General features: G+C 69.7%; 47 protein-coding genes and 1 pseudogene. 17 read left to right on the top strand and 31 right to left on the bottom strand.

Annotated features, from left to right (window positions below; translation table 11 throughout):
* The 3 genes from ACWDTP_RS11205 to ACWDTP_RS11195 form a co-directional block, all read right to left on the bottom strand.
* Positions 1-2,242, bottom strand: a 2,242-nt coding sequence (locus ACWDTP_RS11205) for a non-ribosomal peptide synthetase (protein WP_450019526.1), incomplete at its 3' end; no start/stop codon positions are given.
* A 594-nt stretch (positions 2,243-2,836) separates the two neighbouring features.
* Positions 2,837-3,457 (bottom strand): hypothetical protein, encoded by a 621-nt coding sequence (locus ACWDTP_RS11200; RefSeq protein ID WP_450019530.1) that lies wholly within the window; start codon positions 3,455-3,457, stop codon positions 2,837-2,839.
* A 239-nt stretch (positions 3,458-3,696) separates the two neighbouring features.
* Positions 3,697-4,431, bottom strand: coding sequence for a glycoside hydrolase (locus ACWDTP_RS11195; RefSeq protein WP_450019524.1), 735 nt, complete (start codon positions 4,429-4,431; stop codon positions 3,697-3,699).
* A 33-nt stretch (positions 4,432-4,464) separates the two neighbouring features.
* Between ACWDTP_RS11195 and ACWDTP_RS11190 the strand changes: the two genes are divergently transcribed.
* Positions 4,465-5,781 (top strand): acyltransferase family protein, encoded by a 1,317-nt coding sequence (locus ACWDTP_RS11190; protein ID WP_450019522.1) that lies wholly within the window; start codon positions 4,465-4,467, stop codon positions 5,779-5,781.
* A 7-nt stretch (positions 5,782-5,788) separates the two neighbouring features.
* Here the strand turns inward: ACWDTP_RS11190 and ACWDTP_RS11185 are convergent, their stop codons facing one another.
* From ACWDTP_RS11185 to aceA, 4 genes are all read right to left on the bottom strand, one after another.
* Positions 5,789-6,340: a cytochrome b gene (locus ACWDTP_RS11185; protein ID WP_450019520.1), complete on the bottom strand. Its 552-nt coding sequence runs from the start codon at positions 6,338-6,340 to the stop codon at positions 5,789-5,791.
* Positions 6,337-7,407 (bottom strand): catalase family peroxidase, encoded by a 1,071-nt coding sequence (locus tag ACWDTP_RS11180; protein WP_450019518.1) that lies wholly within the window; start codon positions 7,405-7,407, stop codon positions 6,337-6,339. Before ACWDTP_RS11180 ends, ACWDTP_RS11185 begins: the two co-directional genes overlap by 4 nt.
* Before the next feature lie 48 nt (positions 7,408-7,455).
* Positions 7,456-7,980, bottom strand: coding sequence for a hypothetical protein (locus ACWDTP_RS11175; protein ID WP_450019516.1), 525 nt, complete (start codon positions 7,978-7,980; stop codon positions 7,456-7,458).
* Positions 7,981-8,047: 67 nt separating this feature from the next.
* On the bottom strand, positions 8,048-10,339 hold the full coding sequence (gene aceA / locus ACWDTP_RS11170) for an isocitrate lyase ICL2 (RefSeq protein ID WP_450019514.1): 2,292 nt from the start codon (positions 10,337-10,339) through the stop codon (positions 8,048-8,050).
* A gap of 89 nt (positions 10,340-10,428) precedes the next feature.
* Here aceA and ACWDTP_RS11165 point away from each other — a divergent pair, with 89 nt between their 5' ends.
* Positions 10,429-10,848 (top strand): DUF4267 domain-containing protein, encoded by a 420-nt coding sequence (locus tag ACWDTP_RS11165; protein ID WP_450019512.1) that lies wholly within the window; start codon positions 10,429-10,431, stop codon positions 10,846-10,848.
* Here ACWDTP_RS11165 and ACWDTP_RS11160 read toward each other — a convergent pair.
* Both ACWDTP_RS11160 and ACWDTP_RS11155 read right to left on the bottom strand, forming a co-directional pair.
* Positions 10,815-12,080: a spinster family MFS transporter gene (locus tag ACWDTP_RS11160; RefSeq protein ID WP_450019510.1), complete on the bottom strand. Its 1,266-nt coding sequence runs from the start codon at positions 12,078-12,080 to the stop codon at positions 10,815-10,817. The genes ACWDTP_RS11165 and ACWDTP_RS11160 overlap by 34 nt on opposite strands.
* A complete protein-coding gene (locus ACWDTP_RS11155; RefSeq protein ID WP_450019508.1) occupies positions 12,077-12,967 on the bottom strand; it encodes a formylglycine-generating enzyme family protein in 891 nt (296 codons plus the stop codon). Before ACWDTP_RS11155 ends, ACWDTP_RS11160 begins: the two co-directional genes overlap by 4 nt.
* A gap of 348 nt (positions 12,968-13,315) precedes the next feature.
* Between ACWDTP_RS11155 and ACWDTP_RS11150 the strand changes: the two genes are divergently transcribed.
* Positions 13,316-14,419 carry a hypothetical protein gene (locus ACWDTP_RS11150; protein ID WP_450019506.1) on the top strand — a complete coding sequence of 368 codons (1,104 nt, stop codon included), beginning with the start codon at positions 13,316-13,318 and terminating at the stop codon, positions 14,417-14,419.
* Positions 14,420-14,429: 10 nt separating this feature from the next.
* On the opposite strand, the gene ACWDTP_RS11145 is transcribed toward ACWDTP_RS11150, so the two are convergent.
* The 3 genes from ACWDTP_RS11145 to ACWDTP_RS11135 are packed head-to-tail and all read right to left on the bottom strand — an operon-like array spanning position 14,430 to position 17,347.
* A complete protein-coding gene (locus ACWDTP_RS11145; RefSeq protein WP_450019504.1) occupies positions 14,430-15,446 on the bottom strand; it encodes a hypothetical protein in 1,017 nt (338 codons plus the stop codon).
* On the bottom strand, positions 15,443-16,774 hold the full coding sequence (locus ACWDTP_RS11140) for a Dyp-type peroxidase (protein ID WP_450019502.1): 1,332 nt from the start codon (positions 16,772-16,774) through the stop codon (positions 15,443-15,445). Before ACWDTP_RS11140 ends, ACWDTP_RS11145 begins: the two co-directional genes overlap by 4 nt.
* Positions 16,775-16,789: 15 nt before the next feature.
* Positions 16,790-17,347, bottom strand: coding sequence for a hypothetical protein (locus tag ACWDTP_RS11135; protein WP_450019500.1), 558 nt, complete (start codon positions 17,345-17,347; stop codon positions 16,790-16,792).
* 200 nt (positions 17,348-17,547) lie between these two features.
* Here ACWDTP_RS11135 and ACWDTP_RS11130 point away from each other — a divergent pair, with 200 nt between their 5' ends.
* Positions 17,548-18,552, top strand: a complete 1,005-nt coding sequence (locus ACWDTP_RS11130) for an esterase family protein (protein WP_450019498.1) — start codon at positions 17,548-17,550, stop codon at positions 18,550-18,552.
* Here the strand turns inward: ACWDTP_RS11130 and ACWDTP_RS11125 are convergent.
* A complete protein-coding gene (locus ACWDTP_RS11125) occupies positions 18,463-19,986 on the bottom strand; it encodes an AMP-binding protein (protein WP_450019496.1) in 1,524 nt (507 codons plus the stop codon). The genes ACWDTP_RS11130 and ACWDTP_RS11125 overlap by 90 nt on opposite strands.
* A gap of 112 nt (positions 19,987-20,098) precedes the next feature.
* Between ACWDTP_RS11125 and lhgO the strand changes: the two genes are divergently transcribed.
* A complete protein-coding gene (lhgO, locus tag ACWDTP_RS11120; protein ID WP_450019494.1) occupies positions 20,099-21,307 on the top strand; it encodes an L-2-hydroxyglutarate oxidase in 1,209 nt (402 codons plus the stop codon).
* Here the strand turns inward: lhgO and ACWDTP_RS11115 are convergent.
* From ACWDTP_RS11115 to ACWDTP_RS11105, 3 genes are read right to left on the bottom strand one after another with little or no spacing between them, the layout of a single operon-like run.
* A complete protein-coding gene (locus ACWDTP_RS11115) occupies positions 21,302-22,399 on the bottom strand; it encodes a galactokinase (protein ID WP_450019492.1) in 1,098 nt (365 codons plus the stop codon). The two genes, lhgO and ACWDTP_RS11115, sit on opposite strands and share 6 nt — an antisense overlap.
* Before the next feature lie 2 nt (positions 22,400-22,401).
* A complete protein-coding gene (gene galT, locus ACWDTP_RS11110) occupies positions 22,402-23,496 on the bottom strand; it encodes a galactose-1-phosphate uridylyltransferase (RefSeq protein ID WP_450019490.1) in 1,095 nt (364 codons plus the stop codon).
* Positions 23,493-24,296 (bottom strand): DeoR/GlpR family DNA-binding transcription regulator, encoded by an 804-nt coding sequence (locus ACWDTP_RS11105; RefSeq protein WP_450019488.1) that lies wholly within the window; start codon positions 24,294-24,296, stop codon positions 23,493-23,495. The genes galT and ACWDTP_RS11105 overlap by 4 nt, the downstream gene beginning before the upstream one ends.
* A gap of 126 nt (positions 24,297-24,422) precedes the next feature.
* On the opposite strand from ACWDTP_RS11105, the gene ACWDTP_RS11100 reads away from it, so the two are divergent.
* Genes ACWDTP_RS11100 through ACWDTP_RS11090 form a run of 3 tightly spaced genes read left to right on the top strand, consistent with a single transcriptional unit; the run spans position 24,423 to position 26,951 of the window.
* Positions 24,423-26,150, top strand: a complete 1,728-nt coding sequence (locus tag ACWDTP_RS11100) for a sodium:solute symporter family protein (protein WP_450019486.1) — start codon at positions 24,423-24,425, stop codon at positions 26,148-26,150.
* A gap of 12 nt (positions 26,151-26,162) precedes the next feature.
* A complete protein-coding gene (locus ACWDTP_RS11095) occupies positions 26,163-26,486 on the top strand; it encodes a hypothetical protein (protein ID WP_450019485.1) in 324 nt (107 codons plus the stop codon).
* A 9-nt stretch (positions 26,487-26,495) separates the two neighbouring features.
* The gene (locus ACWDTP_RS11090; protein WP_450019483.1) at positions 26,496-26,951 is read left to right on the top strand and encodes an SRPBCC family protein; all 456 of its coding nucleotides are present in this window, start codon (positions 26,496-26,498) and stop codon (positions 26,949-26,951) included.
* Here ACWDTP_RS11090 and ACWDTP_RS11085 read toward each other — a convergent pair.
* From ACWDTP_RS11085 to ACWDTP_RS11075, 3 genes are all read right to left on the bottom strand, one after another.
* Positions 26,948-28,705 carry an acyl-CoA synthetase gene (locus tag ACWDTP_RS11085; protein ID WP_450019481.1) on the bottom strand — a complete coding sequence of 586 codons (1,758 nt, stop codon included), beginning with the start codon at positions 28,703-28,705 and terminating at the stop codon, positions 26,948-26,950. The two genes, ACWDTP_RS11090 and ACWDTP_RS11085, sit on opposite strands and share 4 nt — an antisense overlap.
* Positions 28,706-28,789: 84 nt before the next feature.
* Positions 28,790-29,215 carry a hypothetical protein gene (locus ACWDTP_RS11080; protein ID WP_450019479.1) on the bottom strand — a complete coding sequence of 142 codons (426 nt, stop codon included), beginning with the start codon at positions 29,213-29,215 and terminating at the stop codon, positions 28,790-28,792.
* 101 nt (positions 29,216-29,316) lie between these two features.
* Entirely contained in the window at positions 29,317-29,736 is a 420-nt protein-coding gene (locus tag ACWDTP_RS11075) for a hypothetical protein (RefSeq protein WP_450019477.1), read from the bottom strand.
* Positions 29,737-29,813: 77 nt separating this feature from the next.
* Between ACWDTP_RS11075 and ACWDTP_RS11070 the strand changes: the two genes are divergently transcribed.
* Entirely contained in the window at positions 29,814-30,620 is an 807-nt protein-coding gene (locus tag ACWDTP_RS11070; RefSeq protein WP_450019474.1) for a ketosteroid isomerase family protein, read from the top strand.
* 69 nt (positions 30,621-30,689) lie between these two features.
* Positions 30,690-31,253: a hypothetical protein gene (locus ACWDTP_RS11065; protein WP_450019472.1), complete on the top strand. Its 564-nt coding sequence runs from the start codon at positions 30,690-30,692 to the stop codon at positions 31,251-31,253.
* 11 nt (positions 31,254-31,264) lie between these two features.
* Here the strand turns inward: ACWDTP_RS11065 and ACWDTP_RS11060 are convergent, their stop codons facing one another.
* A complete protein-coding gene (locus ACWDTP_RS11060) occupies positions 31,265-32,035 on the bottom strand; it encodes an SGNH/GDSL hydrolase family protein (RefSeq protein WP_450019470.1) in 771 nt (256 codons plus the stop codon).
* A 114-nt stretch (positions 32,036-32,149) separates the two neighbouring features.
* Positions 32,150-32,449, bottom strand: coding sequence for a hypothetical protein (locus ACWDTP_RS11055; protein ID WP_450019468.1), 300 nt, complete (start codon positions 32,447-32,449; stop codon positions 32,150-32,152).
* Positions 32,450-32,716: 267 nt separating this feature from the next.
* Between ACWDTP_RS11055 and ACWDTP_RS11050 the strand changes: the two genes are divergently transcribed.
* The gene (locus tag ACWDTP_RS11050; RefSeq protein ID WP_450019466.1) at positions 32,717-33,238 is read left to right on the top strand and encodes an NUDIX domain-containing protein; all 522 of its coding nucleotides are present in this window, start codon (positions 32,717-32,719) and stop codon (positions 33,236-33,238) included.
* Positions 33,239-33,263: 25 nt separating this feature from the next.
* Here the strand turns inward: ACWDTP_RS11050 and ACWDTP_RS11045 are convergent.
* The 7 genes and pseudogenes from ACWDTP_RS11045 to lysA all read right to left on the bottom strand — a co-directional run.
* A pseudogene (locus tag ACWDTP_RS11045) lies at positions 33,264-33,653 on the bottom strand (nuclear transport factor 2 family protein); the annotation flags it as partial.
* A complete protein-coding gene (locus ACWDTP_RS11040) occupies positions 33,650-34,537 on the bottom strand; it encodes an LLM class F420-dependent oxidoreductase (RefSeq protein ID WP_450019528.1) in 888 nt (295 codons plus the stop codon). The pseudogene ACWDTP_RS11045 and the gene ACWDTP_RS11040, both read right to left, overlap by 4 nt.
* Positions 34,538-34,605: 68 nt before the next feature.
* Positions 34,606-35,733 (bottom strand): PDR/VanB family oxidoreductase, encoded by a 1,128-nt coding sequence (locus tag ACWDTP_RS11035; protein WP_450019464.1) that lies wholly within the window; start codon positions 35,731-35,733, stop codon positions 34,606-34,608.
* A gap of 8 nt (positions 35,734-35,741) precedes the next feature.
* Positions 35,742-36,641 carry a metal-dependent hydrolase gene (locus ACWDTP_RS11030; protein WP_450019462.1) on the bottom strand — a complete coding sequence of 300 codons (900 nt, stop codon included), beginning with the start codon at positions 36,639-36,641 and terminating at the stop codon, positions 35,742-35,744.
* 145 nt (positions 36,642-36,786) lie between these two features.
* Positions 36,787-37,200: a hypothetical protein gene (locus ACWDTP_RS11025; protein WP_450019460.1), complete on the bottom strand. Its 414-nt coding sequence runs from the start codon at positions 37,198-37,200 to the stop codon at positions 36,787-36,789.
* 95 nt (positions 37,201-37,295) lie between these two features.
* Positions 37,296-39,437, bottom strand: coding sequence for a 4-alpha-glucanotransferase (gene malQ, locus ACWDTP_RS11020; protein WP_450019458.1), 2,142 nt, complete (start codon positions 39,435-39,437; stop codon positions 37,296-37,298).
* Positions 39,438-39,470: 33 nt separating this feature from the next.
* The gene (lysA, locus tag ACWDTP_RS11015; RefSeq protein ID WP_450019456.1) at positions 39,471-40,733 is read right to left on the bottom strand and encodes a diaminopimelate decarboxylase; all 1,263 of its coding nucleotides are present in this window, start codon (positions 40,731-40,733) and stop codon (positions 39,471-39,473) included.
* A 76-nt stretch (positions 40,734-40,809) separates the two neighbouring features.
* Between lysA and ACWDTP_RS11010 the strand changes: the two genes are divergently transcribed.
* The 3 genes from ACWDTP_RS11010 to ACWDTP_RS11000 are packed head-to-tail and all read left to right on the top strand — an operon-like array spanning position 40,810 to position 43,513.
* Positions 40,810-41,418 (top strand): TetR/AcrR family transcriptional regulator, encoded by a 609-nt coding sequence (locus ACWDTP_RS11010; RefSeq protein WP_450019455.1) that lies wholly within the window; start codon positions 40,810-40,812, stop codon positions 41,416-41,418.
* Positions 41,415-42,323, top strand: a complete 909-nt coding sequence (locus tag ACWDTP_RS11005) for an SDR family NAD(P)-dependent oxidoreductase (RefSeq protein ID WP_450019453.1) — start codon at positions 41,415-41,417, stop codon at positions 42,321-42,323. The genes ACWDTP_RS11010 and ACWDTP_RS11005 overlap by 4 nt, the downstream gene beginning before the upstream one ends.
* Positions 42,324-42,343: 20 nt before the next feature.
* Complete coding sequence (locus tag ACWDTP_RS11000) at positions 42,344-43,513, top strand: MFS transporter (RefSeq protein WP_450019451.1); 1,170 nt, start codon at positions 42,344-42,346, stop codon at positions 43,511-43,513.
* Here ACWDTP_RS11000 and ACWDTP_RS10995 read toward each other — a convergent pair.
* Both ACWDTP_RS10995 and ACWDTP_RS10990 read right to left on the bottom strand, forming a co-directional pair.
* Complete coding sequence (locus tag ACWDTP_RS10995) at positions 43,510-43,833, bottom strand: DMT family transporter (protein ID WP_450019449.1); 324 nt, start codon at positions 43,831-43,833, stop codon at positions 43,510-43,512. The genes ACWDTP_RS11000 and ACWDTP_RS10995 overlap by 4 nt on opposite strands.
* Entirely contained in the window at positions 43,833-44,168 is a 336-nt protein-coding gene (locus ACWDTP_RS10990) for a DMT family transporter (protein ID WP_450019447.1), read from the bottom strand. Before ACWDTP_RS10990 ends, ACWDTP_RS10995 begins: the two co-directional genes overlap by 1 nt.
* Positions 44,169-44,251: 83 nt before the next feature.
* On the opposite strand from ACWDTP_RS10990, the gene ACWDTP_RS10985 reads away from it, so the two are divergent.
* The 3 genes from ACWDTP_RS10985 (at position 44,252) to ACWDTP_RS10975 (ending at position 47,467) form a co-directional block, all read left to right on the top strand.
* A complete protein-coding gene (locus tag ACWDTP_RS10985) occupies positions 44,252-45,796 on the top strand; it encodes a carboxylesterase/lipase family protein (protein ID WP_450019445.1) in 1,545 nt (514 codons plus the stop codon).
* A 191-nt stretch (positions 45,797-45,987) separates the two neighbouring features.
* A complete protein-coding gene (locus tag ACWDTP_RS10980; protein WP_450019443.1) occupies positions 45,988-46,602 on the top strand; it encodes a LysM peptidoglycan-binding domain-containing protein in 615 nt (204 codons plus the stop codon).
* 136 nt (positions 46,603-46,738) lie between these two features.
* Entirely contained in the window at positions 46,739-47,467 is a 729-nt protein-coding gene (locus tag ACWDTP_RS10975; protein WP_450019441.1) for an Rv1815 family serine proteinase, read from the top strand.
* Here ACWDTP_RS10975 and ACWDTP_RS10970 read toward each other — a convergent pair.
* A partial coding sequence (locus ACWDTP_RS10970) for a nitroreductase/quinone reductase family protein (RefSeq protein ID WP_450019439.1) occupies positions 47,464-47,797 on the bottom strand: 334 nt, incomplete at its 5' end. The two genes, ACWDTP_RS10975 and ACWDTP_RS10970, sit on opposite strands and share 4 nt — an antisense overlap.

The raw sequence follows: 47,797 nt of genomic DNA, 5'->3' as shown, positions 1-47,797 counted from the left end.
GGATTCGCCATGACACCCCGTCGACGGCGAGGTGATGGATCATCAGCGCCAGCCGGCCGGTGCCGGGCACCCACAGCGCCGACACCATCCGGCCCGCGGCCGGGTCCAGCCGCGACCGCGCCGCCCGCAGCGCCTCGACCGACAACGCGTCCACCGAACGCAGGCAGTCGGCCGCGTCGACCGTGCCCGCATCGGGCACCGAGAGCGACCAGTCGTGGGTCGCCCGCAGCCGCAGGGTGGCATGGTGATCCAGCAGCGCCCGCAGGACGGCCACCGCGTCGGCTTCGGTCACCGCGTCCGGGGCGGTCAGCACGACGGTCTGATTGAACTGGTCGACGGGACCGTCGACGGTTTGCAGCCAGCGGATGATCGGGGTGGCCGTCACCGGCCCGGTGCCCGCGTCGACCGGCCCGCCCTGGCCGCCGACCGCCTCGGCGACCGCCGCCAACCGCGCCACGGTCTGGCCGGCGAACAGATCGCGCGGCCGGCACAGCAGGCCCTGTGCCCTGGCCCGCGCCACCACCTGCATCGACAGGATGCTGTCGCCGCCCATGGCGAAAAACGAGTCGTCGACGCCGACCCGGTCGACACCCAGCACCTGAGCGAAGATCTCGGCCAGCGCCGTCTCGGCCGCGCTGCCCGGGGCCCGGTATTCACCTGCGGCCCGGTACTCCGGCGCAGGAAGCGCCCGCCGGTCGAGCTTGCCGTTGACGGTAAGCGGGACGAACTCCAACGCCACCACCGCGACCGGGACCATGAACGGCGGGAGCCGTTCGGCCAGCGCGGCGCGTGTCCCGGCCGGATCGGCGGTGCCGGTGATGTAGCCGACCAGACGTCTGTCGCCTGGCCGGTCCTCGCGGGCGATCACCACGGCCTGCTCGACACCGTCCAATTCGGCGAGGGCGGACTGGATTTCGCCCAGTTCGATGCGGTAGCCGCGGATCTTGACCTGCTCGTCGCCGCGGCCCAGGTACTGCAGCTGCCCGTGCTCATCCCACCGCACCAGGTCGCCGGTGCGGTACATCCGCTGACCGCCCTCGGCGAACGGACAGGCCACGAACCGGGCCGCCGTCAACCCGGGGCGGCCCGCGTATCCGACGGCGACGCCCGCGCCGGCCACATACAGCTCACCCACCACGCCCTCGGGGGCCGGGCGCAAGAAACTGTCGAGGACGAACGCCGCGGCGTGCGGCACCGGTCGGCCGATCGGGGCCGGATCCGCATCCGCGGCCAGCGGTGCGCTCATCGCGGCGTAGATGGTGGCCTCGGTCGGCCCGTAGGCGTTAATCATGACGCGCCCGGGCGCCCACCGTTTGACCAGCTCCGCCGGGCAGGCCTCGCCGGCCACCACCAGCGCCGTGCCGTCCAGCCGGTCCTTTGGCAGCATTCCCGCCGCCGACGGTGTTTGGCACAACACGGTGACTTTTTCGCTGACCAGCAGGGCATTGAGGTCGTGGGGTGAGTTGCCCACCGATTCGGGCACCACCACCAGCCGGCCGCCGTGTAGCAGCGCACCCCAGATCTCCCACACCGACACGTCGAACACCAGCGAATGCCATTGCGACCACACCTGTCCCGGCCCAGCGGGCAGGGCGGCGGGCAATCGCCGCAGCAGCTGCGTGACGTTGTGGTGGGTGACCGCGACGGCCTTGGGGACGCCGGTGGTTCCGGACGTGTAGGTCAGGTAGGCGAGATCGTCGGGGGCCGGTGCCGGCCACCCGCTGCCTGCTGGCCCGTCCCGGACGGGATCGTCGACGCCGATGACAGCCAGAGCGGTTCGGCCACCGGCCAAACGTGGCCGCAGCTCGGCGGTGGTGAGCGCGGCGACCGGCGCGGCGTCGGCGATCATGAAGTCGATCCGCGCGTCGGGATGCGCCGGATCCATCGGCAGGTACGCGGCCCCGCACTTGAGCACCGCGAGGATCGCCACGATCGCCTCGCCGGAACGGGGGAGCAGCAGCGCCACCCGCGCACCCGGTCCGCAGCCGTGGTCCACCAGGACATTGGCCAACCGGTCGGCGGCCTCGTCGAGCCCGCGATAGGTCCAGGCGCGCTCGCCGCAGACCAGCGCCACCGTATCCGGGTCCCGGTCCACCTGCGCCGCGAACAACTCCGGTATCGATATCGGGGGGTGGGCCGGCCGGGCCAGCGCCGCCCGGTTGCCCCACCCGTCGAGTTGGTCGTGCTCGTCGCGGTCGAGCAGGTCGATCGACAGCAGCCGTCTCGACGGGTCAGCGCTCACGCTTCCTCCCCAACGCAAAGGGCGGTCATGGCCACAGAACCCGTCGCAACCGCTCAACCATTGTTCTCAGGGCCGCCATGAGGAAACTGTTCGTATCGCATTCGATACGAACAGCCGACTCCAGGCACCCCCGCGGCCCTGCTTGGCAAAAGGATAATGCCGTAAATGTCACCGCATTTGCTGTTTGCGGAATTCCCATTTCCCGAACCGGGCCTGCGCTCGGACGCGGCACGGGTGGCCGCCACCGGTCCCGGGCATCCCGGCTATCGTCCGACTGGCTGCGACGATGATCGCAGGGCCGGTGGGCGCAGGGCACGCATGCCGACGGCGTCGGATCCGCCGCGGGCCCGGGGAGGGGCTCCTGCGGCCACGTTTCGCACCGTTTGCGAGGCGGCCCTTTTTCGGGCCGAATTGTTACCCGGCGGTCCATTTCGGGTAAAGCCGAAATGATCTTTCCCGAGCGGTTCGGTGCCTACTCGGGGTTACGGCCGTGGGCGCACCATGGTGGCAAACGGTTAATCGATGGATACACCGCCGTTATCGCTGGTGTTGTGCACGAGAGTGATCTGACGGCAAAGGCAGAGGCGGCGGCGGTCAGCTCAGGTAGGTTTCGTTGCCCTTCGGATAGCCGCCGCCGTTGGTGGCGATGTGAACGTGATCGAAATGGTTCGCGGTATCGCCACCGCGGCTGCTCATGTGGCGCGGAGCCCGCCCGGGACCGTAGGAGGTCTGTCGCCAGAGGACATGGTTCAACCCGAATCGGTCCGCGTTCTCCAGGGCGAACGCCACAATGCGGTCTCCCAGGGCCTTACCCTGCGGGCTGCGGTAGTTCGGGATCATCACGTCGATCGCCAGGCCGTCGGGATGCCATCTCATGGAGTCCGGCCGGACCCCGCCGATGGTGAGGATTTCGGGAAACATGCCACTGACAGCGCGCGCCGCCAGGATCGTCTCGACCTGAAGGCCCTTTTCCGGTGCCACCCCGGCGGCCAGCACGTGCCTGACGTGCCGTGCCGCGCTGGGCGGCGCCTCTTGCGGGGCCCTGGGGGCTGTCGGTGCCATCTCGACGCAGCAGGCGGCCTGATCGCCGCCGGTCGGATCGGTCCCGGCCCCGGCGACCAGCGAGGTGGCCAGGGCGACGACAACGGCCGCCGCGGCTGCCGGCCGGCGGTAGCGGGCAGCGGTTGACGTAGGCGTTCTCACGGCGGGCACCATACCGGCGGCTCGGTGCGCGGTGGCAAATCGTTCCGCCACGACGGGCCGGGCCGGGTATCCGGTGCAGATGGTGCCCGCATCCGGCGAAGCGGTCACGATCGCGGTGAAAGACCAGTCGGGCCAGGCCATTTCAACCGGCCGGCCGAGAGCGCTCCCGTTTTCACCGCGGGGAATGGCCGCTGCGGTACACCTCACACGATTCTGGCAAATGTGATCAAGGCCGCAGCGCGGCCCGCCGATCAGTTCTGCGGGGCGGTCCGCATCGATCCGAGATAGTAGACCTCGCGCCCGGTCGGGTATCCGCCGCCGTCGGTGGCGATGTGTACGTGGTCGAAGTGGTTGGCGGTTTCGTTGCCGTAATCCGCCGTCCAGCTCGGCGCGCCGATACCCGGGTAGAACCCCTGTCGCCAGATCACATGGAGCACGCCCCAGCGTTCGGCGTTGGCCAGGGCGAATCCGGCGATCTGGTTGCCCAGGGCGATGCCCTCGTCGGAGTGGTAGTTGGGGATCATCACGTCGATCGCGAGCCCGTTGGGGTGCCACTTCAGCGGGTCCTGCCGAAACCCGCCGATCGTGGTGATCTCGGGAAACATCAGGTTGATCGCCCGCGCCACCCAGATGGTCTTGACCTGCAGACCCTGCTCGGGCGTGATACCGGCCGGCAGCGCGACCTGAAAGTCGCTCGCCCCGACCGGCGCGCTCGCCGCGACCAACTCGGCGGCCCGTGGGCTGGCGGCGGCAGGCCCGGCCTCCGGTGCGCCGGCCTGCCCCGTCGGCGCGGCGGCCTGGGGTTCTTCGGTGCAGCATTCGGTCGGGGTGCCGCTCTGGGCGTAGAACATGCCGGCGGACACCACCACCGAGGCCACCAGCACCAGCCAGCGGGCCCGGCCGTTGGCCAACGGGTTTCTGCCCACACGAGCAATGTACTGGCATGCCCGGCCGGCGTAGGCCGTCTTTCGCGTAGTACTACCCATTCCGCGGCGCCGCCGCAGCGGCAGACTGAACCTATGCCAACCCATGAGGCCGCGCGGTCCGGCGATGACCTCGCGAGCCGGACCAGACCCGATCGCGACCGTGCGGTCGACGTGGCGCGCATCGGCGCGCTGCTGGTGGTGATGTTCGGGCATTGCGCGATGCTGCTCGCCACGATCGACTCCGGCGGTGTCCGGGTCGGCAACATCCTCGGTGCGCTGCCCGCGCTCAGCCCGATCACCTGGGTGCTGCAGGTGATGCCGTTGTTCTTCCTGGCCGGCGGGGCCGCGGGCGCCTACAGCTGGCATCCTGGGGCGTCCGGCGGTGATACCGGAACCCGCTGGGGGGCTTGGCTGTTGAGCCGGGCGCAGCGGTTGTGCCGTCCGGTGTTCTGGTATCTGGCGGTGTGGGCGGTCGCCCTGGTCGTGGTGGACGCCACGATGGGCGCGGAATCCGCCGAGGCGCTCGGCCGCGAATGTGTGGCGCTGCTGTGGTTCCTCGGCGTGTACCTGGTGGTGCTGGCGTTCGTCCCCGCGCTCGCCCGGATGACGTCGGGACGGACCGTGGCGGTCGTGTCGGCGTCGCTGCTCGCGGCCGCGGCAGCCTTCGACACGCTCCGGTTCGCGTTGGGTACGGCGGCCGGTGTGCCGAATCTGGTTGTCGTCTGGCTCATCCCGGTGGTGTTCGGGGTGGCCTACGCGCGGCGCCTGATCCGGCCGGGCCTGGCGGTGGCGGTCGCCGTGGTGGCCTTGGCCGGGCAGGTGGCCCTCGCGTCGACGGGAAGCTACGACGTATCGCTGGTGGTCACCGGCACCGAGCGGGTGTCCAACGTCTCGCCGCCGACGCTGCTGCTCGCCCTGCACTGCACCTGGATGTCATTGCTGTTCGTGGCGGCGGCCGGGGCGATCGGCCGCTGGGCGCGCCGCCCGCGGGTGTGGCGCGCCGTCGCGGTCGGCAACGGCGGGGCGATGACCATCTACCTGTGGCACATCCCCGCCATCGCGGTCGCGACCTTCGCGCTGCACGCGGTCGGCCTGGACGCGTTCGACCCGCACGCCGCCGGGTTCTGGAGCCTGCTGGCCCTGCGCGCAGCGGTATTCGCCGTGATCATGGTCGCGGTGTTCCGGCTGCTCGCACCGCTCGAACATCGCCGGTTGCCATGGTGGGACGGGCCGGTGTCCGTCACCGGCGCCAGGTCGGTGATGACCGGCGCACTGATCTGCGTCGCCGGTGCGGCGCTGACGCTGATGGCCAAGAGCGGACTCGACGGTATCGCCGGCTGGTCGGAACTCGCGGCCTTCGTATTCTCGGCGCTGGCCGCCAGGGCGTGCGCGGGCTCCGGCCGGCGGTGACGCCGGTCTATTTGCGCCCCGTGATCCGAAACGTCATGCGCCGCAACATTCCGTCCCGCAGGGTGACGCTGTGCAGCAGCACCGCCGACACATGCGCGGCGATCACCACCACCAGCGCGATGGCCAGGACCGTGTGCGCCTGCCGGAGCAGGCCGTACAGATCGGCGTCGAACGGTGCGATCCGGGGGAGCCGCACCGATCCCAGGATGGTCACCGGACTGCCCGCCGCCGAGACCATCGCCCACCCTACGAGCGGCTGCGCCAGCAGCAGCCCGTACATCGAGTACTCCGAGATCTCCACCAGCCGCAACTCCAGGCTGCCCACGGTGGCGGGCAGCGCAGGCAACCGGTGAAAGATCCGGTTGCCCAGCCGCAGCGCGGTCACCACCAGGATCGTCACACCCAGGGTCTTGTGGATGACGATCAGGGTGGAGTAGCTGGCGGTCGAACTGACCATGGTGAACCCGATGAGCAGCGTGGCGAACACCAGGGCGGCGCTGAGCCAGTGCAGCGCCCGCATCGACGTCGCATGCCTGGCGGCCGGAACGGTTTCGGTCATGACCGCACCTCCCCGACCTCGACCTGCGGGGGCGTGGTCTGAGATTGGCTGGTGCGCAGCCGGTATGAGGCGGCGTAGGCCGCCGACCTGGCGCTCAGCAGCGGATCGTCGGACGGTTCGATCCCGTCCGGCAGCACCAGCGGATCGAAGTTGACATCGCGGGCGTTGCCCGGGCGTTCGGTCTCGATCACGTCGAGGGTCAGCACCCCCGCATCGACCGAGCGTCGGTCCTCCGGCCACGGGAGCGTGGCATCGGCCACCGGATCCTGCGGTTCACCGACGGTCAGCAGCAGTCGCCAACGGACCGGGCCGCTGCGCATCTGACCGATCAGGGCATCGAACATCCCGTTGTCGCCCCCGGCCGGCGGCCGGGCCTGCTGCATCGGTACCAGCGACCACCGGACCGGAACCCGGACCCCGTCGTCGTTGACGAAGTAGAAGGTGATCAGGCTGCGGTAGGTGCTGTCGGAGAACCCCGGGCTGGGCGGGCTGGCCTTGATCACCTTCATGGCGCGGACGGTCTCGGGATGCTGGGCCAGGAACGCTTCCATCAGCTCAGGGTCGGGTTCGCCGGTGCCCGGAACGGGTTTACCGGCCAGCGTCCGCTCGTAGAAAGCCTCGGGTGACTTGTCGGTGAACACAGGAAGATTCAGCAGGGCCATGCGCCACTGCTGGCGGCCCGGGAAGCCCACGGACAGGCCGAGGCCACGCCCGAGGGACGGTTTGTCGGCCACCGAGGGATTGCCGCCGCCGAACGAGAACCGGCCCAGCACCGGCGTGCGTCCCGGCGCGAACACCGCGGCGCGGGACAGTTCGGCACCGTTGCCGTTGCTGTCGAAATATCCCGAAACCGCAACGCCCTTGGCATGGTTGACGCGGTATCCGGGGTGCGAGCCGGAGACCGTCCGGAAAGCGTCCACCAGAGCCTGCGGGGTCAGCCGGCGTGCTCCGAGGGTATTCGACGCGAACAGGACGGCACCCACGTCCACGGCGAGGAAGCCGCCGACTGCCGCCGCGCCCAACAACATTCTGCGCCGGGTCAGAACCGGCCACTGTGCTTTGGTCATCGATTTTCATTAAGCCACAATTAGGCGGACCCGTTACGGCCTGAGCGGTTACCGAAGTATGACATCTGGACGGTAGCCGTAACGGAGCGCACGCACCGACAGCGACGGTGTCAGCACCCGCGCCCGCCGGTCGGCGACCGGCAGCGCATCGACATAGCCACCCGGCGTCCACCGATGCATGGAGCCGTCCCAGACCAGCCGGAAGTCGTTGTCGCCCAACGCGACGAACGCCCCGTCGGGCAGCGATGCGACGTCGGCCGTCGTCCGGGGCGACCGGCGGGCCGCGTTGAGCGCCCGGTCCAGATCCTTCGCCGACCCGATCGGATCGTCCGTGCCGGTGTTCGCCGCGTCGATGTAGGCGCGGTAGCGCGGGCGTCGGCATTCGGCGCAGGGCCGGTGCCCGGCGGCCAAGGCCACCGCCTCGTCGGAGAAGAACAGCTCGGTGTAGCTGCCCGGACGCATCAATTCGCGTCGGCGGCCCTTGAATTCGAGCCGGCAGATCAACCACATCGAGTTCCGCGAGGTGCGGACCAGGTTCCGGTCGCCGTCGTGCAGAATGCCGCGGTTACCCATGTAGGTACCCCGCTCCGGGGTCGCGATGATCTTCCCGTCCGGGGTGACCCGGTTCTGCAGCGGCAGGTCAGTCCTCCTTGCGGATCAGCCGGCCGAGCGCCGCACGGTCCGACGCCAGCAACTCCTCGATGCGGGGTTTGTTCACATCGGCCACGATGATCTCGCCGACCTCCTGGTAGACATCGCTGAAGATGCCGTGCGCCTTCATCTTCTCGGTCTGGTAGTTGTTGTCCTCGGTCGGCGTCACGTAGTACACGATCTCGGCCTTGAACCGGTGGATCAGCCAGAGATGGATCAGGTCCATCAGGCGCTTCTGCCGCAGCTTCTCGGAGAACGTGTTCTGGTCGCGGACCGTGAGGATGCTGCGGCCGTGCCGGTCCTTGATCGGATCGACCACGACGTTGGCCACCGGCTCGGTACCGTCACCGCTGTAGATGCCGAGGTCGAGCACATCCGAACCGGCCCGCCGGGGCCGCAGCTGCACCCGCAGCGTCTCGCCGAGCTGGTAATGCTCGCTCCACAACGCCAGCCAATCCTCCAGCAGCTTCTTGGGCACCTCGGTCTGCACCAGGTGCTGATGCTGGGTGGACCCTTTACCCATGGCCTTGGTGGTCGCGGTGCGGCCGGACGAGGCGGCCAGGGCGGCATCGCTGCGCGGTCCGCCGACCAGGGTTTGCGGTGTGCGGTAGGGGGATTCGACGAGCCGCATCTTGCGCTGCAGCCGGGCCAGCGCGAGCATCCCTTCCTGGCGCAGCGAGGTGGCGAACTCCTCGCAGGCGACGCCGTCGACCTGATGGCCGCCGTAGGTGATGAAGTTGAAGACGAACCCCATCTTCGCGAGTTCCTCGGGGAACGCCCGCATCTCGTCGTCGGACATCCCGGTGGTGTCCCAGTTGAACGACGGTGAGAGGTTGTAGGCCAGCATCTGGTCGGGGAACTCGGCGTGGATCGCGTCGGCGAACTGCTTGGCGTCGGCGAGGTCGGCGGTCTTGGTCTCCATCCACAGGATGTCGGCGAACGGCGCGGCCGCCAGCGACTTGGCGATCGCGTACGGGATCCCGCCACGCACCTGGTAGTACCCCTCGGAGGTCTTGGCCCGCTCGCAGTCCCAGGCGACGTCGGCGCCGAGCTGGGTGGCCTTCTCCCGCGCCGAGTACAGCGGCGCCCGTGCCGCGAACCTGCGCCATTCGTCGGCGGTCATATCGGTCGGTTCACCCTCGCGCTGACGGAATTCCAGCAGTTCGGCGACGGCCTCGGCGTAGGTGTTCAGCCCGGCGTCGTCCTGCCACGCGTCGACGAACGCCGACTCGACCTTGTCGAAGATGGTGTCGACCGATTCGCCCTGTCCCTGTTTCCAGGCCTCGGCCTCCTGGGCGATCAGGTTCATCACGCCCTCGCGTTCCAGCCACGCCTCGGCGGCCCTGTACTCGCCGTCGGGCAGCGCGTACAGCAGGTGCCCGTTGAGTTCGGTCACCCCCGCGTCGTAGAACCGCCGCACCATCGCCAGAAAACACGATTTGTAGGAGGGGACTTTGAGATTGGTCGCGCCCAGCAGGAACGGCTGATCGCGCTCATCGGCCCGGCTGTCGATCAGGTTGGCGGCCTCGGCGTCGGTGCGGGCCACGATGATGCCCGGCACCCGCATGATGTCGAGCTGGAACCGGGCCGTGTTGAGCCGCTTGATCTGTTCATCCGACGGCACCAGCACCTTGCCACCCTGATGGCCGCACTTCTTGGTGCCGGGCCGCTGATCCTCGATGTGGTAGCCGGGCACGCCGGACTCGACGAAGCGGCGGATCAGGTTCCGCACGTGCGGGTCGCCACCGTGGCCGGTGTCGGCGTCGGCGATGACGAACGGCCGGTAGTCGACGGCCGGGGTCGCGGCCCGCTGCTCCGGAGTCATCTTCAGCCGCAGATACTGCTGATTGCGGTCGGCGGTGAGCAGGGCGCGGACCAGGCCGGCGGCCTCGTCGGGCACCTGGCTCAGCGGATAGCTGGCCAGATCGGGTCCGGGGTCCTCACTGATCGAGCCCTTCGCCGACGTCGCCCACCCGCCGAGATAGATGCCCCCGATGCCCATCCGTTTCATCACCACGGCCTGGCCCGGCGAATACGGCCCGAAGGTGGTGATGCTCTTCTTGGCGGCGAACAGTTCGCGCAGGTAGGGGTAGAAGGCCGCGGCCGCCTCCCTGGCCACCGGATAGTCGGAGGGGATGGTGCCGCGTTGCTCGGCCACCTGGCGGGCCGAGTACAGGCGGGTCACCCCCTCGAAGCGCGGACTGTCGAAATAGGCCTGGGTGGCCGCAACATCCTCGTCGAACGGTGTGTCGGTCTGTGCGTTGGCTTCGATCGTGGCCATCTGTGCGCTCCTCGACTCGGGTATTTCAATCATTGCGGGAGTTCGGCCGGCTGGCACCGACTTGGCGTAATCGACCATATGCTCTGACGGTGACGATCGACCGGGCGGCGTTGGCCGCGGGCGGTATCCGCCTCGCATCGGGTGTCTCGTTCCTGGTCGACCCGCTGCGGGCGAACCGGTTGTGGGGATCGCCCGACGCACCCGATCCGACCGCGCGGTTGCTGCTGCGCTCGATGGGCTACCGCGACGCGCTGATCGGTGGGTTGCTGCTCGCCGCGGGCCTGCGCGGTGGGAACACCCGAGGATGGTTCCTGGCGTCGGGCGGCGCCGACGCGGCCGATCTGCTCGGCGGTCTCGCCGTGCACTCCGAGATGAGACGCTCGCAGCGGGTCATCGGCCTCGGCGGCGCGGTGGTCGGGATCGGCGTGGGGTTGTGGGGCGCGACCCGGCGCGGACCCCGAGCCGACCCGACGGCTCAGCCGGAGGCCTCGACGAGGTCGGCGCGGTAGCGCAGGCCCGCCGCGGCGTAGCAGCCGATCGCGAGCAGCTGCATCGTCGGCACCACGATCAGCAGGGCGTGCGCGAGGGCCTGCGCGCCGAACCGGGGGGCCAGGGTGTCGCTGATCAGCCCGGTCAGGAACGGGCCGACCGAACCGAAGACCGCGTTGAAGAACAGGAAGATCGCCGAGGCCGTGGCCCGCTGCCCGGGCGGCACCAGCCGCTGCACCGCCGCGATGGACGGCGCCAGATACGACGTGCCGATCGCGTAGCTCAACGCCAGCAGCCACACGCACGCCATCCGGTTGTCGACGACGAAGGCCAGTACCGACGCGGGCAGCAGCAGCGCCGTCATCGCGACCACGATCCACAGCGGCCACCGCGGGTCGCGTGCGGTCAGCCGGTCGGCCAGCCAGCCGACGATGAGCAGCCCGAGCACGCCGGTGACCCCGCTGGCCACACCGTAGGCCAGGCCCACCGCACTCAGGGACATGTCGCGGGTCCGCATCAGGAACGCCGGTCCGAACGTGGACAGCGAGTAGCCGGCCATCGACATCACCGCGGTGCCCGCGACGATGGCCAGGAAACTGGGCTTGCGCAGCAGCTCCCACCGGTTGACCGGGGCCCGCGGCGCGGCCGGGGCCGGTAGCGCCTGGCGGGCACCCACCAGCAGCAACACCGAGGGGGCGACGATCACGCTCAGCGCCCCCATGATGACGAATGTGGTCCGCCACCCGAAGGATTCGGCCAGCAGCCCGCCACCGAGGACGGCGGCCGCACTGGCCACCGGGATGGAGATCGTGATGACGGCGAGCGGCGCGGCGCGTCGCTCGGGGCGGAAATTGCGCGCGACGTAGGCGTGCGCCGCGGGAACGCTTCCGGCCTCGCCCACCGCGACACCCACCCTGGTGAGCGCGAGCTGCAGGCCGGACTGGACCGCGCCGCCGAGCATGGTCATGGCGCCCCACAGGGTCAGGCACCCGGCCACCACGGCGCCGTACGCGCCGCGGTCGGCGATCCGCGCGATCACGACGCCGAGTACCGCGTACACGATGAGAAACCCGAAACCGTTGATCACGCCGATCGCGGTGTCGGACAGGGCCAGATCGCCCTTGATTGGCTCGGCCAGCACCGACGGCAGGAACCGGTCGACGTAGTTCAACACCGACACGCCCGCCAGCACCCCGACCGCCGCCCAGGCCCGCGTGGGCCCGTGCGGCCGCGCCGCTCCCGGCGTCGTCACCGGGCGGTCGCCGAGTCCGCGATGCAGCGGAAGCCGATGTGGGTGGTGGCGCTGTCCTGCGATTGCGGGGACCGGGCGGCCGGCCGGTAGCGGTGGCAGTACTCCGGCGCGCACAGGTGCGAACCGCCCTTGATGGCCTGGTTGACCGACGGGTCGCCGCCCGGCGGCGGGCAGCACCCTGACGCCGGTTCGCCGGGCCGGTGGCGGGTGGTGTAGCGGGTGCTGGTCCACTCCCACACGTTGCCGATCATGTCCACCAGCCCGAATCCGTTGGCCGGGAAGGTCCCCACCGGTGACGTGCCGACCCAGCCGAGCGCACCGTCGTTGCGGTAGGGGAATGCGCCCTGCCAGGTGTTGGCCATCAGCCGCCCCCCGGGACGCACGTCCTCACCCCAGGCGTAGGTGGTGGCCGATCCGCCCCGCGCCGCGTACTCCCACTGCGCCTCGCTGGGCAGGCGACGGCCGGCCCAGGCCGCGTATGCCACGGCGTCGGGGTAGGCCACCTGCACCACGGGGTGCTCGGGCCGGTCAGCCACCGTGGAGTCCGGACCGAACGGGCGGCTCCAGCGGGCGCCGGGCGCCCACGTCCACCACTGCCGCCAGTCCCGCAGATCCACCGGGCCCGCGGTCGGCTGGAACGCCAGGCCGCCCGGCACCAGCTCTTCGGGCGGGACGCCGGGGAAGTCGGCCGGATCGAGCGGGCGCTCGGCGACGGTCACATACCCCGTGGCGGAGACGAACTCGGCGAACTGCGCGTTGGTGACCGGGTGGCGTTCGATCGCGAACGGCTCGACGGTCACCTCGTGCACCGGGGATTCCTCCGGGTAGAAGTCCGTCGACCCCATCCGGAACGGACCGCCGGGGAGGTCGACCAGTTCGGTGAGCATCGTGACAGGCTAGAGCGTGTCGAAACGGTGTCGCATCAACGGCTGCCGGCGCCGGATGCACGCGTCCGGCGCGGCCTTGAAATGTCCCGCCGACTTTATTAATGGTTTTCTCATTATGTGGCCAGCTATTGAATATCGGGTGGATGCGGTGCAAAACGAGTGGCCTGAGGTGCAGGTTCGTCGAGGTCAACGTGCTGGTAAGGCCTTTGACCGGGTGGCGGTCGGCCGCCGTCGGCGACCGAATTTCGCGTTCTCCACAAGATGCCCGACCGTGGCGAGCAAAATATGCTCGTCGCGGCAATCGTCGGGGTGGACGTCGGGTGGAGATGAGGAATTGAGGCCAACGGGGTGAAGACCGTACTGGGACTGTCGCTGACCTCCGGGTGCGTGGGTTGGGCCCTGGTCAGCGACGCCGAACCCGACGGATCGCCGTTGGACGATGACGCCTTCACCGTGGACGACGCCGATGAACTGGCCGAACGGGCGGCCACGGCGGCCCGTGGTGCCCGCGCCATCGCCGCCTCCAGCGGCCAGGACATCCGGTCGGTCGGCGTCACCTGGTCCGATGATCTCGGTGCCGAGGCCGGCACGCTGATCGCCGCCCTCAAGGCCGGCGGGTTCGGCGATGTCCGTCCGGTGCCCGCACCGGACAGGGACGACGGGGACGACGGCGACGATGACGGCGAGGCCGCCGCGACCGAGCTGTCGGTGGCCCAGGCCGCGGCGTACGCCGTCGCGACGGATGCGGTTCCGGCGCGGCGAAGCTGTCCCGCGCTGGTGCGCCGGGAACGCACCATGGTGTCGAACGGGCTGCGGATCGGCGGTGTCGCCGCCGCCACCGTGGTGGTCGCACTGCTGGTCGTCGGGTCGCAGTCGTCGGTCCGCAGCGGCCCGCAACCCGCCCCGGAGCCGCCGTCGGCCGCGCTGGCCGGAAGCCCGCAGATGATCGCGGTCGCCGTACCCCGCACGGAGGCCCCACGCGCCGCCGTGCTCGAATCCGAGACACCGACGACCGAGGTCGCCGAACGCACCCTGCGCGCCACCCAGGCCTACCAACCGCGCGAGCCGACCGTCGAAATCGCCGTGCCGCAGGCCAGCCCGGTGATGCAGGCCGCCGAACCCGCCCAGAGCATCCCGCCCCGGGCCGTTCCGGCCCAGCCGCCGGCCCAGGCCGTCGTGGCACAGGTGCCCCCGCAGGCCGCCCCGGCGCCGGTGCCCACGCCCGTGCAGGCCAACCCGGGCCTGGCCCCCGCTCCCGCGACCGATCCCATCGCGCACCTGCCGGTCGCGGCGCTGCCGGGCCCGGCGGGCCCGCAACTGTTCGCGCCGGGGCCGGTGCAGTCGGCGACACCGGCGACCGTCGGGGAACCGGCACAGCAGGCGCAGCCCACCACGCCCGCGCCTGGGCCGGCACCCCAGTTCGTCAACCCGTTCCTCGGTGCGCTGCCCTGACCCGAATCGGCTACGGCATCGTCGCCAGGTTGTTCCAGAGGTTTCTGAGGCTGAGCGTGCCGCCGAACAGTGTGGTGAAGTTCGTCGAGTCCACCAGCACGATGTCGCCCGCGCGGGCGCCGCTGGCGGGCAACCAGATGAGCGCGTTGAGCTCGGTGTTGCCTGCCTCGGTGAACGGATGCGGGCGGGTCAGGTCGACCGGCTGGCGCCCCAGCACTCGCACCGCGTCGCTCTCCGGCGCGGTGAGTTCGTAATGCGGCAGGTGCGGGTGGAAGTTGAATGTCGTGACGTCGGTGAGCAGCCCGGCGGAGTCCAGATCCGGCCGCGCCCGCAGCGGCGCGATCTGCGGGCCCGCCCCGGCGGCCCCAGGAAGCACGGCGGGCCGCAACCCCCAGTTGTTGTGCACCGGCACGTCCAGTGCCGCCATCAGTGAGCGGGTGTACCGGCCGAACCGCTGCTGGCGCGGCACCAGTGGGTCCCCGTGGTGCAGGTACTCAACCTGCCTGCGCGCATAGTCGTCGGTGTCGCCGACGTCGTGGTGGGGTGCCAGCAGCAGACATGTTCCCTCGCGCCCCAGCCAGCCCCGGATCGCCTCGACCTCGGCCGCCGAGGCCTGTTGTTGAGCCAACACATGGTCGAGACCGAAAACCAGCAAGGTGTCGCAGTCGTCGAGGACGCGGTCGTCGATCGGCTGGTGGTAGCCGGCCTGGTCGACCCGCTGGAACACCGCCACCGGATGCCCGGTGACGCTGCAGGCCAGCTCCTGGAACGCCAGGGTCGAGCGGTGGAACAGCTCGAGCGTCCCGGCGATGCCCTGCAGGAAATTCGCCGCCTGATAGTCGGGGGTTTCATAACTGGGCCACAACGCATTACGGACCTCGGTCATGGTGGAGAACCGGTTCTCCATCGCGGCCGGGTCGCGTTGCGCCTCCCACGGATAGCTCCACGTCCAGTAGATGCTGATCCTCCTGCGCCGGTCCGGTCGGCGGGGTAGATGGGTCTGGTTGTAGGTGCGGGCGCCGGTCATGGTCGATCCCTGCCGTCCAGGGTTGCCAGGTAGGTCAGGCCCGAGATGCCGGGCAGGAAGAAGTACGCTCCGCCCCGGAGCGTGGTGAAAGCCGGGATCCCTTTGTGCACCGTGCGGATCGGCCGCTTCGGGACGGTGAAGTCCATGGCCCCGTCCTGGCTGCCGCAGATCGGGTCGTGCTCGTTGCCCAGTTCGTGGAACGACTCGTCGTTGATCCACACGTTCTGCGCGAACTCGAACTGCCGGACCAGATCCGCACAGATGATGAACGCCGCGATCCCGCGGTCCGCACCGTCATCGGGTGCGCCGTCGGGCAGTTCGGGACCGTAGGTGGCGCCCCTGCGGATCATCCTGCGGCGGTTGAGGTAGTGCGCGGTGTCCCGCGGGTTCAGCCGGCGGGCGTGCGCGCCGAGCGGACAGGCATAGCCGAACGGATCCATCTCCCCGTAGTTGAAATCGTTGTTGCGCATGAGGTCTGCGCCCAGTTCGGGATCGTCGCGGTCGGGGCTGAGCACCAGGGGAGCGCCGGACCGCCAGCGGCCCATGAACTTCGCCGCGAGCAGTTCCGGGCCCTGCGGGCTGTCGGAATGCTCGTCCAGATAGTCGCGGAACACCGCGACGTGCTCGGCGAGTCGTCGGTACGCCATGAACGTTCCGTTGCGCGACAACGCGTCCGGCTGTGGCAGGTTGGCGGGCGGGCCGGCCTCGTCCGGGTAGCCGAGGATGAACTCGCCCGGGCGCAGCGGCGCTCCCGAGCCCGGTGTGGGCTGCTCACCGGAGCCCTCGATCACCGGCTGCGACAGCCGGTCCCGGAATCCGAAATGGTCGTGGGCGTGGTCGAACGGCGGCGTCGAATTGAGGTCGAGGTGTGAAAGGCTGCGAACCCCTTCGGTTCTGGCGAGTAGCCTGTCGTGCTCGGCGATCGAACGCCCGCACTGTTCTGCGGTGCGGGCGAACAGGATCGCGATCGCGTGCAGGTCGGCACCGGCCAGGCCGCCGACCCAGTGCTCGGGGGCGTTGGCCCCGGTGTCACCGAGGATGGCGGCCCGGGCCACCATCCCCTCGCGAAACGCGTCGGGGAACGTCGCCAGCGAGTCTTCGGGTACGCCGAGCGCGCGCAGACCGGTCCAGGTGAACGCCAACGAGACCCAGCGGTCGGAATCGTCCATGGTGGCCGCCACATCGGCGGCCGACTGCACCTTGTCCGCGAGTTCGGACAGCCAGGCCCGCCCGCCCGAGGGCGTGTCGAACGTCAGGAATTCGTACCGGCCGGTGATGGCCGGGGTCCGGGTCAGCACGATGTGCTGGATGTCGTCGAGTTCGAGCATCGCGCGCGACCCCGGTCACTGCATCTGGTCGAGCATGTCGGAGAACGCGGCTTTGAGCCGCAGGGCCTTCTTGATCTCGTCGGCCGTCACGTACGGGTACTCCCCGTACTCCAGGAAGCTGGGCACGTGGTGGCGGCGAACGAACTCCACGAAGGCGGCCGGGTTTTCCTTCCAGTCGTCCGGGAAGCCCTCCAGGTTGGTGAAGACCGTGGTGATGCCGGTCTGGCTGAACAGTTGCACCGCATCCTCGGTGTACTTGTCGAAATCGGTGTCGAAGATGCCCTGGTATTGGAAGTGCAGTCCCGACCCGACATCGAACAGCTGCCAACGCAAATAGTGCAGCTTCAGCGGGGCGAGCACGTCCGGGCTGCCCGCCACCGCATCCTCGATCAGCTTCCCGTGGGCGCGGATCGCCTCCTCGCAGCCCGCCTTCACCTTCGCGATGATCGAAAATCCGTAACAGGCAGGTGTTCTCGGGAAGACCGGGCCGTAGCGGCCCCGTTCCATCCGGAAGTAGCCCTGCGGTGGGATGGCCATCGCCGCGGGTCTGGTCCAGTCGTATCCGGTGGCCATGGTGCGCTCCGTCCACTCGCCCCGATGGCGGCGAACATTAGCACCGCGCGGGCCGGGACCAGCCCATTTTCGCCATCGATAATTTGACATGTCGGTGGCATTGGGCGAAACGTCGCGAGAACTCCAGCATTCGGCGTATCGTCCGCTGAGTCGGGGCCGTTTGAGGGGTTGGCCACGGACGAATGAGGATGATTGGCGTGATGTGGCGGTACGCGGCCGTCGCCGGTGCGGCCGCGCTGATCTCGGGCGTGCTGTTCGCGCCTGCGGTCCAGGCGTATTCGAACACCCCGACCGAAACTCTCGAGGTGCCCTCGGCGGCGATGGGCCGCGACATCCGCGTGCAGTTCCTCGACGGCGGACCGGGTTCGCACGCGCTGTATCTGCTCGACAGCATGGAAGCGGGCGACGACCGCAACGGCTGGGACATCAACACCGCGGCCTTCGACTGGTATGCCGGCACCGGGATCTCGGTGGTCATGCCGGTCGGCGGGAAATCCAGTTTCTACAGCGACTGGTACGCACCGGCGGCGGGCAACGCGGGCACGACCACCTACAAGTGGGAGACCTTCCTGACCGCCGAACTACCGGCCTGGCTGGCCACCAACCGCGACACCGCGGAGAGCGGAAACGCCGTCGTGGGGCTGTCCATGGGCGGCTCGTCGGCCCTGACTCTCGCGGCCTACTACCCCGATCGGTTCATCTTCGCGGGTTCGCTGTCCGGCTTCCTGAACCTGTCGGCCGCGGACTGGCCCGGCAAGGTGCGGATCGCGATGATGTGGAACGGCGGATTCGACCCGGACGATATGTGGGGGCCGCCGGGGGATCCGGCCTGGGCCCGCAACGATCCCACCGTCAACGTCGGCCGTCTCGTCGCCAACGGCACCAGGATCTGGGTGTACTGCGGCAACGGCACGGCCCGCGACCCCGCGCTGGCCAGTCCGGATGCCCCGATCGGAGGTCTGGGTTTCCTGGAGGGATTCGCGATCGACTCGAATCGGGCGTTCACCGATGCCTACATCGCGGCCGGCGGCGACAACGGGGTGTTCGACTTCCCGGACGGCATCCACAGCTGGGGGTACTGGGGGCAGGAGTTGCAGCGGATGAAGCCCGACCTGCTACGGGTGCTCGGTGCGTCCCCCGACCGCCGCGCGGGCCCAGTCCCGGACGACGCCCTTGGCGACCTTGCCGTTACCGGTCAGCGGTAGCTCATCGGCGAACAGGATATGGCGGGGCCGTTTGAAACCCGCCAGCACCGACCGGACGTGGTCGATCAACTCCTGCTCGGTCGGCTCGCGACCGGCGACCGCGACGACGACCGCGCACACCGCCTCGCCCCAGTACTCGTCGGGGACCCCGACGGCCGCCACCTGATCCACATCGGGATGGCCGGACAGGGTGTCCTCGACCTCGCGGGAGGACACATTCTCACCGCCCGTGACGATGATGTCCTTGAGCCGGTCGACGACGGACAACCGGCCGTCGGTGTCGATCCGGCCCATGTCGCCGGTGCGCAGCCACGGGCCCACCGCGCCGTCGGGCCAGAAACCGGGGGTGACCTGATCGCCCCGGACCGCGATCTCGCCGACCGCATCCACCGGTAGCGCGGTGCCCGCCGCATCGAGGATCGCGATCTCGACCCCGGCATGGGGGTGTCCGGCGCTGGTGAGCAATCCGACCTCCCCGGCGGCCCCGGCCCGATGCTCGCGCGGGCCCAGGAACGTGACGTTGCCTGCGGTTTCGGTCATACCGTAACCCTGATGGAAGTCGACGCCGAGCACCTCGATCGCCCGGCGCAGCAACCCGAGCGGCATCGCGGCCGATCCGTAGGCGATGGCCCGCAGGGTCGGAAGTTCGATGCCGGTGCGTCGCAGGTGGTCCAGCAGCGCATGCAGCATGGTGGGAGCCAGCGAGCACGACCGCACACCGTGCGCGGTGACCAGTCCGGCGAACTCGTCGGGGCGGAATCGCCGGGTCAGCACCACCGTCGAGGCCACCGAGTGGTGGACCAGCAGGTTGTATCCGGCGATGTGGCACATCGGGAACGGCAGCAGATACACCCCGCCCGGCTCGACCGACCGGCCCGCGACGGTGCCCCGCACCGCGGCCAGTATCGAACGATGGCTGTGTACAACACCTTTCGGAACACCGGTGGATCCGCTGGTGAACAACAGCCAGGCCGGATCGTCCGGATGTGCGGTGGCGGCGGACCGCGGATCACCCGTGGTGGCCGTTTCCCATTCCGCCGATTCGAAGGTCACGATGCGCGTGGTGGTTGATGCATCGGGCAGCGCGGACAGGTAGGCGGCGTCGCCGAGCAGCACGGCGGGACGGGTGGCCGCGAGCTGCGCGGCCTGCTCGGCCGGGTGCAGGCGCTGGTTGATCATGGTGAGTACCCGGCCGGCGCGCGGCACACCGTAATACAGCTGGGCGTAGGCCGCGCCGTTGTCGGCGATCACCGCCACCCGGTCACCCGGTGCGGTGTGCTCGGCCACCCAGGATGCGACACAACGGATCTGGCGGTCGAACTCGGCGAACGTCACCGTCGCGCCCGCATCGGTGATCAGTGCGGACCGCTGGGGTGCGGCCGCCGCCGCCACCGTTACCAACTCGTGCAGCAGGCTCGCGGTCGGGTCGCTCATCTCGGCCTCACCGTTCCAGGACCGCTCCGGGTCGGCGCGTGTCGTCGGGGATATGTTGGATGAAACTGTAGTTCGATTGCTGCGTGCCGCACGCCCCGATCCGGAGACGGTCATGAAACCTCATCGCTGCGCAGTCGTCGGCGGCGGCGTCATCGGAGTCGCGGTCGCACGCGAGCTCACCCGTCGGCTGCCGGGCGCGACCGTCACCGTCTTCGAGAAGGAGGCCGGGCTCGCCTCCCATCAGACCGGGCACAACTCCGGGGTGATCCACGCGGGCCTGTACTACGAGCCGGGCGGCCTCAAAGCCCAGTTGTGCCGGCGCGGTGTCGGGCTGCTCAAACGGTTCTGCGAAGAGCGGGCCATCGCCGTCGACGAGTGCGGCAAGGTGGTCGTCGCGCAGAACGATGTCGAGATGGTGAGACTCGACGAGATCGCGCGTAAGGCGAAGGCCAACGGCGTGCCCGGGGTCCGGCTGATCGGCGGGGAGGAACTGCGCGAGGTCGAGCCCTACGTCACGGGCAGGCGCGCACTGCACTCGCCGCATACGGCCATCGTCGACTACGTGGCGGTGACCATGGAACTGGCCCGCGACATCGAGGACTCCGGAGGGTCGATCCGGTGCGGCCATGAGGTCACCTCGATTGCCGAGACCGTCAGGGGAGTCGAAGTCCGCACGCCGGATTCGGCCGAGGAGTTCGACCTGGCCGTCACCTGCGCGGGGCTGCAATCCGACCGGGTGGCACGGACCGCGGGGGACCCCAAGTCCCCACGGATCATCCCGTTCTTCGGTGACTACGTCCTGCTCAGCCCCGAGAAGCGGCATCTGGTGAAGGGGCTGGTCTATCCGGTGCCCGACCCGAAATACCCTTTCCTGGGAGTCCATCTCACCCGGCGGATCGACGGCGAGATCATGCTCGGCCCCAATGCGTTCCTCTCGCCGGGGCGCGAGGCCTACCGCTGGTCGCAGGCGCGTCCCGCCGATGTCGTCGCCACCATGGCGTTCCCGGGGTTCTGGAGGTTCGCGGCGCACAACGTGCCGACGGCGGTGCGCGAGTCCGCCACGGTGCTCAGCAGGCGGCGCTTCGTCGCGAACGCCGCACGCTACGTTCCCGGGATCGGCGTCCACGACGTCGTCGCCGGAGGCCGGGGGATCCGCGCCCAGGCAATGGCCGCCAACGGGGACCTGATCGACGACTTCGCCATCAGCGGCGGCGGTCGCATCACCCATGTGCGCAATGCGCCGTCGCCGGGAGCCACGTCGTCCATGGCGATCGCCGAGTACGTCGTCGCGCGGGTGCTCGCCGATGCCGGGCCGTCATGACGGGTCGACGCTGGTGGCCCCCATCGCCGCCCGGACGGGTGTGATCGTCGGCTCGGGATAGCCGGCCGCGGTCACCGTCGAGCGCACCGCATCGCCGACACTGTCGGCACGTTCGGTGGGCACCAGCGCGATCACGCAGCCACCGAACCCGCCTCCGGTCATCCTGGCGCCCAGCGCGCCGGCCCGCACCGCGGTATCGGCGATCAGGTCGATATGCGGCGTGGTGATCTCGAAATCGTCGCGCATCGAGGCATGCGAGGCGGTGAGAATCCGGCCCAGCCCGGCGTAGTCGGAAACATCGAGCGCCGCGACGACGTCGAGAACCCGTTGGTTCTCGGTGAGAATGTGCCGGGCGCGCCGGGCATCCTCGACATCGGTGAGGACGTCGAGCGCGGCAGGCCCTCGGGTCTGCACCTCGCGCAGGGAGGCCACCCCCAGCGCGGCCGCCGCCCGCTCGCAGGAGGCGCGCCGCGCGGCGTACTCGCCGCCGGCATGACGATGCGCGGCGTGCGAGTTCATCACTAACAGCGTGATACCCGCCGCATCCGGGTCGAACGGTACGGGCCGCACCGTGACATCGCAGAAATCGACGAGCATCGCATGGCGGGGCTCACCGAACAACGAGGCGAGCTGATCCATCAGCCCGGTCGGTGCGCCGACGTAGTCGTTCTCGGCCCGCTGCGCGATCCGGGCCTGCTCGATGCGGTCGATGTCGGTGCCGGTGGCGAGCGCACCAAGCACCGCGCATTCCAGCGCCGCCGAGGACGCCAGGCCGGCACCGATCTCCACATCGCTGGTGATGGTCATGGTGCCACCGGTCACCGGGTGACCGAAGGTGGCCAGCGCCCAGACGATCCCGGCGGGGTAGGCGGCCCAGCCGGTGATCTCACCGGGACGGGTGGCGAGCGGTATCGCCACATCGCCGGCTTCGTGATCGCTGCGCACCGTGAGGGTGTCCGACCCGTCCGGCCAGTAGCCGACCACGACGCGTTGCGGCAGGGCGATGGGCAAGGCCCAGCCGAGGTTGTAGTCGGTGTGCTCGCCGATCAGGTTGATCCGGCCCGGGGCCGCGTACCCGATGGTCTCGGTCATCCTCACAGCTCCCGAAGTCGCGCTGCGACGCTCTCCGGCGTCACGTCGCCGATGAAGGCGTCCATCGCCGATTCCGAACCGGCCAGGTACTTGAGCTTGGTCGCGCTGCGCCGCACCGACATCAACTCGACGTGGAAGTAGCCCTCGCGCTGAGTGTCGTCGTCGCGGTACTGGTGCAGTGCCGAGATGTAGGGCAGCTGGGTGGGATACATCCGGTCGAATCGCTGCAGGATGTCGCGGTAGATCTCGGCGAATCCGTCGAGCTCGTCGTCGTCGAGGTCGAGGAGATTGTGCGCGAAGCGATTCGGATAGATGTGGACCTCCACGGGCCAGCGTGCGGCGAATGGGACGAACGCGGTGAACAGGTCGGTGCGGGCGACGATCCGCGCGCCCGCGGAGAGTTCGGCGGCCAGCAGATCGGCGAACAGATTGGTGCCGTTGGCCGCCCGGTGGCCGTGCGCGGCACGCAGCATGTGTTCGGTGCGCGGGGTCAGGTACGGATAGCCGTAGATCTGCCCGTGCGGATGGTTGAGCGTGACGCCGATCTCCTCGCCGCGGTTCTCGAAACAGAACACCTGCCGTATTCCGCTGCGGCCGAGCAGATCCGCGGTGCGGTGCCGCCACGCCGACACCACCAGCCGGGCCTGGGGGCCCGGCAGCTGGGCGAAGGCCCCGGTGTGATCGCTGGAGAAGCTGATCACCTCGCACCGGCCGTACCCGGGTGCCGAGACGAAATCGGTGCCCGTGGTCCCGGTGGTAGTGGCCAGCGCGCCGGTGTTCGTATCCCCGGACAGGCTGGGGAAGCGGTTCTCGAACACCACGACGGCGTAGTCCGCCGCCGGGATCTCGCTGGTCTGCCCGGACGGTCCCGGGCAGAGCGGGCACTGGTCGGCGGCGGGCAGATGGGTCCGATCCTGGCGCAGCGCCGCGATCACCACCCACTGCCCGGTCTGGCGGTCGAAACGCAGCTGGGACTGCTGGTCCCCGCGGGGCGGCAACGGGCGCCGGTCCGGGACGGGGGCCGGGGTGTGGCCCGGCAGGGCGAAATACAGCTGTTCGCGGCCGTCGGCAAGCGTCCAGCGCAGCGGTTCGGTCATGACCGTCCCGTCACCGCGGCCAGCACGACGTCACCGACCAGACCCGCCAGCGCGGCGCGGCCCTCGGCGGCGAGCCCGTCGTCGACGATCAGCGTGTCGACCTGGCCCAGACCGGCGAACACGTTGGTGCCGATCTCCCCGTATTTGGAGTGGTCGGCCAGCACCACGGTCCTGGCCCCGATGCCGATCAGGGTCCGGTTCGTCTGTGCCTCGGCGATATTCGGCGATGTCAACCCGGCCTCCGGGTCGAAACCGTGCACACCCAGGTAGGTGGCGTCGACCCGGAAGGAGGCGATCGAGGCGTCGGCGATCGGTCCGACCAGGGCGTCGGACGGGGTGCGCACCCCGCCGGTGAGATAGACCAGGGGAGCGTCGGTGCCCTCGGGGGACGGCGCGGTCAGGACCTCGAAGACGGTCAGCGAATTGGTCACCACGGTGATCGACGACCGGTTCCGCAGCCTGCGGGCGAGTTCGGTCGTCGTGGTGCCCGCGCTGATCGCGATGGTGACGCCGTCGGCGACCGAGGCCGCGGCGACGTCGGCGATCGCGGCCTTCTCGATGCGGTGCTGGGCGGCCTTGACCGAGGACCGCGGCTCCTCACCGCGGTTGTGCCGGGTGAGCGCCCCGCCGTGCACCTTGCGCAGCAGATCCTCGGCGTCCATGGCGTCCAGATCACGACGCACCGTCATCTCCGACACGGCCAGGTGCGCGGCCAGGTCGGCAACCCGGACCGCTCCGTCCGACTCCAGTGCGCGCAGGATCGCGCGGCGGCGTTCGGCGGCCAACATCGGCGATGACACCTCCTCGATCACATGCGGCAAGCGAACAGTAACAAACAGATTCTCACGGAACGCGACATGTGAATGAGGATTTGCTGTTAGGTTCTGATTGTTTTCGTTGGAACATGATCACTTCAGAAGGTGTGAATGACCCTGACCGCTACCCCGACCACGTCCACGCTGGCCGCCGAAAGCGTCCTGCGCCTGCCCGTCGGTGCCGTCGACTATCTGCTGATCGCCATCTACTTCGTCTTCGTGCTGGGGATCGGCTACATCGCCCGCAGCCAGATCTCGACCAGCCTGGACTTCTTCCTGTCCGGCCGCCGCCTGCCCGCCTGGGTGACCGGCCTGGCCTTCGTGTCGGCCAACCTCGGCGCCATCGAGATCATGGGCATGTCGGCCAACGGCGCCGAGATCGGCCTGTCCACGATGCACTACTACTGGATCGGCGCGGTCCCGGCCATGCTGTTCCTCGGCGTGGTGATGATGCCGTTCTACTACGGCTCCAAGGTGCGCAGCGTGCCCGAATTCATGCGCAGGCGCTTCGGTCCGGGCGCACACCTGGTCAACGCCATCAGCTTCGCCGTCGCGCAGGTGCTGATCGCGGGCGTCAACCTGTTTCTGCTGGCCACCGTCATCAACGTGCTGCTCGGCTGGAACCGGTGGTTGTCGCTGGTCGTCGCCGCGGTCATCGTGCTCACCTACACCGCGCTCGGCGGGCTCTCGGCGGCCATCTACAACGAGGTGCTGCAGTTCTTCGTGATCCTGGCCGCGCTGGTGCCGCTCACCGTCTTCGGCCTGATCAAGGTCGGCGGCTGGAGCGGGCTGAAGGACAAGGTTATCGACACCATGTCCGACGGCACCAGGACCGCATCGGTGCACGAGCAGCTCACCACCTGGCCGGGCCAGGCGCTCTCGGGCTTCAGCAGTCCGCTCTGGTCGGTCATCGGCATCGTCTTCGGCCTCGGCTTCGTGCTGTCCTTCGGCTACTGGACCACCAACTTCGTCGAGGTGCAGCGGGCCATGGCGTCGGATTCGATCTCGGCGGCCCGGCGATCGCCGATCATCGCCTCGTTCCCGAAGATGTTCATCCCGTTCGTGGTGGTGATCCCCGGCATGATCGCGGCCGCCGCGATCGGTGACGTCATCCAGCTGAAAACCACCGGCGCGGGTGAGATCACCTACAACGACGCGATGTTGGTGATGATCCGCGACATCCTGCCCAACGGTCTGCTCGGAGTCGCCGTCACCGGACTGCTCGCCTCGTTCATGGCCGGTATGGCGGCCAACATCTCGGCGTTCAACACGGTGTTCAGCTACGACATCTGGCAGCAGTACGTGGTGAAGGACCGCCCCGACGGCTACTACATCCAGGTCGGGCGGGTCGCGACCGTGGTGGCGACGGTGGCGGCGGTGTTCACCGCACTGATCGCCGCGGGCTACTCCAACCTGATGGACTATCTGCAGACGCTGTTCGGGTTCTTCAACGCACCGCTGTTCGCCACGTTCATCCTCGGCATGTTCTGGAAACGGATGACCGCGACGGCCGGCTGGACCGGGCTGGTGGCCGGAACGCTTTCCGCGGTATTCGTTTTCATCCTCGGCGAGACCGGCGTGATCAACCTGCCCGGGCAGGGCGTGCCGTTCGTGGCGGCCGCCGCGGCGTTCGTCGTCGACATCCTGGTGAGCATCGCGGTCAGCATGGTCACGGCCCCCAAGCCCGCAGCGGAGCTGGCCGGCCTGGTGTACTCGGAGACCCCGCGCGAGATCTTCCACGACCCGGACAGCGTTGGAAAGCCGTGGTACCTCAAGGCGGCGCCACTGGCCGGAGTCGCACTCGCCCTGACCATCATCCTCAACATCATCTTCCACTGAGCCGGAGTTCACATGTCCAGTCCCGTCACCAACGGCACCAACCGCAAACCGCGCCTGCGGCTGTTCGACATCCGCTCCATCATCGGTGCCCTGATGGGGATCTACGGTGTGGTGCTGCTCATCGCCGGGCTGGCCCCGGCCATCCTGGCCCCGCGTGAGGACGGGCCCGCCGACAATCGGGTCGACCTCTACATCGGCACCGACGCCAACTGGTGGGTGGGCCTGATCCTGGTCGTCGTGGCGGCAATCTTCTTCGCCTGGGCCTACTTCCGGCCGGTGAGCGTCGAGGAACCCGCCGCGGATACGACGCCGCCGGAGCCGCACCCCGGCGGGTAGCCTCCGGCGATGAGCTGGTGGATGGCCGGTGCGCACCGGACACTCGCCGAACACATCCCGGCGCGGCCGTCGCAGGTACGGGATTTCTACGCCGACCTGGAGAACATCGTCCAGCTGCACCCGCTGGTCGAGTCCGTGCACCGCACCTCACGAACCACAACCGCGAGCACATATCGGATCAGGGACCGGATTCCATTGGGGCCGATCACCTTACCCATCACCTACCGGGCCAGGATCGAGGTCGCCGATCCCGGTGTGGTGACGGCGCAGGCGCGCCAGTTCCCCCGGGTGGGGCTCGACAGCACGGTGTCGTTCGAGCCGGAGGCCGGCGGCACCCGGGTCACCGAACGCCTGCACATCACCGCGCCGCGGCCCCTGCTGTCCGTCACGGTCAGCCAGGCGGTCGCGGCCCACATCGCGACCTGGGCCGGTATCCGCCAGTACTTCGGTGGTGCCGCCGGCTAGGTGGCCACCGGATCGCCGGCGGCCCGCAGGCTTTGTGCCGCTATGCCCTTGGCCCAGCGGTAATCGGCCTTGCCCGCGGGGGAGCGCACGATTCTGGATTCCCGGAGGAACGCCTTGGGGACCTTGTAGCGCGCGATCGACGTTTCGCAGACCCGTGCCAGTTCCTCATCGGTGGCCGATGCGCCGTCGGCGAACTGCACCACCGCGACCACCTCGCTGCCCCAGCGGTCCGACGGCCTGCCGACCACCACGACGTCGTACACCGCCGGGTGGGCGGCCACGGCCCGTTCGACCTCCTCGGCGAAGATCTTCTCACCGCCGGAGTTGATGGTCACCGAGTCCCGGCCCAGCAGCTCAATCCGGCCGTCCGTCAACACATTCGCCCGGTCGCCCGGCACCGACCAGCGCACCCCGTCGATGGTGGGGAAGGTGCGGGCGGTCTTGGCCTCGTCGCCGAGATAGCCCAGCGGGATCAGGTCCCTGCGGGCCAGCCAGCCGCCACCCTCGCCGGGGCCGAGCACCCGGCTCAGGTCCTCGGCCACCACGCCGGTATCGGCCTGCGGATCGAACGTCGCGGCCTGGGCCTGCCCGCCCGCGGTGCCTGATTCGCGGCTCGCCGCGGTGCCTGATTCGCGGCTCGCCGCGGTGCCTGATTCGCGGCTCGCCGCGGCGGTCGAGTACGTGCTCATCTGCGCACCCGATTCCGATGCGCCGACCGCGTCGAGCAACATCAGGTGCGGCAGCGCGGTCAGCAGGCGCTCGCGCACCGTCGGGGACAGCGGCGCACCGCCGTTGGTGATCGTCACCAAACCGGACAGGTCGTAGGAGCCCTTCTCGATCTCATCGAGCAGGGGCCGGGCGATGGCGTCGCCGACCACCGGAATGCCCAGCACCCGTTCGCGTTCGGCCAGCCGTAGCGCGGCGTCGGGACGTAACCGGACCACATCGTCGGGGATCACCAGGGTGCCGCCCGTGGTGACCGTGTTGTAGGCGGCCCACTGTGCGGCACCGTGCATGAACGGCGGGATCATCAGCAGCGACATCGCACCGGCCGATGCGCGGGCCTTCTCGGCGAGCTCCTGGTAGGAGGCCAGGCAGGTATCGCTGCCGAACGGCCGCCCACCCATCGAGGACAGGAAGATGTCGTGTTGGCGCCAGAGCACGCCCTTGGGCATGCCGGTGGTGCCGCCCGTGTAGAGGATGTACAGATCGTCCCCGGAGGGTGCGGGCATCGCACCGGCCGGTGCCGGGGTGGCCACGACGGTCTCATAGTCCACCGCGCCGGGCAGCAGATCGTTGCCGGACTCGTCGGCGACCTGGATGAGCACCCGCAGATTCGGCAGCCGGTCGCGGATCGCGGCCACCCTGGGAGCGAATTCGGCGTTGTAGATCAAAGCCGCCGCGTTCGAATCGGTCAGCAGGTAGTGCAGCTCCTCCTCGACGTAGCGGTAGCTGACGTTGAACGGGGCCACCCTGGCCCGGTAGCCGCCGATCATCGATTCGAGGTACTCGTTGCCGTTGCGCAGGTAGATGCCGAGGTGGTCCTGCCCGGATTCGTGCCCGGCCAGCGTGTTCCGCTCGGCGTGCACCCCGAGGCCGGCCGACACCAGATAGTGGGCGAAGCCGTCCACCCGGGCATCGACCTGCGCGTAGCTCAACCGGCGGTCCCGCCACACCAGGAAGGTCTGGTCGGGAATGGCCTCGGCCACCGTGGAAAAGACCGCGGACAGGTTGAACGTCACGTCACCGCTCATGGCACTCGCTCCCGTGTCACCGATATGGGCCTTCGACCATACATCGGTCACATGACTGTATGGCCAGCGGTCCAGGTCACACGATCAGCCGGGGAAGAAGCCGTTTCCGGTCAGCGCACCGGGCTGCCAGCCCTGGGCTCCCAGGCACAGCATCGGCCGGCCGTCGGGGGCCTGGGCCGCGGTCTGCGGGCCCGGGCACGGTGACCCGATCTCCTGCACCCCCTGCAGCGGATAGGCGTAGGTCCAGAACCCGGTGTACACCGGCGGCCACTGGTTGGGGATCCACCGGCACTGCATCGCCACCCCACCGGGACCGCGGCCGAAGACGTTGCGCTCCCAGCTGGTGCACGGCGCGCCGTTGTGCGCCTCGTAGCTCATCCCGGGCACATCGGTCGCATAGCGGCCCGGCTCGTCGAAGTACATGTTGGAGTCGTCGTCGGCGACCGCGCCCGGCGCCAGCGCCACTGCGGCACCGGCGACTGCCGCGGCGGCGAAGAGTTCGCGAATCATGTCCCACCCTCGGGTTTGCCCGGCCGCCACGACCTGCTCGTCGGCCCTGGGCCAGAAGCCTAACCGGTGCCCACCGCGCACCGTCGGCTTTTGTCGCCGGATCAGCCCGCGGGGTCCTGCCCGTCGGTACCGGGGGTGTCGGTGTCGAGTACGCCCACCGCGATGCCGTACGGCAGGAACCGCACCCGCCGGGACGGATCGGTATTGCCCGCGTTGGCCCGCAAGGCGTCGAGTTCGGTGGGAAAGACCTGCTCGATGTGGGCGCCGCCGCCGTCGTCGACGGTGAAGATCGCCCACACGCCGTCCCCCTTCTCACCGGTGGTCTCCGGTTCGGTGCGGGGCCGCGACATCCGGGTGACCTCATCGATCAACCCGGCCCAGCCGGGCTGCCCACCCGCGCCGGTGAAGTATCTGCCGAGCCCGTCCAGCGCGTCGCGCAAGCCTTCGCCCGCCTCGCGCGCGACCCGGTCGAACTCGTCGGGATCGAACCCGAAAGGCCCGAAAGGTCCGTTGCCGCTCATCGCGTCCTCCTCAGCCACACACGGTCAACTTCCAGTGTGCGCGCAGCCGGCCGGCTGCGGCATGGTAAATGCACCCTATGGCCTTCACCCGTGCCGACCTCATCGCGACGGTCGAACAATCCCCGCAGGCAGCAGCCGCCCACGATCGGGCCGGATGGGTCGGCCTGTTCGCTGACGGCGCACAGGTCGAGGATCCGGTGGGGTCGCGGCCGCACCGCGGGCGCGAGCCGATCGGGCGGTTCTACGACACCTTCATCGGCCCCCGCCAGATCGCCTTTCACCGGGACGTGGACCTCGTCGACATCGAGGCGGGCAGCGTGATCCGCGACCTCGAGCTCGAGGTCGCCATGGGGTCGTCGGTGACCATGCGGATCCCGGCCTACCTGCGCTATGCGCTGCGCCAGGAGCAGGGCGGTCCGCGGATCGCCGAACTGCAGGCCTATTGGGAACTGCCCGCCATGGTCGGACAGTTCGGGCGGCACCGGCTCGGTGCGGTGCGGCCGGGCCTGGCGCTGACCTCGGCGCTGTTGCGCAACCAGGGACCGGCCGGCGCGGCCGGATTTGCCGGCGGCTTCCTCGGCGCGGGCGGGCGCGGCAGGCGCCTGGTCGCCGGGCTGCTCGACGATCTGTGCGCCGGCGACGAGGTCGCCGTGCGCCGGCGGCTGACCAGCGGATCGACGGTGCTCGCCGGCGAGCGGTCCCCGCTGGCCACGTCGAGCCTGGTGGCGTCGACGGTCGGCGCCTCCTGGCGCAAGCTCATCGGGTCAGGCGCCAGCCTGGTGGCCGGGCTGGACCGGGACGGTCGCCGCGCGGTGCTGATCGCCGACCTCACGCCGCGTCCGTGGACGGTGGGCCGGTTGCGGTACTTCGCCGAACCGGCCTGACCCCGGCCCGCCCACGTTGCGGCCCGGTTGTGCCGCCGCGGGCGGCCGGCGTGAGAATGTATTCACACCATGGCTGACCACCACTACATCACCTACGAGGAATTCGGCCGCCGGTTCTTCGAGATCGCGGTCTCCGAGGACCGCGTCGGCGACGCGATCGGGGCGATCGCGGGCGACGAGTTCGAGCTCGGCCCGATCGCCCAGGGCCCCGGCAGAATCGCCAAGGTCACGGCCCGGGTGAAGATCCAGAAGCCCCGGGTGAGCCGCAACGTGGGGGACACGATCACCTTCTCGATCCGGATACCGCTGGAAATCGAGTTGACCATCGACCTGCGCATCGACCGGCCCCGGTTCATGGTGTTCGGCGAGATCGCCTTGCGGGCATCGGCTCTGGCCGCGCAGCCGCTGCTGCTGATCCTCGATGTGAAGAAACCCCGCCCGTCCGACATCTCCATCCACGTCACCTCGACATCGCTGCGGGCCGAGCTGCTGCGCATCCTGGCCGGAGTGGATGGCGAGATCAAACGCTTCATCGCCGCGCATGTGGCGGGGGAGATCGACAGCCCGGAATCGGAGCGGGCCAAGGTGATCGACGTCGCCAAAGAGCTCGACTCGGCCTGGGCCGGGCTCTGACGCGGCGCCGGTCAGGCGCTCAGGCTCAGCAACGCCGGCCGGCGCGGTTCCCGTCCGATCCCGGCCGACCGGCCGCGCAGGTGACGCCAGATCCAGGGCATCAACATGTTCTGCGTCCACAACGCCTGCGAATAGGCCCTCGACCGGAACGACTGAGGTTGCGCGACACCGCTGGCGAGCGCCCAATCATGGCTGCTGCCAGGCAATCCCAACGCCTCCGCGGCCGCGGCGGCGAACAGCATGTGCCCCCGCGCCGAGCCGTGGATCCGGTCCGGGCTCCAGGTCTCGGCCTCGCGCATCGACGGGGCCGAGTACAGGTCGACGAGCCGGAACCGGTACCTGGCCGCGGCCCCGGTGATCGCGGAGTTGATCCGCAGCACCCGCCTGCTCAGTAGCCGGCCCACCGGCAGGATCTGGGTGATGTCGGGGAACGTCGTGGTCACGACGGTGGCCCCGGATCCGCTGAGCGCGGCGTAGATCCGGTCCAGATCGGTCAGTGCGCGGTCGAACGCGCGCCCCGGTCGCGTCACGTCGTTCATCCCGATACAGACGGTCACCAGGTCCGGATTCATCGCCAGTGCCCGCGGAAGCTGATCGGTCAGGACGTCGCGGATGCGGTGGCCGCGAACCGCGAGGTTCGCATATCCGAGACCCGGGCGCAGCCCGTCGACTTCGGCCGCGAGGCGGTCGGCGAAGCCCATCAGGCCGGCCGTATCGTCGCCGTCCCACAAGCCTTCGGTCTGACTGTCGCCGAGTGCGACATACCGGGTGAAACCAGCCACGTTGGCGACTTTAGCGCCGGGGCGGCGGTCAGCACCCGCGACCCCACCGGCGAACGGCAACAAAAAGGCGCCCGAATCGGGCGCCCTGTCTTGCCGTTCGGCCGGGGTTCGGCGTTACTTCACGTCGACGTAAATCGTTTTCGACAGAACCGTGGTCTGCAGGTTGCCGCCCGGGTTGCTGGAGTCGGTCCGCGAGAACGTCTGGCCGGGACGGACCGCGACCACGCTGGCCTTGTCGAGCGGCGTCGAACCGGTGCGGTTGACGATCACCTTGTAGCCCTGCGCCTGCAGTTCGTTGATCGTCTGCTGGGCGTTACCGGGCCCGGTCGGCGCGGCCTGCGCCGGTGCGGCCAGGCCGATCAGGGTGGCCGCTGCGCCGCCGGCGAGTGCTGCGGCAAATCCAAACTTCTGCATCTTTCCGTGCCTTCTTTCGATGTTCGGTTGTCTCGCGACTCGCGTGTGCCGATCGGCGCACGTTCGTCCATCGAGGATCGCTAGATTTCTCAGGGGTTACGAAGAGTTGAACTGAAAGTTCAGCGATTTCATTCCGGCTGCGGAAATTGATTGCCGAGACGGAAATGGTCTGGTCAGGGGATCGAGGTGATCTTGATCATCCTCCGTCAGCAAAGTGATGAAGATTACCGAGGGTGAGTGTCGGCCGGCCCGGGTAGCGTGCGGCCAATGGCCAAACTGAGTGCCGGGCTGCTGCTGTACCGGACCGCCGGGGATGTCGTCGAGGTGCTGATCGCCCACCCGGGCGGGCCGTTCTGGGCCCGCAAGGACGACGGCGCCTGGTCGGTGCCCAAGGGCGAGTACACCGACGACGAGGAACCGTGGGTGGCGGCCAGGCGCGAGTTCACCGAGGAACTCGGGGCGCCGCCGCCGGACGGCCCGCGCCGCGACCTGACCCCGGTCCGGCAGGCCGGCGGCAAGGTCGTCACGGCCTTCGCGGTACGCGGTGACTTCGACGTGACCCGGGCCAGGAGCAACACTTTCGAGCTGGAGTGGCCGAAGGGTTCGGGCCGGATCAGGGAGTATCCGGAGGTCGACCGCGTCGCCTGGGTTGAGGTGGCGGCGGCGCGGACGAAGCTGCTGGCCGGCCAGCGTCCGCTGCTCGATCAGCTGATGGCCGCCCCGGAACTGGCGGGTCTGCGCGAGGGTGGCCACGCAGGCGGCGCAGCGGCCGGGTCTCGATTGCATTGATGGTGAGCGCGCGCCCAAGGATGCGCCAGCCCGCCGGGGTCCGCACGTATTCGTCGTCGTAGCGCAGATGCCAGACCACATCGGTCGGATGTTCGGTGCCGAAGCTCCAGTGGTGGGCCACCGCGGTGATGCGTCCGAGCGCGTAACCGGCCTCGCCGCCCGGTGCGTACACCTCGCCGACGATCTCGTGTTCGGTGCGGGCCACCTCGGCGAGCGCCGACATCGCCGCCCGGACACCGTCGCGGCCGTGCCAGTGCCGGACCGGGTCAAGCGATCCGGGAGGTTCGGGCAGCCGTAATTCCGCTGTCTCGCTGAATAATTCGACGACATCGCCGAATCGGCGATCGTCGACCGCCGCGGCGTAGAGGTGGACCAGGTCGGTCAGCGCCAGCCGGTCGGCGACGGCGAGGCTCACGAGGTCAGCCCCAGCCGCTGCGCACACGCCGACAACGCATCGGTGGCCGCCGCGATATCGGTGAGGGCGGGCATGGCCAGCACCAGCCGGTCGGCGCCCAATTCGGCCAGCTGCCCGGCCCGCTCCGCGTCGACCTTGGTGACCAGATGCCCCAGCGACACTTCGAGGGCGTGGGGATCGCGCCCGGCGGCGCGGGCCTCGGACCGCATGAGCTCGAGCAGGCCGGTCAGTTCGGGCCCGGAGACGCCGAGCGGCTGGAACCCGTCGCCGATCCGCCCCGCGCGCCGGGCCGCCGCCCGGCTGTGCCCGCCGATGTGGATCGGGATCGGTGCCGCGGGCTTCGGATAACACATCCCATGGTCGAAATCGAAGAACTCGCCATGGAATCCGGCCCCCGGGTCCGCGTCGTCGGAGGGGGCGGCCCACAGCGTGCGCAGCACCGCGATCTGCTCATCGGCCCGCCGGCCCCGGCTGCCGAAATCGGTACCGCAGGCCTCGATCTCCTCCCTGAGCCATCCCGTACCGACCGCGAGCCGCAGCCGCCCCCGGCTCAGCACGTCGAGCGTCGCGGTGCGCTTCGCCAGCACCACGGGATGGTGGTTGGGCAGCACCAGAACCCCGGTCGCGAGGCCGAGGCGGGTGGTCTGCCCGGACAGAAAGGCCAGCAGATCAAGGGGATCGGGCACCGGGCAATCCGCCGTCAACTCGACCCGCCCGGACGCGTCGTAGGGGTACACACTCGTGTACTCCGACATCAGGATGGTGTGCTCGACGACGACGATCGACTCGAAGCCGCAGGCCTCGACGTGCCCGGCGAATCGTGACATCCAGTCCGGGTCCGCCGTGACGCCCGCCCCGACCGGCGCTATCACGGCGTATCTCATGGCATCTCGCTGCGGTGGCGGATCGGATCGGGCGGCCGACGGCATGCGCGGAATCGTACCGTCGCGGGCTACAGATCGAGCGTCAGTCGCCGGCCCGCCTCGGCCCGGGACACACAGGTCAGCAGATATCCGGCGGCGCGCTCGGGATCGGTGAGCAGGGTGTCACGGTGGTCGACCGCGGTTCGGGATTCGTCGAGCACCCGGATCCGGCAGGTGCCGCAGAATCCCTGCTGACACGAATACGGTGCGGCCACGCCGGTGCGCCGCAGCGCCCCCAGCAGGGTCTCGTCGGCCGCCACCTCGACGGTGGCACCGGTCGAGGCGATCGACACCGAGAACGGCGAGCCGTCGACGACCGGGGGTGCGGCGAACCGCTCGAAGTGCAGTTCGACATCCGCGCGGCCGGCCAGTGCGGTGCGGACACCGGTCAGCATCGGGGCCGGACCACATGCGTACACGGTGGTGCCGTCGGGGCAGTCGCCCAGCAGATCGGCCGCCGCGGGCAGGCCGTGCTGATCGTCGGTGCGGATCTCGATCCGGTCGCCGAACCGGGTCAGCTCGTCGAGGAACGGCAGGGTGTCGCGGCTGCGTCCGACATAGATCATCGACCAGTCGACATTCAGCCTGCGGGCCAGCCCCAGCATCGGCAGGATCGGGGTGATGCCGATACCGCCCGCGATGAACCGGAATCGCCGGGTGGGCGAGCCGTAGCCGGGGACGGTGAGCGGGAAGGCGTTTCGCGGCCCCTGTGTGGTCACCCGGGAGCCGATCCGCAGGGTGTCGTGCACCTCGATCGAACCACCGCCCCCGCCGGGGATGCGGCGCACCGCGATCCGGTAGGTGGCGCTGGATTCGGGGTCGCCGCACAACGAGTACTGCCGCACCCGGCCGCTGGCCAGGTGCAGGTCGATATGGGATCCCGGATACCACCGGGGCAGTGCGGCCCCGTCGGCGGCGGCCAGGCTCAGTGCGATGACGTCCTGATCGTGGGCGACGACGTCGCGGTCGAGCACCGTCAACTCGATCGTGCGGTCCAACTCCGGTGGTGGGGACGGCCGCCGGAGGTAGCGGGTCAGCCCCCACATGGTGGTGATGGCGGCCTCGGCCATGCCCAGCATCGGGTCGTGCCGGAATCGCCCCGACATGCTCGGCGGCAGCCGGCGGTAGCGGTCAAGGGCCGGCTTGGCGATCGCCATACCGGCGCTCACAGGTGTGCGGCGCGCGCCGCGGGGGAGCTGGCCAGGTAGGCGACGGCCTGGGCCGTTGAGCCCATTTCGTCGGGAGAGAAACCCGGCCTGCAGTAGGTCAGGGTGTTGACGCCGAACAGCTTCGAGAACTTGGGCAGCAAGCCCAGTTTGGCATCGGCCATCCGCAGCCGGTTCATCCGCCACCAGCTGATGTCGAGCGTGCGGTCGCGCTTGATCAGGTCCCAGGTGCCGCGCTGGAAGAACAGGTACACCGCGGTCGCCGCGATGGACATGGCCCGCACCCGGCTGAAGTAGCTGTCCTGGAAGTAGACCGCGACGTCGTGGGCGACCCGGCGGTGCTCGACCTCCTCGGCGCCGTGCCAGCGGAACAGGTCGGTCAGGGTCGGGTCGGCGTCGAAGTCGTCCCAGGTGCCGTTCAGCACGAAATCGCCGAGCACCGCGGTGTAGTGCTCGATCGCGGCGATCAGCCACAGCCGGTCGCAGAGGTCGTTGAGCCTGCGCTTGGGATCGGTCGAGGCGGTCGGCGCCAGCATCTTGGTGAACACATGCTGGACCAGGGCCAGCACCGGCTGGTAGTCGACGCCGTGCGCGGTGAGGAACTCGGCCAGCACCTGGTCGTGGGTGTCGGCGTGGGTCGCCTCCTGGCCGATGAAGCCCCGCATGTCGTCGGCGAGCCTGGTATCGCGGACATACGGCAGCGCCTCGTTGAAGGTCGCGACGAACCAGTGCTCGGCCACCGGCAGCACCACGTTGAACAGGTTGACCATGGTCGAGGCGACCGGGTGTCCGGGGATCCAGTGCAGCGGGATGCCGGTGAGATCGAAATGGACCTTGCGGGCCTGGATCTGTACCGGGCCGGGGTCGATTTCGTGGTCGGACCGCAGTGGGCGCAACATCGCGAACCTCCAGAGTGGGTGGGTTGCGAGCAGTCTACGTTTTAGGTGGGAACGCCGGTACCGGAAAGGGGTGTGTGTCGGTCGCCGAAACCGGCTGAGCCCGCGGTTCCCAGGGGAACCGCGGGCTCAGCCGAGGAGATCGGGGTCAGGCCGGGGGTGGCGGGGTGCCCGCGCCGGGCGCGCCCGCGATCGGCACGACCGGGGTCGGGGTCACGGTCGTCACGCCGTTGCCGCCGACCGTCGGACCGCCGGGCGTTGCGGCGTCCGCGGCCCGGTCCGCGGCGGCCTGGGAGCAGTCCAGCATCAGGATCAGCTTGTTGCTGGCCACCTTCTGGGAGTCGACCAGGCACTGGGCCTGCGGCAGCGCGCTGCCGAACGACCCGCCGAAGGTGGCCTTCACGCCCTGGCTCTTGAGGATCTGCAGCGCCTTCATATAGGGCTCTCCGACGACGTTGGTCGCCGACGTGGAACTGGGCTCAGAGGTTGCGGTGGCCGCGCCGAACAGGGCGATCGAGCCGACGGCGACCAGGCCGCCGCTGAGCACAACAATCTTCTTCACGTGATCTCCGTCAGTCAGGGTGCGGTGCGAACATATCGCAGCGGTGACGAATGTGAAACCGGTGCAGCGGCCCCGCGCGTTACATCGGGGGCCGCTCACGGCCGCGGAACCGGCGGGGCGGCCGCGCCGGCCATGACCTCGCTCAGCGCCGCCGCCCGGGCGTCGGTGAAGACGTCCTCGAGGCGCAGCCTGCGGCCGTCCGGTCCGCTCAGCGGCACCCGCCAGTTCGGGTATTCGTCGGTGGTGCCCGGCTGATTCTGGGTGCGCAGCTCGCCCACCGCATCGGCCAGCGAGAGCGACAGCAGTTTCGACGGCGTCCGGCCCAGGTAGCGGTGCAGCGCCGTGACGATCTGGTCGGTGCCCGGCGCGGGGTCGGGGCCGAGCAGGCCGACCCGCCGCAACTCGTCCAGCCAGGCGGCCTGTGCGGCCCGGTCGGCGGCGAGTTCCTGATCGGCCGGCCGGGTGAGCAGGCCCAGTTCCTGGCGCAGCCGGACGTGTTCGCCGGCCAGGTAGCCCGCGGTCGGCGGCAGATCGTGGGTGGTGACCGAGGACAGGCAGGATTCGCGCCACCGTTCGGCGGGCAACGGCCCGGCACCGTCGGACTCGAACCACAGGATCGACGTGCCGAACAGCCCCCGCTCGTGCAGGTAGTCCCGGACCCACGGTTCGACCGTGCCCAGATCCTCGCCGACCACCACCGCACCCGCGCGGTGCGCCTCAAGGGCGATGATGCCGATCATCGCGTCGTGGTCGTAGCGCACATAGGTGCCCTCGGTGGGCGCGGCGCCCTTCGGGATCCACCACAGCCGGAACATGCCGATGATGTGGTCGATGCGGACCCCGCCGGCGTGCCGCAGCGCGGTGTTGACCACGGCGCGCAGCGGTTCGTAGGCCGCGGCCCGCAACCGGTCCGGGCGCCACGGCGGTTGGGACCAGTCCTGGCCGAGCTGGTTGAACTCGTCGGGCGGCGCGCCCGCCGTCACGCCGAGCGCGAGGACATCCTGCAGCGCCCAGGCGTCGGCGCCGTCGGGGTCGACGCCGACGGCCAGATCGCTCATGAGTCCCAGCTCCATACCGGCCTGCCGCGCACCGGACTGGGCAGCGGTCAGCTGTTCGTCGAGCAACCACTGCAGCCAGCGGTGGAAGTCGACCGACTCCCGGTTCGCCTCGGCGAATGCGGCGACGCCGGGACTGTCCGGATGCGCGAGGTCGTGGGGCCAGCCGTGCCAGTCGGTGCCGTACCGCTCGGCGAGCGCGCACCAGGTGGCGAAATCGGTCAGGCCGCGGCCCTGCCTTGCGCAGAACGCGGCGTAGGCGATCTCCCGGCCCGCCGAGCGCGGAACCCGGTACACCTGTTCCAGGGCAAGGCGTTTGGCACGCCAGGCGGCGTCACGGTCGATGAGGTCGGCCCGGTCGGCCCGGGCGGCCAGCTCGCTGCGCGACTTGCGCAGCCGGGCCCGGTGCCGCATCTCGGCGTATTCGGGGATGGCCTGCACCCGCAGGTACAGCGGGTTGACGAAGCGCCGCGAGGTGGGCAGATACGGCGACGGTTCCATCGGTGCGGTGGGTGCGGCCGCATGCATCGGGTTGACCAGGATGAAACCCGCGCCGTGCTCGGCGGCCGACCAGACGGCGAGATCGGTCAGGTCGGTGATATCGCCTGTGCCCCACGAGTTGTCGGAGGTCACGCTGTAGAGCTGCACGGCCAGGCCCCAGATTCGCTTGTCGCCCAGCCGAGCCGGTGGCGTCAGCGTGGCGGGGGAGACCACCACCGGGGTGGCGGTCTCGAACTCGCCGACGGTGAGCCGCAGCCGGTGATAACCGAGCGGCAGATCGGCGGGCAGTTCGAAGCTGGCCTCACCGATCCAGCGGTCGTCGAGCCGGTACGGCGGCCGGTTGTTCTCCAGCTGCCGCAGGGCGGTCCGTTCGGTGCCGTCCTCGAGCAGCAGTGCCAGCCCGACCGGGTCGCCGTGGGTGACGTGGACCCAGAACGCCGAGGTCATCCCGGCCCGGCCGAGGACGATGGGCGGTAGCGACCGCTGCCAGTATTCGCGGTCGTGGGCGGCGAGGGCGTCGATGCGGTCGGTTTCGGTGCCCGCCGCGACGCCGAGTGCCTCCAGTACCGCCACCAGCGTCGACTCCGGCACCGCGACCCGCCGACCGGACCAGTCGTCGTACCCGGTGGCCACGCCGTGGCGGGCGGCCAGCTCCAGCAGGGCCGCGGAGGATGCAGTCATAGGGCCAATCTTGGTGCCCGCGGTGCGATCGCGTCAGTCGACATCGCGGATCAGCAGGTCATCCCAGGTGTCGCGGCGCACCACGAGCCGGGCGGTCCCGTTGTGGCAGAACACCACCGGCACCCGGCGGGCTCCGTTGTACTGGTTGGACATGGTGTAGCAGTAGGCCCCGGTGACCGGCACCGCGAGCAGGTCGCCGACCACCGGATCGCGCAGCGGTACACCGTCGACGAGTTGGTCGCCGGACTCGCAGTGCCTGCCGACCACCGTGGCGGTCTCGCCGCCGCCGATCCGGTCGACGAGGGTGGCCTCGAACCGTTGACCGGTCAGCGACACCTCGAGGTTGTCGCCCATGCCGCCGTCGACGGCGACGTGGGTGATCGGCCCACGTTTGACCGTGGTGACGCGGTAGAGCGTGCAGGCGGCCGAGGCCACCATGCTGCGCCCGGGTTCGACGATGATCCGGCAACCGTTGGGGAGCAGCGCGCGGGCCCGGGCGACCATCGCCTCGGCGTACTCGTCGACGGTCGGCGGATGCTCGCCGTAGGTGTAGCGCACGCCGAGCCCACCGCCGAGGTCGTAGGTGTCGAAGGTGCCGAGCGCGGCGATCGGCGCCACCGCGGCCGCGAGCTGCTCGACGTCGAGCAACTGCGAACCGACATGGGTGTGCACACCGTCCAGGCGCAGTTTCCGGCTCGCCTCGATCTGGGCGATCGCGGCACGGGCGTCCTCGGGCATCAGGCCGAACTTCGATCCCGGGTGACCGGTGGCCTGCGAGGCGTGCGTGGCCGCCCGCACCCCGGGAATGACCCGGACCAGACAGGGCTGGCGACGACCGGCGGGCACCAGCCGCTCCAGCCGGTCTATGTCGTCGAAGTTGTCGACCACCACGAGGCCGACGCCGTGCTCGACGGCCATGGTGAGTTCCTCGTCGGTCTTGGCGTTGCCGTGCAGCACCAGCCGCGCCGGATCGGCCCCGGCCTTGAGGCCGGACCGGATCTCGCCGCCGCCCGCGACGTCGAGATGCAGACCTTCGGAGACCATCACCCGCTGAATCGCGGTGCACGGGAATGACTTCGAGGCGAACGCCACATCGCTGCGGGGCCAGCGGGTACGGAATGCGGTCAGGTAGTCGCGGGCCCGGGCCCGCACCGCATCCTCGTTCACCACGATCGACGGGGTGCCGAACCGTTCGGCGACCTCGTCGAGTCGGCAGCCGCCGATCATCAGGGTGCCGTCCTCGTCGGCGCGGCTCCCCGGCGGGAACAGCTCCAGCAATTCGGCGGGGTTGGTCACGGTCTCAGGGTGCCACCTTGCGGTGGGACGGACCGACGAATAAGCTGTCTGTAACGATCCTTACAGGGAGTGCGGGATGCCCGGCAATCCGACGAGAACACAGCAACAGGGCGCGAATTCGCGCGAACAGATCCTCGACGCCACCGAACGGTTGATGGCCACCCGCGGTTACGCCGCCACCTCGATCGCCGATATCCGCAAGGCCTGTGGCCTGCCTGCGAGCTCGATCTACTGGCACTTCGGCTCCAAGGACGGGGTGCTCGCCGCGGTCATGGAGCGCGGAGCCGAGCGCTTCTTCGGCGCGATCCCGACCGACGGCACCCCCGCCGAGCAGCTGGCCGTCGCCGCCGAGTTGCAGGCGGGGCACCCGGATTTCCTGCGGTTTCTGTACCTGCTGTCGCTGGAACGCGGCGACGATCCGGTGGTCGACGAGGTGGTCCGCCGGGTCCGCGACACCGCGATCGACCAATTCGCCGCAGGCGTCCGCCAGATCCTGCCGCCCGGACTCGAACCGGACCGCGCGCGGCGGGTGGTGGCGGAACTCACCGCGTTCGCCGTCGCGCAGTCCGACGGGATCTTCTTCGCCAGGCACCTCGAACCGGACAACACCGACGTCGCCCGGATGTACCGGCGGCTGTGGCAGGCCGTCACCGTGCTCGTCCCGATACTCTTGGAGGAACGATGAACCGCAGGGCCGCGATCATCACCGGAGCCAATGCCGGTCTGGGTTTCGAATGCGCCCGCGCGCTCCTGGACGCCGACCCCGGTTGGCATGTGGTGCTGGCGGTGCGGGACGTGCGGCGCGGCGCCGAGGCGGCCGCCCGGCTCGGCCACCCGGGGCGGACCACGGTCGGCGCACTCGACCTGGCGTCGCTGGATTCGGTGCACGAATTCGTCGGCCGGATCGCCGAACTCGACCTGCCGCCGGTGCACGCGCTGGTGTGCAACGCCGGCCTGCAGGTGGTCTCGGGTGTCCACACCACGGCCGAGGGCTACGAATTGACCTTCGGGGTCAACCATCTCGGCCATTTCGCCCTGGTGCAGGATCTGCTCGGGACGCTGGCGGCGCCCGCCCGGATTGTGGTGGTCAGCAGCGGCACCCACGACCCGGACAAGTTCACCGGGATGCCCGAGCCCCGGTACACGACCGCCGACGATCTGGTGGCCCCGGTGCGGGGCGGCCTCGACGGCACGGAGGGCCGACGTCGCTACACCACCTCCAAACTGTGCAATGTGCTGTTCGCCTACGAGCTGGACCGGCGTCTCGGCCAGGGCAGCCGCGGTGTGACGGTGACCGCCTTCGGTCCGGGCCTGATGCCGGGTTCCGGACTGGCCAGGGACTATTCGCGGGGCCAGCGGCTGGCCTGGCGGCTGCTGACGCCTGCGCTGCGGCTGTTGCCCAACGTGAACAGCACGGGCCGCTCCGGGACCAATCTGGCCGCGCTGGTCGCCGACCCGGCACTCGACGGGGTCACCGGGGTGTACTTCGAGGGCACCCGCCAGATCCCCTCGTCGAAGGATTCCTACGACGAGGCCAAGGCCGCCGACCTGTGGCGGGTCAGCGAACGGCTGGTGACGGCCCCGCCCTGACCATCGGTAGTGTGGCCGCAGTGGCACGAAGCTCGGCCCCGCGGCGGGCCCGGATCGCGGTGGCCGCACTGTTCTTCACCAACGGCGCCATCTTCGCCAACCTGCTCCCGCGCTATCCCGAGATCAAGACCGATCTGCACCTGAACAACGCGGTCTACGGGTCGGCCGTCGCGGCCTTCTCGGGTGGCGCCCTGGCCGCCGGGATGACCGCCGCCGTGTTGATCCGGCGCTACCGCAGTTCGCGCGTCGCGGTGCTCGGCACGATCGCGCTCGGGGCGTTCGTGGTGGCCGCGGGCCTGGCGCCGACGCCGGTGGCGTTGGCCGGCGCCCTGTTCATGGCCGGGGCGTGCGACTCGGTCGTCGACGTCGCCCAGAACGCGCACGGGCTGCGGCTGCAACGCGACTACGGACGGTCGATCATCAACTCGCTGCACGCGGTGTGGGCGGTCGGGGCCATCGCCGGCGGGCTGACCGGTGCCGCGGCCATCGCGCTGGGCGTCGGGCGCGGCCCCCACCTCGCGACCATGGCGGTGCTGTTCGGCGTGGTAGTGGTCGTGGCCTACCGCTACCTGCTGCCCGGACCGGACCACGACGGTCATCCGGCGGCCCGGGGCCCGGCCGGGGTCCGGGCGGGGCCGAGGGTCTATCTGATGTTGCTGGCCCTGGTGGGGATCGCGATCGCAGGCGCGACGGTCGAGGACGCCGGAAGTTCCTGGGCCACACTCTATCTGCGGGACAGCCTGTACGCACCGCCCGCGGTCGCGGTGTTCGGCTACGTCGCGCTGGTCGGGTTCATGTTCATCGGCAGGCTGATCGGGGACCGGCTCGTCGACCGGTTCGGCCGGGCCGCGGTCGCTCGGGCGGGCGGCTTCGTCGCGGCCGCCGGAATGGGTTGCGCACTGGCGTTCCCGGGGATCCCGGGGACCATCGCCGGGTTCGCGGCCGCCGGGCTGGGGGTGGCCACCCTGATCCCGGCCGCCATGCACGCCGCCGACGAGCTGCCGGGGCTGCGGCCGGGCAGCGGGCTGACCGCGGTGACCTGGCTGATGCGGCTGGGGTTCTTCGGGGCGCCGCTGCTGGTCGGCCTGGTCGCCGACACCGCGGGGCTGCGGGCCGGGCTGCTGACGGTGCCGCTGGCCGGGGTGCTGGTGATGGTGCTGGCCGGAGCGCTGGGCCGGCGCCCGGCCTAGTGCACCGCGCCGGCGACCTCGATCGTGAAGACCCCGGACACGATGAGTGCGATCCCGAGCATCATCACCGGGGTGAGTGGCTCGTCGAACACCAGCCTCGCGATGAGCGCCACGAGTGCGACGCCGCATGCCGTCCAGATGCCGTAGGCGACACCCACGGGTACCCCCATCGACAACGCCAGCCACAGCAGATAGAACGACGCCGTGTAGCCGGCCAGGACCGGGACGATCCAGGCTTTGCGGCGCAACCCGTCACTGGCGCGCAGCGCGAGCGTCGCGAGCACCTCGACGACGATCGCCGCCGCCAGCGGCACCCACATTACGATCGCGCCTCGCGGGGATGCGATCCCAGTTCGACCAGCAGCACCCCGCCGACGATCAGGCCGATGCCGGCGATGATCGGCCAGGTGAACGGATCCCCGAACAACATCGCGGCCAGTGCGGCCGTCGCCGCCGTGCCGAGCGCACCCCAGATGCCGTAGGCCACACCCACCGGCATCCCGGCCCGCAGGACCAGCGTCAGGAATACGAATGCCGCGAGATAGCCGGCCACCACCAGCACCAGCCAGGCCGGATGGTCCTGCGACGCGCGCAGCGACAGCGTGGCGGTGACCTCGGTGGCGACGGCCGCGACCAGCAGCGCCCATTTGTACATCGGACCAAAGTATCCCGGCGCCGTCGCAAATGAGTACGTTGGAGTGCTCACCCTGCACACATCGCGTTCACCGAGGAGATGGGATGATCGACTCGATGGTGGTCGACACCGAATACGGTCCCGTGCGCGGAACCGATGACGGCACCGTCAAGGCGTGGCGCGGCATCCGCTACGGCAACGCCCCTCTCGGCGAATTACGTTGGCGGGCGCCCGAACCGCCCGGCCCGTGGCGCGAGGTCGCCGACGCGACGAAGGTCGGGGCGGTGTGTCCGCAGCCCACCGACCCCAAGATCCCGATCGAGCTCGGCGGCGCGCAGGGCGAGGACAGCCTGGTGCTCAACGTGTGGGCCCCCTCGGACAGCCGGCCGGGTGGCGGCAAACCGGTGATGGTGTGGGTGCACGGCGGCGCCTACGTGCTGGGGTCGGCCAATCAGCCGTTGTACCGGGGGCGCGTGCTGGCCTCGGAGGGTGATGTCGTGGTGGTGACGGTCAACTACCGGCTCGGCGCCTTCGGCTTCCTCGACCTGTCCGAATTCAGCAGTGCCGGCATGCGTTTCGACACCAACCTGGGCCTGCGGGATGTGCTGTGTGCGTTGCGCTGGGTGCGTGACAACATCGCGGCCTTCGGCGGTGACCCGGCCCGCGTCACGCTGTTCGGGGAATCGGCAGGCGGGGGTGTGGTCACGACGTTGTTGACCAGCCCGGCCGCCGAGGGGTTGTTCGGTGCGGCGATCGCGCAGAGCTCGCCTGCGACCTCGATCTATGACGCCACCCGCTCGCGCGCCGTCGCGCGCCGCCTGCTCGACCGGCTCGGGCTGGCCCCTGACGAGGCCCACCGGCTCGCGCACGCCCCGCTGGCCGCGATCCTCGCCGCATCCAAGGACATCTTCGACGAGGTTCCGGCACGGACCCCCGGCACCCTGGCCTTCGCGCCGATCGTGGACGGCGATCTGGTTCCGGACTATCCGGTCAAACTGGCCCGGGCGGGCCGCACCCACCCGGTGCCGCTGATCATCGGGACCAACAAACACGAGGCGGCGCTGTTCCGGTGGATGAAGTCCCCGCTGATGCCGATCACACCGGAGTCGATCAGGACGATGTTCGAAGGTATCGCGGCCGAACAACCCGGCCTGCAGTTGCCGACCGAAGCCCAGATCGCGTCGGCCTACTCGGGTCTGCGCACCAAGGCCGTCGGAATGGGGGTGGCGCGCGATATCGCCTTCCGGATGCCTTCGCTGTGGTACGCCGAGGGGCACAGCGATGTGGCGCCGGTGTACGTCTACCGGTTCGACTACTCCACGCCGATGTTGCGGCTGCTGCGGCTCGGGGCCGCCCATGCCACCGAGCTGCCCTATGTGTGGGGCAATCTTGTTGCCGGGAGCAAGGATCCGACGTTCAAGCTGGGCGGTCTCAAGCACGGCAGGGGAGTGTCGCGACGGATGCGGCGACGGTGGGTGAACTTCGCGGCGCGCGGCGAGCCCGCGGGTGCGGCCGGTGAGCCGGTGTGGCGCAGCTACCGTCGCGAGGACCGGGCCGTCCTGTTGATCGACAAACAGGACAGGACCGTCGCCGACCTCGACCGCGATCTGCACACCGCATGGGGCGACGAGGTGCTCAACTTCCGCTGACCCGCGGCAGGCGCCTGCGGCCGATCCTGAACCGATCCATTCTGGTCGGGGCGTTCCTCGGGAAGCGTGAACTGTTTACTCGGCGTTTGAATTCCGCCGAGCCGAATGCCACCAAATCAAAACCGGGGTCAGTAAGCTCAGCGGAGCCGGGACGTTCCGATCCGGCGGCCGGTCGAGAAAAGGGGTATTGCGTGGGAGACACACTGACCGAAGGACAGAAGCTGGAGAAGGGGGGCTCGCTCACCTCCGGCAACGGTGCGTACACGTTGACGTTGCAGGATGACGGCAACCTGGTGCTCTATTCCCGTGAGGATGCGGTCTGGTCGACGTCCACCAACGGCCAGGATGTGGTGCGTGCCGAGGTGCAGGCCGACGGCAACTTCGTGCTGTACACCCCGGAGAAGCCGGTGTGGCACACCGACACCAAGGGCAAGAAGAACGTGAAGCTGGTCCTGCAGGACGACCGCAACCTGGTCCTCTACTCCGGGGACGAGGCCGCGTGGTCGTCGAAGACCGACACCACCGAGCCGCCCCCGCCGCCGCCCGCCGCCGAGCCCGAGGTGGCTCCCGCCGCGGTTGAGGAAGCCGCACCGGCTCCCGAGCCCGCTCCCGAGCCGGCGGCACCGCCGCCCCCGCCACCGCCGGCTCCCGAGCCGCGCACCTACACGGTGGTCTCCGGTGACACCCTGTGGGCGATCGCCGAGCGGTTCTACGGCGACGGCAACAGGTACCAGCAGATTGCCGACGCCAGTGGCGTCGCCAATCCGGACCTGATCCATCCCGGTCAGGTCCTGACCATTCCCTGACCTGCTCGAAGCGACGGCCCGGACCGAATCGGTCCGGGCCGTTGTGCGTGCCGGGTGATACCGGTGTGATCGGTGATGTTGCGCGCAAAGGTTCGCGCAAGCGGGTGTGGCGCCGTAGGCTTGGTTTTTACTGTCCATGGCAAACGATCGGAGGCCGATAGTGCGCAGGCATTGGCTTCGCAAGTTGCGGGTGTTGGCGGCCGTGGTGCCGATCGGGCTGGTGCCGCTCGGGCTGGCGACCGCCGCGGCGACGCCGGGTGTGCTGGTGTACCCGGGCATGGCGGTCCACCAGGACACCAATGCCTGCACGCTGGGGTTCGTCGATCCGGTGTCACGGGTGGCGTTCACCGCGGGGCACTGCCGGGGCAGCGGTGTGGTGTCCGATGCGGCGGGTAACCCGATCGGCAGGCAGGCCCGGTTCCAGGACAACACGCCCGACGGGGCCACGATCGACACCAACCACGTCATTTCCGACTGGGAGACAATCCAACTCGACGGTGACGTCGCGGTGAACAACATCTTGCCGGGGGGCCGGATGCTGGTCGAGGATCCCGCCGTGGTCGCCGCGCCGGGACTGCCGGTCTGCCATTTCGGCGTGGTCACCGGTGAGAGCTGCGGCAACATCGAGGCCGTCTACAACGGTTGGTTCACCATGGCCCACGGGGTGGTCAGCCAGCGGGGGGATTCTGGTGGTCCGGTCTACCTGATCACGCCGGACGGGCGGGCCGCCATCGTGGGCATGTTCAACAGCACGTGGGGCGACTATCCCGCCGCGGTGGCCTGGCAGAACGTCAGCGGTCAATCCCGCAACGGTCTGGTTCAGGCCTCCGGAACGGCGTCGAATGGCGTTGTCCCGCAGCCTTAACCGTCGAGTTCGAAAACCGGGATGGACGGCGCGGCGGCCCGGAACTCGGCCGCCGAGGAGTGTGGGGTCAACCCGGCGGAGTGACCTTTGACCTCCCAGTACCACCGGTCGAGGTAGCGCTGTAACAGCGCGGGTTTGGCCTCGTCGGCAACCTCGGTGATCCGGGCCGACCGCCGGCGCCACCTCGGGCCGGTCTCGACCTCGCCCGCGGCCCTGGCGTTGCGGACCCACTGGGTATTGCCGCGCGGCGCCACCAGGAACCGCCTGCCCTCGACGGTCATCAGATTGACCACCACGGTGTGCGGCCTGCCGGTGCGTCGGCCGCGGACC

Source organism: Mycobacterium sp. NPDC003449, from assembly GCF_053588415.1.
The sequence above is the reverse complement of the archived record's forward strand: the minus strand, read 5'-3'. Positions and strand labels throughout refer to the sequence as shown.

Bases quoted from the DNA above. Each gene is read 5' to 3' on its own strand.
- ACWDTP_RS11195 (WP_450019524.1), bottom strand. From the start codon at position 4,431: ATGGGTAGTACTACGCGAAAGACGGCCTACGCCGGCCGGGCATGCCAG.
- ACWDTP_RS11125 (WP_450019496.1), bottom strand. From the start codon at position 19,986: ATGAGCGACCCGACCGCGAGCCTGCTGCACGAGTTGGTAACGGTGGCG.
- ACWDTP_RS11050 (WP_450019466.1), top strand. From the start codon at position 32,717: ATGGCCAAACTGAGTGCCGGGCTGCTGCTGTACCGGACCGCCGGGGAT.
- ACWDTP_RS11035 (WP_450019464.1), bottom strand. From the start codon at position 35,733: ATGGCGATCGCCAAGCCGGCCCTTGACCGCTACCGCCGGCTGCCGCCG.
- ACWDTP_RS11070 (WP_450019474.1), top strand. From the start codon at position 29,814: ATGGCCTTCACCCGTGCCGACCTCATCGCGACGGTCGAACAATCCCCG.
- aceA (WP_450019514.1), bottom strand. From the start codon at position 10,339: ATGGCCACGATCGAAGCCAACGCACAGACCGACACACCGTTCGACGAG.
- ACWDTP_RS11055 (WP_450019468.1), bottom strand. From the start codon at position 32,449: ATGCAGAAGTTTGGATTTGCCGCAGCACTCGCCGGCGGCGCAGCGGCC.
- ACWDTP_RS11065 (WP_450019472.1), top strand. From the start codon at position 30,690: ATGGCTGACCACCACTACATCACCTACGAGGAATTCGGCCGCCGGTTC.
- ACWDTP_RS11100 (WP_450019486.1), top strand. From the start codon at position 24,423: ATGACCCTGACCGCTACCCCGACCACGTCCACGCTGGCCGCCGAAAGC.
- ACWDTP_RS11030 (WP_450019462.1), bottom strand. From the start codon at position 36,641: ATGTTGCGCCCACTGCGGTCCGACCACGAAATCGACCCCGGCCCGGTA.
- ACWDTP_RS11140 (WP_450019502.1), bottom strand. From the start codon at position 16,774: ATGCTCGAACTCGACGACATCCAGCACATCGTGCTGACCCGGACCCCG.
- ACWDTP_RS11130 (WP_450019498.1), top strand. From the start codon at position 17,548: ATGTGGCGGTACGCGGCCGTCGCCGGTGCGGCCGCGCTGATCTCGGGC.
- ACWDTP_RS11185 (WP_450019520.1), bottom strand. From the start codon at position 6,340: ATGACCGAAACCGTTCCGGCCGCCAGGCATGCGACGTCGATGCGGGCG.
- ACWDTP_RS10985 (WP_450019445.1), top strand. From the start codon at position 44,252: ATGATCGACTCGATGGTGGTCGACACCGAATACGGTCCCGTGCGCGGA.
- ACWDTP_RS10990 (WP_450019447.1), bottom strand. From the start codon at position 44,168: ATGTACAAATGGGCGCTGCTGGTCGCGGCCGTCGCCACCGAGGTCACC.
- ACWDTP_RS11075 (WP_450019477.1), bottom strand. From the start codon at position 29,736: ATGAGCGGCAACGGACCTTTCGGGCCTTTCGGGTTCGATCCCGACGAG.
- ACWDTP_RS11190 (WP_450019522.1), top strand. From the start codon at position 4,465: ATGCCAACCCATGAGGCCGCGCGGTCCGGCGATGACCTCGCGAGCCGG.
- lhgO (WP_450019494.1), top strand. From the start codon at position 20,099: ATGAAACCTCATCGCTGCGCAGTCGTCGGCGGCGGCGTCATCGGAGTC.
- ACWDTP_RS11145 (WP_450019504.1), bottom strand. From the start codon at position 15,446: ATGACCGGCGCCCGCACCTACAACCAGACCCATCTACCCCGCCGACCG.
- ACWDTP_RS11090 (WP_450019483.1), top strand. From the start codon at position 26,496: ATGAGCTGGTGGATGGCCGGTGCGCACCGGACACTCGCCGAACACATC.
- ACWDTP_RS11040 (WP_450019528.1), bottom strand. From the start codon at position 34,537: ATGAGATACGCCGTGATAGCGCCGGTCGGGGCGGGCGTCACGGCGGAC.
- ACWDTP_RS11135 (WP_450019500.1), bottom strand. From the start codon at position 17,347: ATGGCCACCGGATACGACTGGACCAGACCCGCGGCGATGGCCATCCCA.
- ACWDTP_RS11085 (WP_450019481.1), bottom strand. From the start codon at position 28,705: ATGAGCGGTGACGTGACGTTCAACCTGTCCGCGGTCTTTTCCACGGTG.
- ACWDTP_RS11010 (WP_450019455.1), top strand. From the start codon at position 40,810: ATGCCCGGCAATCCGACGAGAACACAGCAACAGGGCGCGAATTCGCGC.
- malQ (WP_450019458.1), bottom strand. From the start codon at position 39,437: ATGACTGCATCCTCCGCGGCCCTGCTGGAGCTGGCCGCCCGCCACGGC.
- ACWDTP_RS10995 (WP_450019449.1), bottom strand. From the start codon at position 43,833: ATGTGGGTGCCGCTGGCGGCGGCGATCGTCGTCGAGGTGCTCGCGACG.
- galT (WP_450019490.1), bottom strand. From the start codon at position 23,496: ATGACCGAACCGCTGCGCTGGACGCTTGCCGACGGCCGCGAACAGCTG.
- ACWDTP_RS11005 (WP_450019453.1), top strand. From the start codon at position 41,415: ATGAACCGCAGGGCCGCGATCATCACCGGAGCCAATGCCGGTCTGGGT.
- ACWDTP_RS11155 (WP_450019508.1), bottom strand. From the start codon at position 12,967: ATGCTCACCGAACTGGTCGACCTCCCCGGCGGTCCGTTCCGGATGGGG.
- ACWDTP_RS11200 (WP_450019530.1), bottom strand. From the start codon at position 3,457: ATGGTGCCCGCCGTGAGAACGCCTACGTCAACCGCTGCCCGCTACCGC.
- ACWDTP_RS11175 (WP_450019516.1), bottom strand. From the start codon at position 7,980: ATGGGTAACCGCGGCATTCTGCACGACGGCGACCGGAACCTGGTCCGC.
- ACWDTP_RS11095 (WP_450019485.1), top strand. From the start codon at position 26,163: ATGTCCAGTCCCGTCACCAACGGCACCAACCGCAAACCGCGCCTGCGG.
- ACWDTP_RS11080 (WP_450019479.1), bottom strand. From the start codon at position 29,215: ATGATTCGCGAACTCTTCGCCGCCGCGGCAGTCGCCGGTGCCGCAGTG.
- ACWDTP_RS11180 (WP_450019518.1), bottom strand. From the start codon at position 7,407: ATGACCAAAGCACAGTGGCCGGTTCTGACCCGGCGCAGAATGTTGTTG.
- ACWDTP_RS10975 (WP_450019441.1), top strand. From the start codon at position 46,739: ATGGCAAACGATCGGAGGCCGATAGTGCGCAGGCATTGGCTTCGCAAG.
- ACWDTP_RS11115 (WP_450019492.1), bottom strand. From the start codon at position 22,399: ATGACCGAGACCATCGGGTACGCGGCCCCGGGCCGGATCAACCTGATC.